The sequence below is a fragment of the Rhodovulum bhavnagarense genome (assembly GCF_004343505.1).
In the GTDB taxonomy this organism is placed as follows: Bacteria; Pseudomonadota; Alphaproteobacteria; order Rhodobacterales; family Rhodobacteraceae; genus Rhodovulum; species Rhodovulum bhavnagarense.
The window spans coordinates 55,773-111,856 of the sequence record NZ_SLXU01000006.1 but is presented as its reverse complement, the minus strand read 5'-3'; the positions used below and the strand labels follow the sequence as shown (position 1 = coordinate 111,856).

At 64.0% G+C, this 56,084-nt stretch carries 53 protein-coding genes, 1 tRNA gene and 1 pseudogene (2 of these 55 cut by a window edge); 32 read left to right on the top strand and 23 right to left on the bottom strand.

Annotation, left to right across the window (positions count from 1 at the left end; genetic code table 11):
• Together EV663_RS08405 and EV663_RS08395 are read left to right on the top strand one after the other, a co-directional pair.
• Nucleotides 1-422: the 3' end of a DEAD/DEAH box helicase gene (locus EV663_RS08405; protein ID WP_243697911.1), read on the top strand. 1,630 nt of this gene lie to the left of the window's left edge; the window shows 422 of its 2,052 coding nt (coding positions 1,631-2,052); the start codon falls outside the window, past its left edge; it ends in the stop codon at nt 420-422.
• Between the two features lie 823 nt (nt 423-1,245).
• Nucleotides 1,246-1,632: pseudogene (locus EV663_RS08395) on the top strand (transposase); the annotation flags it as partial.
• A gap of 156 nt (nt 1,633-1,788) precedes the next feature.
• Here the strand turns inward: EV663_RS08395 and EV663_RS08390 are convergent.
• The 4 genes from EV663_RS08390 to EV663_RS08375 all read right to left on the bottom strand — a co-directional run bounded on the left by EV663_RS08390 (nt 1,789) and on the right by EV663_RS08375 (nt 5,325).
• Nucleotides 1,789-1,864: transfer RNA gene (locus EV663_RS08390), tRNA-Thr, on the bottom strand.
• A gap of 57 nt (nt 1,865-1,921) precedes the next feature.
• Nucleotides 1,922-3,319 carry a heme biosynthesis protein HemY gene (locus EV663_RS08385; RefSeq protein ID WP_132951345.1) on the bottom strand — a complete coding sequence of 466 codons (1,398 nt, stop codon included), beginning with the start codon at nt 3,317-3,319 and terminating at the stop codon, nt 1,922-1,924.
• A 13-nt stretch (nt 3,320-3,332) separates the two neighbouring features.
• Nucleotides 3,333-4,520, bottom strand: a complete 1,188-nt coding sequence (locus EV663_RS08380) for a COG4223 family protein (protein WP_132951344.1) — start codon at nt 4,518-4,520, stop codon at nt 3,333-3,335.
• Nucleotides 4,521-4,602: 82 nt separating this feature from the next.
• The gene (locus EV663_RS08375; RefSeq protein ID WP_132951343.1) at nt 4,603-5,325 is read right to left on the bottom strand and encodes a uroporphyrinogen-III synthase; all 723 of its coding nucleotides are present in this window, start codon (nt 5,323-5,325) and stop codon (nt 4,603-4,605) included.
• A 75-nt stretch (nt 5,326-5,400) separates the two neighbouring features.
• Between EV663_RS08375 and tsaD the strand changes: the two genes are divergently transcribed.
• Genes tsaD through EV663_RS08355 form a run of 4 tightly spaced genes read left to right on the top strand, consistent with a single transcriptional unit; the run spans nt 5,401 to nt 8,142 of the window.
• Nucleotides 5,401-6,489: a tRNA (adenosine(37)-N6)-threonylcarbamoyltransferase complex transferase subunit TsaD gene (tsaD, locus tag EV663_RS08370; RefSeq protein WP_132951342.1), complete on the top strand. Its 1,089-nt coding sequence runs from the start codon at nt 5,401-5,403 to the stop codon at nt 6,487-6,489.
• Complete coding sequence (locus EV663_RS08365) at nt 6,486-7,451, top strand: NAD(P)H-dependent glycerol-3-phosphate dehydrogenase (RefSeq protein ID WP_132951341.1); 966 nt, start codon at nt 6,486-6,488, stop codon at nt 7,449-7,451. Before tsaD ends, EV663_RS08365 begins: the two co-directional genes overlap by 4 nt.
• Nucleotides 7,448-7,729 (top strand): YciI family protein, encoded by a 282-nt coding sequence (locus EV663_RS08360; RefSeq protein ID WP_132951340.1) that lies wholly within the window; start codon nt 7,448-7,450, stop codon nt 7,727-7,729. Before EV663_RS08365 ends, EV663_RS08360 begins: the two co-directional genes overlap by 4 nt.
• On the top strand, nt 7,729-8,142 hold the full coding sequence (locus tag EV663_RS08355; RefSeq protein WP_132951339.1) for an EVE domain-containing protein: 414 nt from the start codon (nt 7,729-7,731) through the stop codon (nt 8,140-8,142). The genes EV663_RS08360 and EV663_RS08355 overlap by 1 nt, the downstream gene beginning before the upstream one ends.
• Before the next feature lie 205 nt (nt 8,143-8,347).
• Here EV663_RS08355 and EV663_RS08350 read toward each other — a convergent pair whose 3' ends face one another.
• Entirely contained in the window at nt 8,348-8,689 is a 342-nt protein-coding gene (locus EV663_RS08350; RefSeq protein ID WP_132951338.1) for a DUF2853 family protein, read from the bottom strand.
• A 166-nt stretch (nt 8,690-8,855) separates the two neighbouring features.
• Here EV663_RS08350 and trpB point away from each other — a divergent pair, with 166 nt between their 5' ends.
• Complete coding sequence (gene trpB / locus EV663_RS08345) at nt 8,856-10,061, top strand: tryptophan synthase subunit beta (RefSeq protein ID WP_132951337.1); 1,206 nt, start codon at nt 8,856-8,858, stop codon at nt 10,059-10,061.
• A 63-nt stretch (nt 10,062-10,124) separates the two neighbouring features.
• Here the strand turns inward: trpB and ahcY are convergent, their stop codons facing one another.
• Nucleotides 10,125-11,519 (bottom strand): adenosylhomocysteinase, encoded by a 1,395-nt coding sequence (gene ahcY / locus EV663_RS08340; protein WP_132951336.1) that lies wholly within the window; start codon nt 11,517-11,519, stop codon nt 10,125-10,127.
• Between the two features lie 108 nt (nt 11,520-11,627).
• Between ahcY and EV663_RS08335 the strand changes: the two genes are divergently transcribed.
• Nucleotides 11,628-12,218 carry an HD domain-containing protein gene (locus tag EV663_RS08335; RefSeq protein WP_132951335.1) on the top strand — a complete coding sequence of 197 codons (591 nt, stop codon included), beginning with the start codon at nt 11,628-11,630 and terminating at the stop codon, nt 12,216-12,218.
• Here the strand turns inward: EV663_RS08335 and EV663_RS08330 are convergent.
• The 3 genes from EV663_RS08330 to EV663_RS08320 form a co-directional block, all read right to left on the bottom strand.
• Complete coding sequence (locus EV663_RS08330) at nt 12,215-12,547, bottom strand: hypothetical protein (protein ID WP_165910160.1); 333 nt, start codon at nt 12,545-12,547, stop codon at nt 12,215-12,217. The genes EV663_RS08335 and EV663_RS08330 overlap by 4 nt on opposite strands.
• A complete protein-coding gene (locus EV663_RS08325; RefSeq protein WP_132951333.1) occupies nt 12,544-13,098 on the bottom strand; it encodes an ActR/PrrA/RegA family redox response regulator transcription factor in 555 nt (184 codons plus the stop codon). The genes EV663_RS08330 and EV663_RS08325 overlap by 4 nt, the downstream gene beginning before the upstream one ends.
• A gap of 69 nt (nt 13,099-13,167) precedes the next feature.
• On the bottom strand, nt 13,168-13,794 hold the full coding sequence (locus tag EV663_RS08320) for an SCO family protein (protein ID WP_132951332.1): 627 nt from the start codon (nt 13,792-13,794) through the stop codon (nt 13,168-13,170).
• 85 nt (nt 13,795-13,879) lie between these two features.
• Between EV663_RS08320 and regB the strand changes: the two genes are divergently transcribed.
• The 10 genes from regB to hslU all read left to right on the top strand — a co-directional run bounded on the left by regB (nt 13,880) and on the right by hslU (nt 27,832).
• Entirely contained in the window at nt 13,880-15,277 is a 1,398-nt protein-coding gene (gene regB, locus EV663_RS08315; RefSeq protein WP_132951331.1) for a sensor histidine kinase RegB, read from the top strand.
• A 117-nt stretch (nt 15,278-15,394) separates the two neighbouring features.
• Complete coding sequence (locus EV663_RS08310) at nt 15,395-16,930, top strand: PAS-domain containing protein (RefSeq protein ID WP_132951330.1); 1,536 nt, start codon at nt 15,395-15,397, stop codon at nt 16,928-16,930.
• Nucleotides 16,931-16,972: 42 nt separating this feature from the next.
• Nucleotides 16,973-17,473, top strand: coding sequence for a tRNA (adenosine(37)-N6)-threonylcarbamoyltransferase complex ATPase subunit type 1 TsaE (gene tsaE, locus EV663_RS08305; RefSeq protein WP_132951329.1), 501 nt, complete (start codon nt 16,973-16,975; stop codon nt 17,471-17,473).
• Nucleotides 17,466-18,479, top strand: coding sequence for an aminoglycoside phosphotransferase family protein (locus EV663_RS08300; protein WP_132951328.1), 1,014 nt, complete (start codon nt 17,466-17,468; stop codon nt 18,477-18,479). The genes tsaE and EV663_RS08300 overlap by 8 nt, the downstream gene beginning before the upstream one ends.
• The gene (locus tag EV663_RS08295) at nt 18,461-19,153 is read left to right on the top strand and encodes a nucleotidyltransferase family protein (protein WP_132951327.1); all 693 of its coding nucleotides are present in this window, start codon (nt 18,461-18,463) and stop codon (nt 19,151-19,153) included. The genes EV663_RS08300 and EV663_RS08295 overlap by 19 nt, the downstream gene beginning before the upstream one ends.
• Nucleotides 19,146-22,085: a double-strand break repair protein AddB gene (gene addB, locus EV663_RS08290; protein WP_132951326.1), complete on the top strand. Its 2,940-nt coding sequence runs from the start codon at nt 19,146-19,148 to the stop codon at nt 22,083-22,085. Before EV663_RS08295 ends, addB begins: the two co-directional genes overlap by 8 nt.
• Nucleotides 22,082-25,468: a double-strand break repair helicase AddA gene (gene addA / locus EV663_RS08285; protein ID WP_132951325.1), complete on the top strand. Its 3,387-nt coding sequence runs from the start codon at nt 22,082-22,084 to the stop codon at nt 25,466-25,468. The genes addB and addA overlap by 4 nt, the downstream gene beginning before the upstream one ends.
• Before the next feature lie 59 nt (nt 25,469-25,527).
• Entirely contained in the window at nt 25,528-25,848 is a 321-nt protein-coding gene (trxA, locus tag EV663_RS08280) for a thioredoxin (protein ID WP_132951324.1), read from the top strand.
• A gap of 116 nt (nt 25,849-25,964) precedes the next feature.
• The gene (gene hslV, locus EV663_RS08275; protein ID WP_132951323.1) at nt 25,965-26,525 is read left to right on the top strand and encodes an ATP-dependent protease subunit HslV; all 561 of its coding nucleotides are present in this window, start codon (nt 25,965-25,967) and stop codon (nt 26,523-26,525) included.
• Entirely contained in the window at nt 26,522-27,832 is a 1,311-nt protein-coding gene (hslU, locus tag EV663_RS08270; protein WP_132951322.1) for an ATP-dependent protease ATPase subunit HslU, read from the top strand. Before hslV ends, hslU begins: the two co-directional genes overlap by 4 nt.
• Before the next feature lie 127 nt (nt 27,833-27,959).
• On the opposite strand, the gene EV663_RS08265 is transcribed toward hslU, so the two are convergent.
• From EV663_RS08265 to EV663_RS08255, 3 genes are read right to left on the bottom strand one after another with little or no spacing between them, the layout of a single operon-like run.
• A complete protein-coding gene (locus EV663_RS08265; protein ID WP_132951321.1) occupies nt 27,960-28,526 on the bottom strand; it encodes a Smr/MutS family protein in 567 nt (188 codons plus the stop codon).
• 3 nt (nt 28,527-28,529) lie between these two features.
• Complete coding sequence (gene mltA, locus EV663_RS08260; protein WP_132951320.1) at nt 28,530-29,567, bottom strand: murein transglycosylase A; 1,038 nt, start codon at nt 29,565-29,567, stop codon at nt 28,530-28,532.
• Nucleotides 29,564-30,232: a Tim44/TimA family putative adaptor protein gene (locus EV663_RS08255; protein WP_132951319.1), complete on the bottom strand. Its 669-nt coding sequence runs from the start codon at nt 30,230-30,232 to the stop codon at nt 29,564-29,566. The genes mltA and EV663_RS08255 overlap by 4 nt, the downstream gene beginning before the upstream one ends.
• 108 nt (nt 30,233-30,340) lie before the next feature.
• Here EV663_RS08255 and EV663_RS08250 point away from each other — a divergent pair, with 108 nt between their 5' ends.
• Nucleotides 30,341-30,826 carry an FxsA family protein gene (locus EV663_RS08250; protein WP_132951318.1) on the top strand — a complete coding sequence of 162 codons (486 nt, stop codon included), beginning with the start codon at nt 30,341-30,343 and terminating at the stop codon, nt 30,824-30,826.
• Nucleotides 30,827-30,884: 58 nt separating this feature from the next.
• Entirely contained in the window at nt 30,885-31,391 is a 507-nt protein-coding gene (gene secB, locus EV663_RS08245) for a protein-export chaperone SecB (protein ID WP_132951317.1), read from the top strand.
• 6 nt (nt 31,392-31,397) lie between these two features.
• On the opposite strand, the gene dnaQ is transcribed toward secB, so the two are convergent.
• Genes dnaQ through EV663_RS08225 form a run of 4 tightly spaced genes read right to left on the bottom strand, consistent with a single transcriptional unit; the run spans nt 31,398 to nt 34,159 of the window.
• The gene (gene dnaQ, locus EV663_RS08240) at nt 31,398-32,141 is read right to left on the bottom strand and encodes a DNA polymerase III subunit epsilon (protein WP_132951316.1); all 744 of its coding nucleotides are present in this window, start codon (nt 32,139-32,141) and stop codon (nt 31,398-31,400) included.
• Nucleotides 32,134-32,733 carry a dephospho-CoA kinase gene (gene coaE / locus EV663_RS08235; RefSeq protein ID WP_132951315.1) on the bottom strand — a complete coding sequence of 200 codons (600 nt, stop codon included), beginning with the start codon at nt 32,731-32,733 and terminating at the stop codon, nt 32,134-32,136. Before coaE ends, dnaQ begins: the two co-directional genes overlap by 8 nt.
• Nucleotides 32,730-33,563, bottom strand: a complete 834-nt coding sequence (locus EV663_RS08230) for a shikimate dehydrogenase (RefSeq protein ID WP_132951314.1) — start codon at nt 33,561-33,563, stop codon at nt 32,730-32,732. The genes coaE and EV663_RS08230 overlap by 4 nt, the downstream gene beginning before the upstream one ends.
• The gene (locus EV663_RS08225; protein ID WP_132951313.1) at nt 33,560-34,159 is read right to left on the bottom strand and encodes a Maf family protein; all 600 of its coding nucleotides are present in this window, start codon (nt 34,157-34,159) and stop codon (nt 33,560-33,562) included. Before EV663_RS08225 ends, EV663_RS08230 begins: the two co-directional genes overlap by 4 nt.
• Before the next feature lie 421 nt (nt 34,160-34,580).
• Between EV663_RS08225 and EV663_RS08220 the strand changes: the two genes are divergently transcribed.
• The 7 genes from EV663_RS08220 to EV663_RS08190 all read left to right on the top strand — a co-directional run bounded on the left by EV663_RS08220 (nt 34,581) and on the right by EV663_RS08190 (nt 41,958).
• On the top strand, nt 34,581-35,042 hold the full coding sequence (locus EV663_RS08220; protein ID WP_132951312.1) for a CopD family protein: 462 nt from the start codon (nt 34,581-34,583) through the stop codon (nt 35,040-35,042).
• Between the two features lie 120 nt (nt 35,043-35,162).
• Nucleotides 35,163-36,434 (top strand): transcription termination factor Rho, encoded by a 1,272-nt coding sequence (gene rho, locus EV663_RS08215; RefSeq protein ID WP_132951311.1) that lies wholly within the window; start codon nt 35,163-35,165, stop codon nt 36,432-36,434.
• A gap of 24 nt (nt 36,435-36,458) precedes the next feature.
• Nucleotides 36,459-37,748 carry a tRNA uridine-5-carboxymethylaminomethyl(34) synthesis GTPase MnmE gene (gene mnmE, locus EV663_RS08210; protein WP_132951310.1) on the top strand — a complete coding sequence of 430 codons (1,290 nt, stop codon included), beginning with the start codon at nt 36,459-36,461 and terminating at the stop codon, nt 37,746-37,748.
• Nucleotides 37,749-37,751: 3 nt separating this feature from the next.
• A complete protein-coding gene (gene mnmG, locus EV663_RS08205) occupies nt 37,752-39,626 on the top strand; it encodes a tRNA uridine-5-carboxymethylaminomethyl(34) synthesis enzyme MnmG (RefSeq protein ID WP_132951309.1) in 1,875 nt (624 codons plus the stop codon).
• Nucleotides 39,623-40,231, top strand: a complete 609-nt coding sequence (gene rsmG / locus EV663_RS08200) for a 16S rRNA (guanine(527)-N(7))-methyltransferase RsmG (protein WP_132951308.1) — start codon at nt 39,623-39,625, stop codon at nt 40,229-40,231. Before mnmG ends, rsmG begins: the two co-directional genes overlap by 4 nt.
• Nucleotides 40,224-41,033, top strand: coding sequence for a ParA family protein (locus EV663_RS08195; protein ID WP_132951307.1), 810 nt, complete (start codon nt 40,224-40,226; stop codon nt 41,031-41,033). Before rsmG ends, EV663_RS08195 begins: the two co-directional genes overlap by 8 nt.
• A 13-nt stretch (nt 41,034-41,046) precedes the next feature.
• A complete protein-coding gene (locus tag EV663_RS08190; RefSeq protein ID WP_132951306.1) occupies nt 41,047-41,958 on the top strand; it encodes a ParB/RepB/Spo0J family partition protein in 912 nt (303 codons plus the stop codon).
• Nucleotides 41,959-41,964: 6 nt separating this feature from the next.
• Here EV663_RS08190 and hemW read toward each other — a convergent pair whose 3' ends face one another.
• The 3 genes from hemW to rph are packed head-to-tail and all read right to left on the bottom strand — an operon-like array spanning nt 41,965 to nt 44,446.
• Entirely contained in the window at nt 41,965-43,128 is a 1,164-nt protein-coding gene (hemW, locus tag EV663_RS08185) for a radical SAM family heme chaperone HemW (RefSeq protein ID WP_132951305.1), read from the bottom strand.
• Complete coding sequence (gene rdgB, locus EV663_RS08180) at nt 43,118-43,726, bottom strand: RdgB/HAM1 family non-canonical purine NTP pyrophosphatase (RefSeq protein WP_132951304.1); 609 nt, start codon at nt 43,724-43,726, stop codon at nt 43,118-43,120. The genes hemW and rdgB overlap by 11 nt, the downstream gene beginning before the upstream one ends.
• A 3-nt stretch (nt 43,727-43,729) precedes the next feature.
• The gene (rph, locus tag EV663_RS08175; RefSeq protein WP_132951303.1) at nt 43,730-44,446 is read right to left on the bottom strand and encodes a ribonuclease PH; all 717 of its coding nucleotides are present in this window, start codon (nt 44,444-44,446) and stop codon (nt 43,730-43,732) included.
• Between the two features lie 136 nt (nt 44,447-44,582).
• Between rph and hrcA the strand changes: the two genes are divergently transcribed.
• Together hrcA and EV663_RS08165 are read left to right on the top strand one after the other, a co-directional pair.
• Nucleotides 44,583-45,635, top strand: coding sequence for a heat-inducible transcriptional repressor HrcA (gene hrcA / locus EV663_RS08170; protein WP_425057133.1), 1,053 nt, complete (start codon nt 44,583-44,585; stop codon nt 45,633-45,635).
• A 2-nt stretch (nt 45,636-45,637) separates the two neighbouring features.
• On the top strand, nt 45,638-46,198 hold the full coding sequence (locus tag EV663_RS08165) for a nucleotide exchange factor GrpE (RefSeq protein ID WP_132951301.1): 561 nt from the start codon (nt 45,638-45,640) through the stop codon (nt 46,196-46,198).
• On the opposite strand, the gene mutS is transcribed toward EV663_RS08165, so the two are convergent.
• Entirely contained in the window at nt 46,195-48,825 is a 2,631-nt protein-coding gene (gene mutS / locus EV663_RS08160; protein ID WP_132951388.1) for a DNA mismatch repair protein MutS, read from the bottom strand. The two genes, EV663_RS08165 and mutS, sit on opposite strands and share 4 nt — an antisense overlap.
• 164 nt (nt 48,826-48,989) lie before the next feature.
• On the opposite strand from mutS, the gene EV663_RS08155 reads away from it, so the two are divergent.
• The gene (locus tag EV663_RS08155) at nt 48,990-51,248 is read left to right on the top strand and encodes an NADP-dependent malic enzyme (RefSeq protein WP_132951300.1); all 2,259 of its coding nucleotides are present in this window, start codon (nt 48,990-48,992) and stop codon (nt 51,246-51,248) included.
• 108 nt (nt 51,249-51,356) lie between these two features.
• Here EV663_RS08155 and EV663_RS08150 read toward each other — a convergent pair whose 3' ends face one another.
• Nucleotides 51,357-52,577, bottom strand: a complete 1,221-nt coding sequence (locus EV663_RS08150) for an argininosuccinate synthase (protein WP_132951299.1) — start codon at nt 52,575-52,577, stop codon at nt 51,357-51,359.
• Between the two features lie 110 nt (nt 52,578-52,687).
• Between EV663_RS08150 and ilvA the strand changes: the two genes are divergently transcribed.
• Nucleotides 52,688-53,935 carry a threonine ammonia-lyase IlvA gene (gene ilvA, locus EV663_RS08145; protein WP_132951298.1) on the top strand — a complete coding sequence of 416 codons (1,248 nt, stop codon included), beginning with the start codon at nt 52,688-52,690 and terminating at the stop codon, nt 53,933-53,935.
• On the opposite strand, the gene EV663_RS08140 is transcribed toward ilvA, so the two are convergent.
• Nucleotides 53,932-54,261, bottom strand: coding sequence for an Hpt domain-containing protein (locus tag EV663_RS08140; RefSeq protein ID WP_132951297.1), 330 nt, complete (start codon nt 54,259-54,261; stop codon nt 53,932-53,934). The two genes, ilvA and EV663_RS08140, sit on opposite strands and share 4 nt — an antisense overlap.
• Nucleotides 54,262-54,423: 162 nt before the next feature.
• Here EV663_RS08140 and EV663_RS08135 point away from each other — a divergent pair, with 162 nt between their 5' ends.
• Nucleotides 54,424-55,680 carry a PP2C family protein-serine/threonine phosphatase gene (locus EV663_RS08135; RefSeq protein WP_341799034.1) on the top strand — a complete coding sequence of 419 codons (1,257 nt, stop codon included), beginning with the start codon at nt 54,424-54,426 and terminating at the stop codon, nt 55,678-55,680.
• Here EV663_RS08135 and EV663_RS08130 read toward each other — a convergent pair.
• Nucleotides 55,677-56,084, bottom strand: partial view of an NUDIX hydrolase gene (locus tag EV663_RS08130; protein WP_132951296.1) — the 3' portion only. The gene runs 36 nt beyond the window's last position; the window shows 408 of its 444 coding nt (coding positions 37-444); the start codon falls outside the window, past its right edge; its stop codon occupies nt 55,677-55,679. The two genes, EV663_RS08135 and EV663_RS08130, sit on opposite strands and share 4 nt — an antisense overlap.

The window sequence follows — 56,084 nt, the reverse complement described above, 5'->3', positions numbered from 1 at the left end:
CCACGCCGAAGTCTCCGCCAAAGGCGCCTCACCAAAAGCGCGAATCCCATACATCGTCCCCCGGCAGGGGGCATGCAGGTGAACCCGAACCCGCCGGGTCGGTCCAGGCGGAGCCGCACAAGGGAAAACCCGATGCGCCGCAAGACGGACCAGGGAAACACAAGGCGAAAAGACCAAAGCGCACGAAGCCAGATCACGCACAGGCCAAAAGCGCAGGCACCAGGGAAAAGAGGCCATACGGCAAGGGCACCGGACAGGACCACAAAAAGCGCAAGAATGCCGCCGATCCATCCAAGCCGCTTGGACCGCGTCGCGAGCGCGAGAAAGGCCGACCAGATAGCGACAAGCCGAAACGCATCAAGACGCGCGCAGCAAAGGGACCGGATGCGCGCCCGATGAGGAAACCATCGCCGAAGCCCTGAACGCGCCCGCCCTTTCCTGCCGTTCGCCCAAAACGCGACATGCGGCGGCGCGGCCTGTCAGAACTGCCATTCACTGCGCGCGCGGGGGCGGGCCCCGGCGAAACCATGCCACGCGGGATCTTTCGGGTAACCAACAGAAACAACCAGACGTCGGAGGCCGGCCCGAATCTGTCGTTAAGCGATTGGTTTATCACCGCAACACAGCAAACAAATACGGACGTTGCCCGGACCCAGAGTTCGCCTTACGTTCTCACTCATGCGAGTCGATCTTCGAGATCTCTTTCCTCTCCGGCCCGCCCGTGTCCATGAGGTCGGCGGGCCTGTTGCGGTGGGATTTGCGGCGATGTCCGTGCGGGATGGGGCGCTCTGGATCCGGGAGGGCTGGCTCGGCGACACGATCATGCCGCAGGGGCTTCTGGGCTATCTCAATCCTGCGCGACTTTTTCTGGCGCGCCCCAAGGATCAGACCGATGCACTGGCCGTGGCCGAGGAGGCCCTGAAAGACGGCGCGCTGCCCGTTGTCATCCTAGAGATCACCCGGGCGCTGAACCTGCGCGAGGGGCGAAGGTTGCAATTGGCGGCGAAGGTGGGCGGTACGACAGGGCTGTGCCTAATCCCCGAGGGCATGGGATCGAACGCCGCCGAGACCCGCTGGCATGTGGCCGCCGATGCCGCCGGCAATCCGATGGGGTGGCGTGACGTACAGAACGTTCTGTTGCATTCGGCGTCTCTGACCGGGTCTGCCTACGGTGGGCCGGCGACGGGCCAAGAGGACGGTGTCTGGTTTTCGACCGGGACCGAGAATTTCAACGGTGGTGGTCACATCGCGAAGATGCTGAAGGCGATCCATGCGCAGGAAAGCCGCAAGGCCGCGGCCGAGAAGATGACGACCGTCATCGCCGAGCTGCGCGCCATGAAGCTGACCAGGGCCGCTGAGTTGCTCGACGAGAGCGGCCACGAGACCCTGACCTACTACGGCTTTCCGGATAGCCATTGGATCAAGCTGAAAACCAACAACCCGCTGGAGCGCATCATGCGGGAAATCCGCCGCCGCACCCGGGTCGTCGGAGCATTTCCGGACGGGAAGTCCTGCCTCAACCTGGCAGCGGCCCGCTTGCGTCACGTCGCCGGGACCCACTGGTCCACCCGCAAGTACATGAACATGACCCCGCTGTTTGCGGATCAAACCCAGGGAGCCGTCGTCGCGTGATCGAAAGTGCGAAAGATCTTTGACACTACCATGGGCTACGCCTCGGCACGAGCCTTTCGAGAGCGGTGTGTGGGGCAGTTTGTGGGGCAAAATCCTGCCCTCAAAAAGCAAAAGCCCCAAGAAACCAAGGTTTCTCGGGACTTTTCTGCTTGACAGTGGTGCCGGTGAAGGGACTCGAACCCCCGACCCCATCATTACGAATGACGTGCTCTACCAGCTGAGCTACACCGGCGCTGTGGCGGGGTCTTTAGCACCCCGGCCGGGGGGTGTGTAGACCCTTTTTTCGGTTTCAGCCGTTTTGGCCCTCCCCGCTCGTGCCAACCAGAAGCGGCAGCATGTTGGCGCCACCGGGCAGGGTCAACGGGGCAGTCGGGGCGGATTTCCAGGTGATGGCGTCAAAGGCGCCGCATTTGCTGCAAAGCGGGCGCCATTCATCATGAATGGTTCCGCAGTTGTCGCAGATCCACTGCTGGCCGCCGGGCGCGCCGAGCGCCGACGCGAGGTAACCGCGCACCACGCTGTCCTCTGCGCCCAGTCCGCGCTCGATCGCGGCCATGAGTGCCAGCACCCGCACCGTTGGCTCGGTCTCGGGCAGATCGCCCAGCGCCCTGCGAGCTTCGTTGAAATCCTCGGCCGCGATGTTCAATTCGGCCAGAAGCATCCGGGTTTCACGATCATCCGCGCGCAGCGCGGTCAACTCGGCAAACCTCTGAAGCCTCTCTTGCGGGGTCTCGTCGCGCACGATCGCGGCAAAGCCCGCGGCAAGATCGGGATGCGGCTGAGCCTCCCATGCGCGCTTGAGCAGGCGAGAGGCGAGGTTAGGCTTGCCCTGTTCGACATAGGCCCGCGCCGCCATGACGGCGGCAGGCACAAGATCGGGCGACAGGCGGTTGGCCTCAAGCGCAAGCTCATGCGACTTGGCGGCGTTTCCGTCCACCGCGCAATCGCGCGCCTCGCACAGAGCCAGCACGGCATCGCGCCGCTTGTGCACGTCGCGCGGCAGGTTGCCATGGCGCAATTTTGCATTCAGCGTTGCGCGTGCGCCTTTCCAGTCCTCGGCCTGGGCCTGCAATCGCAACAACGTGTCCTGGGTCTCGCCGTGGCGGGGTTTCAGGGCAAAGGCCTTTTCGGCCAGTTTCATCGCGGTTTCGGTATCGCCCTCCGCGAGCTTCTGTTTCATCAGCCCGCAGACACCGACAAACCGGGTCTGATCGATCGTCACCATCTTTTTGTAGGTTTCGGTGGCGCGTTTCTTGTCGCCCAGCATCTCGGCTGCCTGGGCCGCCAGGATGTTGGTCAGTTCCGGCCGGCGCAGATAACGCTCCGCCTTGGTCGCGTTCGACATCGCCAGCCGGGCCTCGCCCGATGCCAGCGCAATCATCCCGTCGGCCAGCGCCTGGAATCCACGCCGTTCGCGCGAGCGCGAGAAGTAGCGCGAGATCGCGGTTTCATCGCCATTCAGAAAACGCAGAACCGCCACCAGCAGACCGGCGATCTTGAGAACGATCCAGACGGCGGCGAACAGGATCAAGGCCACGATAACCGCCTGAAGCGGTCCGAGAACGAATTCCACTTCACCCACCGCGACACGCAGTCCGGGGCCGGTTTCCATCAGAACGGTGGCGCCATAGCTCAGCGCAGCAACGAGGAGAACGAAGACGAGAATCTTGACAAGGGACCAAAGCATGTTGCGGGCGTCCTCAGTTGCTGTTCAGAGATTGCGCGATCGACTGGGCGGCGGCCACGGCCTGTTGGCGGGCGACGGCCCTGGCAATCCATCCGGCCATTTCACCACGCGCAGCATCGGGCAGCATATCGAGTTCGGCAAGCGCGGCATCCAGCGCCCCCTGCCGCAGCGCGGCCTCGGCACGCGACAGCACCGCGTCGGCATCATCGCCCTCGCGCGGGGTCAGGGACCGAACCCCAAGCTGGCTGCGCAGGAACGCCCCGACGCGATCGCCCACGTCACCATCGGCACGCTGCTTGAGTGCGGCATCCAGCGCGGCGCGGGCGGCAGTTGGGAAATCCTCTTGCAGGGCGGCCAGCGTCGCCACCCCTTGCCCCGCGATATCGGCCAGCGCAGCAGGCACCTCGATCTCGCCAAGCTGCGGAAGGGCACCCGCGAACGGGGCGCCGCTGGCCAGCGCGGCATCGATGCGCATGATCGCGGCGCGGGCCTCGATCAGGGCGGCGCGTTCCATCGCGGCATCAACCTCGGCCTCGGCCTCGTCGGCCACGGCGGCAACCGACTGGGCCAAGCGCGCGTTTTCATCGCGCTGGGTGGCCAGTTCGGCGCGCATCTGTTCCAGTTCCTGCTGATAGGCGGCCAGCGCGGCGGCGGCCTCGTCGCCACCGCCGGTAATCCGGGCATTTTCCAGCCCGGTTTCGAGGGCGGCGACCTGTTTGGCCAAGGCGCCAAGCCGGTCGTCATAGGCGCTCATGTCCGGGGCCTGGCCCGGCGCAGGCTCGGTCGGCAGGTTGGCAACCCGGCCTTCCAGTGCGGCCAGTCGGTCGGACAGGGCAGACAGGGCCGCGTCATCGGCGCCCGTCGCGGTGCCAGGGAAAGGCCAGCCCTCGGGCTTTATGTATTGCGCCGCGCCATAGCCGATACCCGCGGCCAGCACGCCGCCGATCAGCGGAATAAACAGCCCGCCCTTGCGCTTTGGCTGGGGCGCGGGCGTCGGGGCGGGTCCGGTCTCCGCCACCGGCTCTGGCTGGGGGTCGGGGATGTCCTCGACGATCTCGGCCTCTTCGACCTGCGCCTCGATCACCTCATCGTCTGCGGATTCTGCGATCCGGGCCTGCTGGGCGTCGGCCTCTTGCGCAGCGCCGGTTTCGGGCCGATCGTCGGCGGTGTCGATCTTCTTGTCGTCGTCGGTATCTGCCACGGGACGCTGCCTTTCGATTCGCTACGCAAATTGTCACACCTTCGCGTGATCGCTTGCACCTTACTGAGTCGTCTTGATGGCCTCAAGGCGCGCGCGATGCGGCAATCAGCGTCTCGAACGCGTCCAACATCCCTGCCCCGTCGGGATAGGCGGCCTCGACCAGGGACTCGGGCGCGGGCCCAGTCCAGGCCTCGGTGACAGCGGGACTCATGCTGATGATCGCGAGGCGGGCCGGGCTGGCGCGCAGTTCGGCAGACACGATCCGGGCAGAGCGGGGCGAAAACAGCGGCAGGTAAGTCAGCCTTGCATCGGCCACGGCATCCTTGACCGGCTGAGGGATCTCGCAGGCGCGCTGATCGTAAACTACGCAATCGGTGGCCGCGAATCCACGCGCGGAAAGCGCACCGCAAATATCGCCGCGCACATGTTCGCCGCGCAGGTGCAACAGGCTGCCCGAGGGCGGATCGGCGGCGATCACCTCGATCAGCTCCTCGGCCGTGCCACGGGCAGACCGCGCCTGGAACCCAGCCTCGCGCGCCGCATCGGCCGTGCGGTCGCCCACGCAATACGCATGCGGCGTCCTGTCCGTGGTCACGGCTGCCAGCCCTGCCACCCCGTTTTCAGAGGTAAAGACGACACCGCCCACCCCATCGAGGCTGACGGGCCGATCATACAGAACGATTTCCAGGACAGGCGCGATGGCGATGGCAAAGTCACTGCCGAAGCGTTCGGTGAATTGCCGGGCAAAACGGTCGGCCTGCATTCGGGGACGGGTCAGCAGCAGCAGGGGCAAGCTGTCGGACATGGGGAACCTCGCGGGATTGTGCCGGCGCTGGTGCTGGTGTTACCTGCCAGCCAGACTGGACGCAACGGCAGAGCCATGAGCGACACCCTGACCATACTCGGATTGGAAAGCAGCTGTGACGATACAGGGGCCGCGGTCGTGCGCGCCGGGCCGGGCGGCGCACCCGAAATCCTGTCCTCCGTCGTGCGGGGACAAACCACGCTGCATTCCGCTTTTGGGGGGGTGGTGCCGGAAATCGCCGCCCGCGCCCATGCCGAACGACTGGATCTTTGCGTCGAAGAGGCGCTGCGCCGTGCCGGGCTGGGCCTGTCTGACATGGACGCCATCGCGGTAACCGCCGGGCCGGGTTTGATCGGCGGAGTTCTGTCGGGGGTGATGTGCGCCAAGGGCCTGGCGGCGGCGACCGGCAAACCGCTGGTCGGGGTAAACCACCTTGCGGGCCATGCGCTGACACCTCGCCTGACCGACGGGCTGGATTTTCCCTACCTGATCCTGCTGGCCTCGGGCGGGCATTGCCAGTTTCTTGCCGTGCGCGGGGTGGATGATTTCACGCGGCTGGGCGGCACCATCGACGACGCACCCGGAGAGGCGTTCGACAAGACCGCGAAACTGCTGGCGCTGCCCCAGCCCGGCGGCCCCGCGGTAGAGGCCGAGGCGGAAAAAGGCGACGGGAAACGGTTCGCCTTCCCCCGCCCCCTGATGGACCGGCCTGGCTGCGACATGTCGTTTTCGGGGTTGAAAACCGCCCTGCTGCGCGCTCGCGACAGCCTCATCGCGGAACAGGGCGGCATCACCGTGCAAGACCGTGCGGACCTGTGCGCCTCCTTCCAGGCCGCGGTGCGCGACGTGCTGGCGGGAAAGGCCCGGCGCGCCATTTCCGCCGCGCCCGAGGGGCTGAGTGCGCTGGCAGTGGCGGGCGGGGTTGCCGCCAACCGCAGCATCCGCGCCGCCCTTCAAGAGGTGGCGGACGAGGCCGCATTACCGTTCGTCGCGCCACCTTTGAGTCTTTGCACCGACAATGCCGCGATGATCGCCTGGGCGGGTCTGGAACGGTTTCGCGCAGGCCAGCAGGACGACATGACCCTTGCCGCCCGCCCCCGCTGGCCGCTTGACCAGACCAGCCCGGCCTTGGTCGGGGCCGGCAGGAAAGGAGCAAAGGCATGACCAGGATCGGCATCGCAGGTGCGGGCGCTTTTGGCACGGCGCTGGCCGTGACGCTGGCCAGCGCGGGCAGGCCCGTCACCCTTTGGGCTCGCGACCCGGTCTTTGCCGACCGGATGATGCAGAGCCGTGAAACGCCCCGCCTGCCGGGCATTGTCCTGCCCGACCCGGTCACCGTCACAGCCGAACTCGACCCGCTGGCCGGGTGCGAAACGGTTCTTTTGTCGGTGCCGATGCAGGCATTGGCCGGGTTCCTGAAGGGCGCCGCCATGGTACTGGACGCTCGGGCGCTGATCGCCTGTTGCAAGGGCGTGGACATGGCAACCGGGCGCGGGCCGAGTGCGATCATCGCCGAAACCTGCCCGCGCGCCACCGCCGCGATCCTGACCGGTCCCAGCTTTGCCGCCGATATCGCGCGCGGCCTGCCCACCGCGCTGACGCTGGCCTGTCGCGACCCGCGGCGGGGCGCCGAATTGCAAGAAAGGCTATCGACCCCGACCTTGCGGCTGTATCGCAGCACCGACATCACCGGGGCGGAACTGGGCGGGGCACTGAAAAATATCATGGCGATTGCCGCGGGCATCGTGATCGGTGCCGGGCTCGGCGACAGCGCGCGCGCCGCGCTGATGACGCGCGGCTTTGCCGAGATGCAACGTTTTGCCTGCGCCCATGGCGCAGAGCCCGAAACGCTGGCCGGCTTGTCCGGGTTCGGTGACCTCGTGCTGACCTGCACCAGCGCGCAATCGCGCAATTTCCGCTATGGCGCGGCCCTGGGAAAAGGGGCCTGGTTCGACCCCGATGTGACGGTCGAGGGTGCGGCCACCGCCCGCGCCGTCGCCGCCATCGCCCAGGCCCGCGGCATCGAAATGCCCGTGACCCAAAGCGTCGCACAGGTGATTGACGGCCAGCGCAGCATTGCCGAGGCTGTGAAAACCCTGCTTTCCCGCCCCCTCAAGGAGGAATGACAATGCCCCTGTTCGCCCTGATTTGCCGCGACAAGCCCGGTCACCTGGACACCCGCACCGCCAACCGCGAGGCGCACCTCGCCTATGTGGCCGAAACCGGGGTGGTCACGCTTGCCGGACCATTCCTCGATGATGACGGCGCGATGTGCGGATCGCTGGTGGTTCTGGACGTGGCCGATCGCGCCACGGCCGAGGCATGGGCGGAAAACGATCCCTATGCGCGTGCCGGACTGTTCGAAAACGTCACCATCCAGACCTGGAAACGGGTGGTCGGCTGATGCGCCATTGGCTGTTCAAGTCCGAACCGGGCACCTGGGGCTGGAATGACCAGGTCGCACGGGGCGATACGGGCGAGGAGTGGGACGGGGTGCGCAATTACCAGGCGCGCAACAACATGCGGGCGATGAAGATCGGCGATCGGGGATTCTTCTATCACTCTCTCAAGGAAAAGGCGATCGTCGGCATCGTCGAGGTGATCGCCGAGGCGCATCCCGACAGCAAGGCCAACGATCCGCGCTGGGAATGCGTTGATATCAAGGCGGTAAAATCGCTGCCTCGGCCGGTGACGCTGGACATGTGCAAGTCGGATTCGCGGCTTTCGGACATGGTCCTGGTCAACAATTCACGCCTGTCCGTTCAACCCGTCACGCGGGAAGAATGGGATATCATTTGCACGATGGGCGGGCTTTGACCCGCGGCGCCCGGCCGGATCGGAAAAAGATGGGGGGCCCTGACGATCCGAGCCCCCCATCCTCCCACGCGCACCCTGCGCACCGCACGTGAAACCAGGTCCATGGGGGTCGGCCATATCGGCGGCATGCTCTAGACTAGCGGGGCCTTGACGCCGGGGCAAAACCCAAGTGCGGCGCATTCGGTTCAAATGCCGTGCACCTATATCAGCCGTAGATGTGCTCTTTGCCGAAATGCTTGGTCAGCATGTAATAGACCACGGCACGGTACTTGTTCCTCTCGGACCGACCGTAGATCTCGATCACCGCGTCGATCGCCTCCATCAATTCGGGGCCGTCGGCGAGGCCCAGCTTCCTGATCAGGAAGTTCTGTTTGACCGTTTCCAATTCCGCAGGCTGGGTTGCGGCGACGGTTTCGGCATCGGGGTCATAGATCGCCGGGCCACATCCGATGGTGACCTTGCGCAAAAGGTCCATATCGGGCTCTATCCCGCATTTTTCACGCAGATCATGCGCGTATTTCTCGATCAGGTCGTCCTGCTTGCCCATTCTCTCTCCCTCACTCGAACCAGAGCCATTCGCAATGACAAGACTTTAGGGGCAATACGTTTAACCACAAAGGGAAAACCACCCGGCCTGTGTCGCTTTCGCGTCTTGAGCCGCGGCACGGAAAACCCTCAAATCCCGCATGACCGATCAGCAGGAAAGGGACACCATGACGGCCTATCTCAAGTCCATGCCCGACAAGGACGGCTATTTCGGGGACTACGGGGGCGCGATGCTGCCGCCGCCGCTGGAGCCCCACTTCAAGGCGATCCGCGAGGCCTATGAAACGATTTCCAAATCGGCCGAATTCATCCGAGAGCTGCGCTATATCCGCAAGCATTTCCAGGGCCGCCCGACGCCGGTGTCGCATTTCAAGAACCTGTCCGCCATGTGCGGCGGCGCGCAGATCTATGCCAAGCGCGAGGATCTGAACCACACCGGCGCGCACAAGCTGAACCACTGCATGGCCGAGGCGCTGCTGGCCAAATACATGGGCAAGACCAAGCTGATGGCCGAAACCGGCGCGGGCCAGCACGGCGTGGCGCTGGCCACGGCGGCGGCCTATTTCGGCATGGAGTGCGAAATCCACATGGGCGAGATCGACATCGCCAAGGAGGCGCCGAACGTCACCCGGATGAAACTTCTGGGGGCGCAGGTCGTGCCGGTCTCCTTCGGCGGGCGGTCGCTGAAAGAGGCGGTGGATAGCTGTTTCGGCAGCTATCTGGAACAGGCCGACACGGCGCTGTTTGCCATCGGGTCCGTGGTGGGGCCGCACCCCTTCCCGATGATGGTGCGCAACTTTCAGCATGTCGTGGGCGTCGAGGCGCGCGAGCAGTTCCTGGAAATGACCGGGGAACTGCCCGACATGGTCGCCGCCTGCGTCGGCGGCGGATCGAACGCGCTGGGGCTGTTTTCGGGATTCATCGACGATGACGTGGCGCTGTACGGCGTGGAACCGCACGGCACGTCGTCCAACCTGGGCGATCACGCGGCGACGATCACCTATGGCCATGACGGCGATATCCACGGCTTCCGCACGCTGGTGCTGACCGATGAGAACGGCGAACCGGCGCCGGTGCATACCGTGGCCTCGGGGCTGGATTACCCCGGCGTCGGCCCGGAACACGCCCATCTGCACAAGACCGGGCGCGTCACCTACACCGCCGCCGACGACAAGGAGGCGTTGAAGGCATTCTACGCCCTGTCGCGGCACGAGGGGATCATTCCCGCGCTGGAATCCGCCCATGCCGTCGCCTTTGCCATGCGCGAGGCGGCGAACCATCCGGGCAAGTCGATCCTGATCAACCTGTCCGGCCGGGGCGACAAGGATATCGACTATGTGGTCGACACCTTCGGGATGGGCGAGGGGTTGTAACCCCGGAACGCAAACCGCCGCCCGGATAGGCCGGGCGGCGGCGGCGGTTAACAGAGCCGCGTTTCAGTAACGGTAATGTTCCGGCTTGAACGGCCCCTCGGGCGTCACGCCGATATAGGCGGCCTGTTCCGGGGTCAGTTGGGTCAGTTTCACGCCGATCTTGTCCAGGTGCAGGCGGGCAACTTTTTCATCCAGGTGCTTGGGCAGGATGTAGACCTTGTTTTCGTACTGCTCGCCCTTGGTGAACAGCTCGATCTGGGCCAGCACCTGGTTGGTAAATGAGGCCGACATCACGAAGGACGGGTGGCCGGTGGCGTTGCCGAGGTTCAGCAGGCGCCCCTCGGACAGCAGGATGATCCGCGCGCCCGAGGGCATCTCGATCATGTCCACCTGGTCCTTGATGTTGGTCCACTTGTGGTTCTTGAGCGCGGCGACCTGAATTTCATTGTCGAAATGGCCGATATTGCCGACGATCGCCATGTCCTTCATCTCGCGCATATGCTCGATGCGGATCACGTCCTTGTTGCCGGTGGTGGTGATGAAGATGTCGGCGCTGCCGATCACGTCCTCCAGCAGAACGACCTCGAACCCGTCCATCGCGGCCTGCAACGCGCAGATCGGATCGGCCTCGGTCACCTTCACGCGGGCGCCGGCACCGCGCAGCGACGCGGCCGATCCCTTGCCCACATCGCCATAGCCGCAGACCACGGCGACCTTGCCGGCCATCATGGTGTCGGTGGCGCGACGGATGCCGTCGACGAGGCTTTCCTTGCAGCCGTACTTGTTGTCGAATTTCGACTTGGTGACGCTGTCGTTCACGTTGATCGCCGGGAAGGGCAGCAGGCCCTTGTTCATCAGCTCGTACAGGCGATGCACGCCGGTGGTGGTTTCCTCGCTGACACCCTTGATCATGTCGCGCTGCTTGGTGAACCAGCCCGGGGACTCGGCCATGCGCTTGCGGATCTGGGCGAACAGCGCCTCTTCCTCTTCCGAGGTGGGCACGGCGATCAGATCGTCCTCGCCGTTTTCGACGCGCGCGCCCAGCAGGATGTAAAGAGTCGCGTCGCCGCCATCGTCGAGGATCATGTTCGCGCCGCCCTCGGGGAACTGGAAGATCCGGTCGGCATAGTCCCAGTATTCCTCCAGCGTTTCGCCCTTGATGGCGAAGACCGGCACGCCGGCCTCGGCGATCGCGGCGGCCGCGTGGTCCTGGGTGGAGAAGATGTTGCACGAGGCCCAGCGCACATCGGCGCCCAGCGCGGTCAGGGTCTCGATCAGCACGGCGGTCTGGATGGTCATGTGCAGGCTGCCGGCGATACGCGCGCCTTTCAGGGGCTGAGCGTCGCCATATTCGGCCCGCAGCGCCATCAGGCCCGGCATCTCGGTTTCGGCGATATCCAGTTCCTTGCGGCCGAAGCCTGCAAGCGAAATGTCCTTTACGATATAGTCCTGCGCCATGGCGCCGCTCTCCTGCGTGTTTGTGCGGTTGGTGGTGGACTTAGCACCAAGGCGGCGGCTCGACAATGCGCGCGTCCCGTGGCAAGCGGCGGGCGAGGGGGGCTTGGAATGAAACAACCGCGCGCATGGCAACGGATGCTTTCGGGACGACGGCTGGACCTGCTCGACCCGACCCCGGTGGATATCGAGATCGAGGATATCGCCCACGGGCTGGCCTTTGTCGCGCGCTGGAACGGGCAGACGCGGGGAGATTACGCCTATTCGGTGGCAGAGCATTCCCTGCTTGTCGAGGAAATATATGCCCGGATCGACCCACTTGCACCGGTGAAATGGCGGCTGGCCGCGTTGTTGCACGATGCGCCGGAATACGTGATTGGCGACATGATTTCCCCGGTCAAGGCGGCGGTGGGCCCGGAATACGAACGGCTCGACGACCGGCTGTCGGCGGCGATCCATATCCGGTTCGGCCTGCCCGCCAAGGTGCCCGCCACCGTAAAACAGAAGATCAAGCGCGCCGACAAGCTGTCGGCCTGGTTGGAGGCCACGCAGATCGCGGGGTTCGACGTGGCCGAGGCCAACCGCTTTTTCGGCAAACCGAAACCCGAGCTGATCGAGGGGCTGGCCCTCCACTTGCGGCCGCCGGTCGAGGTGCGCGCCGCCTACACCGCGCGCCATGCCGCTCTGCTGGCGCAGCTTTAGCCGCCGCAGACCTGCCCGGCCCGCTCGGCGCCCTGCCGCCAGCCGACAAACCGTTCTTGCGTGAAGGTCAGTTCCAGATCGCCCCAGCGCAGGCGCTGCGTGATCGCGTCAGGGCAGGTCGCAAGCGGAAGGGGGTCAAAGGGGCCCAGCTCGCGGGTCAAGGGCGCGACGACGCCCGCCGGGGCCCGCCCGAAATCGACACGCCGCCCGGTTTCGGGCACCGCGAGGCCACCGGCATCGGGACGAAAGGCAACGCCGGTCCGGTCAGGCGGTACCGGGGCGCAGGCCGCCAGACCGACAAGGGCCAGCAAGGCGGCCCCCCGCCTCACCGCGGACTGCGTTTGGCCAGAATCCGCTGCAGGGTGCGGCGGTGCATGTTCAGCCGGCGCGCGGTTTCTGACACGTTGCGGTCGCACTGTTCATAGACGCGCTGGATATGTTCCCAGCGCACGCGATCGGCCGACATCGGGTTTTCCGGCGGCGGCGGCAAAGCCTCGCCATCGGCCAAGAGCGCGGCCATCACGTCATTCGCATCGGCGGGTTTCGACAGGTAATCCGTGGCGCCTACCTTTACCGCCGCAACCGCCGTGGCAATCGCGCCATAGCCGGTCAAAACAACGATCTTGGCATCGGGCCGCTTTTCGCGCAGCACCTCGACAACGTCCAGGCCGTTGCCATCCTCAAGCCGCAGATCGACTACCGCATAGGCCGGGGGGCGGGCGGTCACGATGGCCTTTCCGGCAGCGACGGTTTCGGCCATTTCGGGCTGAAAGCCGCGCTTTTCCATCGCGCGGGCAAGCCGGCGCAGGAATGGCTCGTCATCGTCCACGATCAACAGAGACGGGTCTTCCCCGATCTCTTTCAGTTCGCGGTCGGCCATGGGCACCCTCCAGCTTTGTTCTGTTGTTCCCGGTTTTCTAGGACGTTACGCGCAGCGGGTCAATTTACCTCATAGCGAATCGACAAAACATGCAATTCGCTCGGCCATCTCTTCGGGCGTCATGTCGCGCTTGAAATACTCGACGAAACCCAGGCCGGGCACCACGAGATAGCTGAGCGTCGAATGATCGATGAGGTAATATTCCTCGTCGGGGTCCTGAACCTTGAAAAAGGTGCGATAGGCACGGCTGGCCGCGGCCACCTGCTCTGGCGTGCCGGTCAACCCGATCATGCGCGGATGCATGTATTCGGTGAACCGGGCCAGAAGTTCGGGTGTGTCGCGTGCCGGATCGATAGAGATAAAGACCGGCGTCACGTCATAACCGCGTTCGTCCAGCAGGTAGATCGCCTGTGCGTTGCGGGTATTGTCCAGCGGGCAGACGTCGGGGCAAAAGGTATAGCCGAAATAGATCAGCGTCGGCCCGATAATGATATCGGCATCGGTGACCGCCTCGCCGGTCTCGCTGACCAGAGAGAAGGGACCGCCAATCTGCCCCCCGCCAATCGCGGACTGGTCGGTACGGCACCGGGCAAAACGATCTTCCCTGCCGGGGGAAAGAACACCCGAAAGATAAAGCCCCGCCAGGGCCGCCACGGCGACCCCCAGGCCAAGGGCGGTCATCAGGCCGCGCGTCATGGAACCTCTCGCAGGTTGGTCCTCTTGCATTGATCGGTCGAACGGCGCGCATTAACAAGGGTAAACCTTGCCAACAGGTGTGACCATGCCCGAAACCGCCGGCCTTCCCACGCCGACAGAGCGCAGCCACTGGATCAGGCTGCAAACGCTGACGCTGTTACGCTGGGCCGCCGTGGCAGGGCAACTGGTCGCCATCGCGGTAGCCGAGTTCTATTTCCACATCAGGCTAGAGCTGGGCCTGTGTCTGCTGGTCGTGGCAACCGCGGTTCTGGCCAATGTGATTGCCGCGGCGATCTATCCCGAAAACCGTCGTCTTTCCGAAACAGAAACAATGCTGACACTGTTGTTCGACGTGGTCCAGCTTGCGGCACTGTTGTTCCTGACGGGTGGTTTGAACAATCCCTTTGCACTTTTGATCCTGACGCCGGTCACGATATCGGCCACCGCACTTGGGCCAAGATCGACCCTGTTTCTCGCGCATGTGGCCTATGTCCTTGTCACCATCGTAGCGTTTTATCACCTTCCACTCGTGCGCGCGGATGGCACGATCCTGGCCTTGCCCGACATTTTCCTGTTCGGGTTCTGGGTCGCGATGGTGATCGGAATCTCGTTTCTGAGCCTCTATGCCGGCCGCGTGACGTCAGAGATGAACAAGATGTCCGAGGCCCTGTTGGCCACGCAAATGGCACTGGCACGTGAACAGAAGCTGACCGACCTGGGTGGCGTTGTGGCCGCCTACGCGCATGAGCTGGGCACGCCGCTGGCCACGATCAAGCTGGTCAGTTCCGAATTGCTGGACGATCTGTCGGACCGGCCGGACCAGCGCGACGATGTCGAACTCATTCGCGACCAGGCCGACCGGTGCCGCGATATCCTGCGGTCGATGGGCCGGGCGGGCAAGGATGACCTGCATATGCGCACCGCGCCACTAGAGGCGGTAGTAAACGAGGCCGCCGAGCCCCATCGCAACCGCGGCAAGGAAGTGGTCTTTACCGCCGAGCCGATCCATGGCGGCAGCAGCCGGATGCCCGTCATCCACCGTCGCCCCGAGATCATCCACGGGCTGCGCAACCTGATCCAGAACGCGGTGGATTTTGCCGAAACGCGGGTCTGGGTGGTGGCACAATGGTCGGGCCATGACATCACGATCCGCATCATGGATGACGGGCCGGGCTATCCGCCGCACCTTTTGGGCCGGATCGGCGATCCTTTCGTGCGCAAACGGCGCGGCCCGGAAGTACCGCAGAAAGAGCGGCCCGAATACGAAGGGATGGGCCTTGGCCTTTTCATCGCAAAGACGTTGCTGGAACGGTCGGGCGCACGGCTGAGCTTTGCCAACGGGTCTGATCCCGTGGTGACAGGCATTGCCCGGAATGAACGGCGCGGCGCCGTTGTCGAGGTCGAATGGCCAGTCGCCAGGATCGGCGTCAGCCCCGAATCCCAGCTTGCCGCATTGGGCGAGAACGTCCCGATCGACGCCTGAACACGACCGGAAGCAATCACTCGCGTTAAAGGCGATTTAATTATCTCTTGATTAACCCAAGGTTAACTTTTTCTCGTCCTGATCGAGCCGGGGTAGAGGACCTTGGATAGGATCGGGATGGATCTGGATTGGGCATTTGCGCTGGTTCTGGCAGCGACCTCTTTAGGCTCTGTGGTTGCGGCGCTGTTGTTGTTGCCATACCTGCCACGCGCGCGGCACATGCTGTCAACCGCGCGCCCGGCAATGGAAATGGTGTTTCTTTTCGATGATGAAACGCTACTTGATGCCACGCCGGAAGCGTTGCGTTTCATCGCCGACGGGCCCGTCGGCCTGTCAGACTGGCAGCGGCTATGCGCGCTTCTGGCGCCTCGCTTTCCCGGCTTTGCACAGCGCATGGCACGCTTGGCCCAGGATGGCAGCGCCTTCATGACAGAGGCGGGCGGCCACGCCCAACTTGGCGCCACATGGCTGAACGGGGTGGCCCGGATCACGCTTCAGATACCGCGCACGGCGACCCGTGCCCACGCGGCAAGCGATCTCGATCTTTCCGCCCTGACCGAGGAACTGGCCTCGCATCGCACGGTGGCCGACGCGCTACCGATCCCGGTCTGGCAGGGCGACACGGAACACGGTATCACTTGGGCAAACCGCGCCTATATCGGCCTGATCCACGATGAAACAGAGGCCGAAACGCCCCTGTCCTGGCCCCTGCCCGCGCTGTTTCCACAGGCTGTCGGGCCGATCCGGGCGGCGCTGCGTGACGGTATGGGCGACATGCACTGGTATGACTGCATCTCGACCGGGTCCGGCGCCGCGGCGGTTCACTGCGCACTGCCGGCCGATGCGGCGGTGCGGGCTGAAACCACGCTTGGCAATTTCATGCAGACGCTGACCAAGACCTTTGCCGAATTGCCGATTGGCCTGGCCGTGTTCAACCGCGCGCGCGAACTTGTGCTGTTCAACCCGGCAATGTCAGAGCTGTTCAACCTGGACCCCGAATTCCTGATCGCCCGGCCCAGCCTGCGCAACCTGCTGGACCATCTGCGCGAAAACCGCATGATGCCGGAACCCAAGGATTACCGTACCTGGCGCGAGGCCATCGAGCGGCTGGAACGCGACGCGGCGGACGGGGTCTATTCCGACACCTGGACATTGCCCTCGGGGCAGGTTTACCGCATCACCGGCCGGCCGCATCCCGATGGTGCGGTCGCCTTTCTGATCGAGGATATCAGCGCCGAGATGTCCCTGACCCGCCGGTTCAGAAGCGAGCTTGAGACCGGACAGGCCGTGATCGACAGTCTGGACGAGGCGATTGCGGTATTCTCGACCGGGGGCCTGTTGACGCTGTCCAACGCAGCCTATTCCGACCTCTGGGGCGACGATCAGATGCTGTTGCTGGGGCCGGGCGATATCGCAGGGGCCACCGCCTTGTGGCAGGCGCAATGCCTGCCGATCGAAAACGGCGCCCAGGCCCCCGACCTCGGCCGTCAGATCCGCCGCCGCCAAAGCTGGTCGGGCGAAATGGTGCATCGTGACGGGCTGCGCCTGCGGTGCCGGGTCGCGCCAATCGCGGGGGGCGCGGTCCTGGTCGGGTTCCGTCCCGTCACCGCCGAGGCCCGCGCATCCCTGCCGGTTTCGCGCGCCACCGGCTGATCGGCCCTTGCAGGGGGCGCGGGCAACGATAAAACTCGGGCCATGCCAAAGCCCGTCACCCTGACCCTGGCCGACGAGGTCGAGACCCGCGCCCTGGCCGATGCCCTGGCGGGCATCCTTGGCGTGGGCGACACGCTGCTTATCGAGGGGCCGATCGGCGCGGGCAAGACCGCGCTGGCGCGCGCGCTTATTCATGCCGCACAGACCCGCGCCGCCACCGCCCCAGAGGACGTGCCCTCGCCCACCTTTACGCTGGTCCAGACCTATGCCGCCGGGCCGCTGGAAATCTGGCATGCCGATCTTTACCGCCTGACCAGGCCCGACGAGGTGCTGGAACTGGGTCTGGACGAGGCGTTTTCAACCGCGCTGTGCCTGATCGAGTGGCCCGACCGGCTGGGCGATCTGGCGCCCGAGGGGGCGCTGACCCTGCGGCTGGCGCAGGGCCCGACCGAGGATAGTCGCATCGCGACGTTCAGCTTTGATGATCCTGACTGGTCAACGCGGCTTGCCCCTGCCCTGGCGCGCGGCGTCACCCATGGCTGAGCGCAGTATCGCCGCCTTTCTGGATCGCGCAGGTTGGGGCGCGGCCAATCGCGCGCCACTTGCGGGCGACGCATCCAATCGCCGCTATGACCGGCTGACCGGCGGGCCGGGGGACGGCGGCGCGGTGCTGATGGATGCGCCCCCAGACCGCGGCGAGGACGTGCGCCCCTTTATCGCCATTGCGCGCCACCTGCACGGCCTCGGCCTGTCAGCGCCCGAAATCCTGGCCGAAGATCCCGAGGCCGGATTCCTTTTGCTTGAGGATCTGGGCGATGCGCTGTTCGCCCGTGTCACCCAGGACGATCCCGAGGCCGAGCCCGCGCTATACGCATCTGCCGTCGACCTGTTGGCCCGGCTTCATCGCGCCGCGCCACCCGCCAATCTTGCCGCCTACGGCGCGCCATTGATGGCGGAGCTCGCCTGCCTGCCGTTCGAGTGGTATTTGCCGGCGATAGGCCATCCTGCACCCGACGAGGAAAAGGTCGCGTTTCGTGCCGAAATAGAGACTCTTTTGACCCGGCACGCGACACCCTCGGTCCTGGTTCTGCGGGATTTCCATGCCGAGAACCTGATCTGGTTGCCGGACCGTCGCGGCGCGGCGCGCGTGGGGCTTCTGGATTTCCAGGACGCCATGGTTGGTCATCCGGCCTATGATCTCGTGTCCCTTCTCGAGGATGCGCGCCGCGATGTCTCGCCGGTTTTGCAGGCCCAGATGTTGGACCGTTACATCACGGCCAGCGACACCGACCCCGAGAGCTTTGTCCGCGCCTACGCGCTGCTTGGGGCCCAGCGCAACCTTCGAATTCTCGGGGTTTTCGCGCGGCTTTGCCTGCGCGACGGCAAGCCAGGTTATTTATCGTTGATGCCACGCGTCTGGGGCCACCTGATGCGCGATCTTGCCCATCCCGACCTCGTGGAGTTGCGCGCGCGCGTTCTGCACAACCTGCCCGAGCCGACATGGACACTTTGCCAGGGGATTGCCCACCGATGCACCCCACATCCCTGATGCTGTTTGCCGCCGGGTTCGGGACGAGAATGGGCGATCTGACCCGAACCCGCCCGAAACCCCTGGTTCCCGTGGCCGGACGGCCTCTGATCGACCACGCTCTGGACCTTTGCCAAGAGGCCGGGATCGCGCAAGTCGTGGTCAATACCCATTACCTCGCCGACCAGGTCCACGCCCATCTCGCCAACAGGCGCGGCATCGTCATTTCGCACGAAAGCCCGGATATCCTGGACACCGGCGGGGGCCTGCGCCACGCCCTGCCGTGGCTCGGCCCAGGACCAGTTTTCAGCCTGAACAGTGACGCAATCTGGACCGGGGCCAATCCCCTGGCGCAATTGCTTGCAGCATGGCGGCCCGAACAGATGGACGGCTTGCTGTTGCTGGTGCCAAAGACGCGGGCGCACGGCCATGCCAACAAGGGCGATTTCACGCTCGACGCGGCCGGGCGGCTGCGCCGTGGTCCCGGCGCCGTCTATTCGGGCGCCCAGATCATTCGTACCGATCGTCTCGATACCATATCAGAACGGGCCTTTTCGTTGAACCGGCTGTGGGACTTGATGCTGACAGAGGGACGGCTCTTTGGCGCGTATCACCAGGGTTGTTGGTGCGATGTCGGGCATCCCGGCGGGATCGCCCAGGCCGAGGAGCTTTTGGCGGGGGCAGGCGATGAGTGAGGCGCCGCGCCTGTTCGGGCTGCCGCCCGGTGTGGACTTTCCCCGCGCGCTGTTGATCGGGCTGGAACAGAGCCTTGTCGACCAGCCGCCCGAGGACTGGGCCAAGGTCGAGATCTGGATCAACACCCAGCGGATGCGCCGCCGGCTTCAGGATCTTTTGGCGGGCGGTCCACCGCGGCTGTGGCCCCGTATCCGCCTGGTGACAGAGTTGGCAAACCACCCGATTCTGGCGGACCTGCCCCCGCCGGCACCGCCCCTGCGCCGTCGGCTTGACCTCGCCCGTCTTGTCGCCGCGCTGTTGGACAAGGCGCCCGATCTTGCCCCGCGCAGCTCTCTTTACACACTCGCCGACAGCCTGGCCGAGTTGATGGACGAGATGCAGTCCGAGGGCGTCGAGCCGGGCAGGCTTCATGATCTCGACATGGGCAACCTCTCTGCTCATTGGGCGCGAGCGCGGGAATTCGTGACGCTTGTCGAGACCTATCTTGGCACCGACCTTTCGCGCAATCCGGGCGCGGGGGCACGCCAGCGTCTCGCGGCAGAACGACTTGCGGCGCGGTGGCAAGAGGCACCACCCGATCATCCGGTGATCGTCGCGGGATCTACCGGGTCGCGCGGGGCAACTGCGCTGTTGATGGCCGCGGTGGCGCGATTGCCACGGGGCGCGGTGGTCCTGCCCGGTTATGACTTCGACATGCCGGGGGCGGTCTGGGACCGGCTTGAGGATGTGCTGACCGCCGAGGATCACCCGCAATTCCGGTTTCGGCGGCTGTTCGACATGCTGGAGACCGGGCCCGACGCCGTTCAGCCTTGGCCCGGTGCGCCACAGCCCCCCAGCAAGGCTCGAAACAGGCTGGTTTCGCTGGCCCTGCGCCCGGCCCCTGTCACCGACCAGTGGATGCAGGAAGGCCCCGCCCTGCCCACGCTGGTGGCGGCGACCGCCGATCTGACCCTGATCGAGGCGCCATCGCCTCGGGCCGAGGCCACCGCGATCGCGCTGATCCTGCGCGAGGCGGCCGAAACGCAGACGCGTGCCGCACTGATTACGCCTGACCGAATGTTGACCCGGCAGGTGACCGCGGCGCTTGATCGTTGGGGCATCCGGCCCGATGACAGCGCGGGCCTGCCCCTGCCGCTATCCCCGCCGGGGCGTTTCCTGCGTCAGGTTGCGGCACTGTTCGGGCAAAAACTGACCATTGGCGCATTATTGGCATTGCTGAAACACCCGCTGACCGCCTCTGGCAGCGCGGGGCGCGGGCAGCATCTTCTTTGGACGCGCGAATTGGAACTGGCGCTGCGCCGGAACGGGCCGGCCTTTCCGGACGGCGCCGCGCTGACCGGCTGGGCCGCAACCGGGCCCGGCGACGGGCGGGCGGACTGGGCCGGGTGGCTGGCCGCATGTCTTTCGGGGCTCGGAGACTCGTGCGCCGCGCCCCTGTCGACCCATGCTGCACGACACATTGCCCTGGCCGAACGCCTTGCCGCGGGGCCGGACGTGGCCGGCAGCGGCGCGCTGTGGTCCGAATCCGCCGGCCAACAGGCCCGCAATGCCTGTGACGCGCTGTTGGCCGAGGCCAGTGCCGGCGGTACGATGACGCCGGCGGAATACAGTGACCTTTTCCACGGAATCGCGCAGGAATACGATGTCCGGGACCCGGTCGGGGCGCACCCGGACGTGATGATCTGGGGCACGCTCGAAGCCCGCGTCCAAGGGGCCGACATTGTCATCATGGCCGGCCTGAACGAGGGCACATGGCCAAAGGCGCCCGCCCCCGACCCGTGGCTGAACCGCCAGATGCGGGCCGATGTGGGACTGTTGCTGCCCGAACGCCAGATCGGACTGGCCGCCCACGACTTTCAACAGGCCATCGCCGCGCCGCGCGTGGTGCTGACGCGCGCGGTCCGCGATTCCGAGGCCCAGACCGTTCCGGCGCGTTGGCTGAACCGGTTGACGAACCTGATGGCCGGCCTGCCCGGACAGGGCGGGCCAGACGCGCTCGGGGCAATGCGGGCGCGCGGGCGGGATTGGCTGGCGCGGGCGCGGATGCTGGACCGCCCCGACATGGCCTTGCCGCGCGCGCCACGCCCCGCGCCACGACCGCCGCTATCCGACCGGCCGCGGCAACTCTCCGTCACGGCGGTGGAACGCCTGATACGCGATCCCTACGCGGTTTATGCCCGCTATATCCTGCGCCTCAACCCGCTGGACCCCCTGGTGCAAGAGGCAGATGCGCCGCTACGCGGAACGATCCTGCACAAGGTTCTGGAAATCTTCCTCGACCGCCCGATCGAGCCTGACCCGGCCCAGGCGCGCGACCGGTTGATGGCATTGACCGACACCGTCCTGGCCGGGCACGCCCCCTGGCCCGCCGCGCGGGTTTTGTGGCGGGCCAGGATGGCACGGGTGGCCGATCATTTCGTGCAGGACGAGATCGCGCGCCAGGCGCAGGCCCGCTGCGTGGCCCGCGAACGCGACGGGCGGGTCGCGCTGCCCGACGGCTTCACCCTGACCGCGCAGGCCGACCGGATCGACCTGCGACCGGATGGTGGCCTGATCGTCTATGACTACAAGACTGGCATGCCACCGACGTTGAAATCCATGGAACTGTTCGACAAGCAGCTCCTGCTGGAAGCCTGCATCGCCGAGCGCGGCGGTTTCCAGGGCATCGCCCCGGCCCCGGTGGATCACGTCGCCTATATCGGGCTGGGCAATCCGCCGAAAACCGTGACCAACCCGCTGGCAGACGACCTGACCACCCAGACCTGGGAGGCGCTGACAACCCTGATCGCACGCTATGGCGAGCCCGATCAGGGCTATACCGCACGCGCCCGCTTGCAACGGCGCGAGGACGTGACCGATTACGACCTGCTGTCGCGCCATGGCGAATGGGATGAAACCGACCCCGCCCAACCGATGGAGGTCGGACAATGAGACGCGATCCGGCGAGCACGCGTCAGGTACAGGCCGCCGACCCCGCCGAGTCGACCTGGCTGGGGGCGAATGCGGGCTCAGGCAAGACGCGGGTATTGACCGACCGCGTTGCGCGGCTTTTGCTGAACGGTGTGGCGCCGCAACGCATCCTGTGCCTGACCTATACCAAGGCCGCCGCCAGCGAGATGCAGAACCGCCTGTTCCAGCGGCTGGGCGGTTGGGCAATGCTGGAAGACGACGCATTGGGAAAAGAATTGCGCCTTCTGGGGATGGACGGCCCTATCGCGCCCGCCACCCTGCGCGGGGCCCGGCGCCTTTTCGCACGCGCCATCGAGACGCCGGGCGGGCTTAAAATCCAGACTATCCATTCTTTCTGTGCGGGCCTTTTACGGCGTTTTCCGCTGGAATCCGGCGTATCGCCCCAGTTCATCGAAATGGACGGCCGCGCCGCGAAACGCCTGCGCGCAGAAATCATCGAAGACATCGCGGACGGGCCGGATCGCCCGGCCCTTGATGGGCTCGCCCGGCTATATACCGGCGACGACCTGGCCGGGCTGACCGCCGAGATCGCCAGCCACCGCGACACGATCCCCCTGCCCGTGGATGCGGATGCGATCTGGACCGCCTTTGGCCTGCCGCGGGGAACGGATACGGGGGCGATCCTGAGGGGGGTGTTTCAGGGGGACGAGGCAGCGCTGATGGACCGGGTGATCGCGGCGCTGCGCGCCGGGACCAAGACCGATCAGAAGGACGCCGCGAAACTGGCCGCGCTGGATTTCGACGCGCCCGACCTTGGTGTGCTGGAGGCGCTGGAGGGGCCATTCCTTTACGGGGCGTCCGCCACGAAGTCAGAGCCTTTCTCGGCCAAGATCGGGGCCTTTCCTACCAAAAACACGCGCACGGCGCTGGGCCCGGACCTGACCGCGCTGGAGGATCTGATGTGCCGGGTGGAAACGGCCCGCCCGCAGCGCCTGGCGCTGGCCGCAGCCGAACGAACGCTGGCATTGCACCGTTTTGCGGGCGTGTTCCTGCCGCGCTACGCTGCGCGAAAACAGGCTCTCGGCTGGCTTGATTTCGACGACCTGATCCTCAAGGCGCGCGCCCTGCTGACCGATCCCGGCGTTGCGCAATGGGTTCTGTTTCGGCTGGACGGCGGGCTTGATCATATCCTGGTGGACGAGGCCCAGGATACCAGCCCGCCGCAATGGGCAGTGATCGAGTTGCTGGCACAGGAATTCACCGCCGGGCAAGGCGCCCGCGCCGATGTCGAGCGGACGATTTTCGTTGTCGGTGACAAGAAACAGTCGATCTATTCATTCCAAGGGGCCGATCCTGACGGGTTCGACCGAATGAGGCAGGTTTTTTCCGAACGGCTGAACGGTATCGGCCGATCGCTGAAAGCGTTGAGCCTTGAATATTCCTTTCGCTCTGCACCCGCGATCCTGGACGTGGTGGATCAGACCTTTCCTCCCGGCACGCGCGACGGCCTTGATCAGGACATGCGGCACCTGGCCTTTCAGGCAGAATTGGCAGGGCGGGTGGACCTTTGGCCTGCGATCGAGGAAACCCCGCCCCCCGAGCCTGGCCATTGGGCCGACCCCGTGGACAGCCGCGCCGATACCCATCACAGCGTTCAACTTGCCCGACGGCTGGCCAAGGAAATCCGGGCGATGATCGACAGGGGCGAGACCCTGTTGAAAAAATCGCATGACGGGCGGCTGACGCGTCAACCCGTGTCAGAGGGCGATTTCCTGATCCTGGTTCAGCGCCGCTCGGCCCTGTTTCACGAGATCATCCGCGCCTGCAAGGCCGAGAGTCTAGAAGTCGCGGGCGCGGACCGGCTCAAGATCGGTGGCGAACTGGCGGTGCGCGACCTGACGGCATTGATGTCGTTCCTTGCGCTGCCAGAGGATGACCTGTCGCTGGCTTGTGCCCTGCGCTCGCCCCTTTTTAGCTGGGACGAGGCGATGCTTTACCGGCTGGCGGCCAAGCGCGGGGCGCGCTACTTGTCAGAGGCCCTGCGAGAGGCCGATTGGGCCGATACAGGCACGAAGACCATCCTTGACGACCTGCGATCTGTCGCCGATTTCCTGCGTCCCTACGAGATGCTGGAGCGTATCTTGACCCGCCATGACGGGCGCCGTCGCCTGGTGGCGCGGCTGGGCGAAGAGGCCGAGGACGGTATCGACGCGCTGCTGTCCCAGGCGCTGGCCTATGAGCGGGTCGAAATACCCTCGCTGACCGGATTCCTGGCCTGGATCGCCAGTGACGAGGTCGAGATAAAGCGCCAGCTCGATTCAGGCGGCAATCGGTTGCGGGTGATGACCGTACACGGGGCCAAGGGCCTGGAGGCGCCTATCGTGATCCTGCCCGATACCGCCCAGCGCAAGATTGACATCCGCGACCATCTTTACCCGCTGAACGGGCCGGGAATGGTATGGAAAACCCCCGCCGATGCCCGCCCGCCCATGCTCGAGGCCGCACACCAGGCCCGTGTTGCCCGCGAAACCGAGGAACGCTCACGCCTGTTATACGTTGCCATGACGCGCGCAGAACAATGGCTGATCGTGGCGGCGGCCGGGCCGCTTTCGAAAGAGGGGGACGACTGGTATAGCCGGATACGCGCCGGAATGGAGCGGCGCGGCGCGCATGCGCATGACTTTGGGTTTGGCACCGGCCTGCGGGTGGAACAGGGAGATTGGGCCACCGCCGCACCGATACGGCCCGGCGGCGATGCGCCCCCCCTGCCCGTCCTGCCGGATTGGGCATCTTGCAAGGCCCCCGCGCCCCATCGCCATGATGAGCCGATTTCACCCTCGGACCTTGGCGGGGCAAAGGTTCTGCCCGGCGAAACCGAGGATACCGATCCCGAATCCGCCAGGGCAAGGGGCACATGGTTGCACCTGTTGCTGGAATACCTGCCCCAGACACCTGCCGCGCACCGCCCCGTCCTGGCGCGCTGGTTGCTTTCTGCCTGCGATCCGCCCGCCCCCGAGGACAGGATTACGCCCCTTTTGGCCGAGGCAGAGACGCTTTTGTCAGAGCCGGCGCTTGCCCCGGTCTTTGCCCCCGGCACCCTTGCAGAGGTCGCCCTGAACGCACAGGTTCTTGGCCGAACGCTGCGCGGCACCGTCGACCGGCTCATCGTCGGGCCTGACAGGGTGCTGGCGGTCGACTTCAAGACCAACGCGTTGATCCCCGACCGGCCGGAGGACACGCCCGAGGGCCTGTTGCGCCAGATGGGGGCCTACGCAGCTGCACTTGCGCAGGTCTACCCAGGCCGCGAGGTCGAAACCGCGATCCTTTGGACACGGGCGGGGCGATTGATGACGGTTCCGTCCGCGTTGTCGGCGGCGGCGCTGAGTCGGGCAAGCCTGCCTTGACGGAGTAGGGCACGCTCCTTACGTTCCGGCACTGAAAAGAGGTTCCAAGGAGAGACCAGATGGCAACCCTAGCCGTGAGCGACGACACCTTCGACGCCGAGGTGCGCGATTCCGAAATTCCCGTGGTCGTCGATTTCTGGGCCGAGTGGTGCGGCCCCTGCAAGCAAATCGGTCCCTCGCTCGAGGAGCTGTCCGAGGAATTTGCCGGGCGCGTCAAGATCGTCAAGGTGAACGTGGACGACAACCCCTCCAGCCCGGCACAGATGGGCGTGCGCGGCATCCCTGCGCTGTTCATGTTCAAGGACGGCCAGGTCGTATCCAGCAAGATCGGGGCCGCGCCCAAGGCCGCGCTGAAAGGCTGGATCGAGGAATCAATCTGACCCTCGTGGCAGGGGGCTGAGACAAAGGGGCGCCCATGGCGCCCCTTTTTGTTGCACGCCTTGTGAGGCAGCATTCCTTTCATATATCGGCCCCGAGGCGCAGACGGAGACATCCCATGGCAGAGAACGATTTTCCCGGCTGGCACGGCACCACGATCATCGGCGTCAAACGCGGATCAGAGGTGGTGATCGCCGGCGACGGACAGGTGAGCCTGGGAAATACCGTCATCAAGGGCACGGCGCGCAAGGTACGGCGCCTGTCGCCCGGCGGCTACGACGTGGTGGCAGGCTTTGCCGGGTCCACCGCAGACGCCTTTACCCTGCTGGAGCGGCTTGAGGCACGGCTTGAGGCCATGCCGGGCCAGTTACAGCGCGCCGCCGTCGAGTTGGCCAAGGACTGGCGCACCGACAAGTACCTGCAAAAACTTGAGGCGATGCTGATCGTTTCAGATGGCGCGGAAATCTATGTCATCACCGGCGCGGGTGACGTGCTGGCCCCCGAACATGACGTGGCCGCGATCGGGTCGGGCGGAAACTATGCGCTGGCCGCCGCGCGCGGCCTGATGGAAAAGACCGATCTCTCGGCCGAGGACATCGCGCGCAAGGCCATGGCGATCGCCTCTGACATCTGCGTGTTCACCAATGGCAACCTCACTGTGGAGACGATTTCGAAATGACCGACCTGACACCCCGCGAAATCGTATCCGAACTCGACCGCTTCATCATCGGGCAGGCGGATGCCAAGCGCGCTGTCGCCGTGGCGCTACGCAATCGCTGGCGGCGCAAGCAATTGCCCGACGACCTGCGCGAAGAGGTCTATCCCAAGAACATCCTGATGATCGGCCCCACCGGCGTCGGCAAGACCGAGATTTCGCGCCGACTGGCGAAACTGGCCCGCGCGCCGTTCATCAAGGTCGAGGCCACCAAGTTCACCGAGGTCGGCTATGTTGGCCGGGACGTGGAACAGATCATCCGCGACCTGGTCGAGGCCGCGATCAACCAGACCCGCGACTGGATGCGCGAAGAGGTCAAGGCCGCCGCGCGCCAGGCCGCCGAGGACCGCGTGATCGCGGCCATTGCCGGAACGGATGCCCGCGAACAGACGCGCGAGATGTTCAGAACGAAGCTGAAGAAGGGCGAGTTGGACGATACGGTGATCGAACTGGAATTGCAGGACAGTTCGAACCCGCTGCCGATGATGGACATCCCAGGTATGCCACCGGGTCAACAAGGCGGCATGATGAGCCTGGGCGACCTGTTCGGCAAAGCCTTCGGCGCGCGGATGGTCAAACGGAGAATGACCGTCGCCGACAGCTACGAAGTGTTGATTTCCGAAGAGGCGGACAAGCTGTTGGATGATGAGGCCGTGACCCGAACCGCGCTTGAGGCGGTGCAGGAAAACGGGATTGTTTTCCTCGACGAAATCGACAAGGTCTGTGCCCGCGCGGATGCGCGCGGTGCCGATGTCAGCCGCGAAGGCGTGCAGCGTGACCTGCTGCCGCTGATCGAGGGAACGACAGTTTCCACCAAGTATGGCCCGGTCAAGACTGACCACATCCTGTTCATCGCAAGCGGCGCATTCCACATTGCCAAGCCCTCTGATCTGTTGCCCGAACTTCAGGGTCGCTTGCCGATCCGGGTCGAGTTACGGGCGCTGACCGAGGCCGATTTCGTTCGTATCCTGACAGAAACCGACAATGCCCTGACCCGGCAATATTCGGCCCTGATGGGCACCGAAAAAGTGGCCGTCACCTTTACCGAGGACGGGATCGCGGCCCTTGCCCGGATCGCCGCACAGGTCAACGAAAGCATAGAGAATATCGGGGCGAGGCGGCTCTATACGGTGATGGAACGGGTTTTCGAGGAACTGAGCTTTACCGCCCCGGACCGACCGGGCGAGGCGGTCGAGGTAAATGCCGGTTTCGTTGAAAAGAACCTCGGTGAATTGACCCGCTCGACCGACATGACGCGCTATATTCTCTAGGTCACAGTTCCCGCGTAACCTCGACAAGCTTGTCATGTTTCGGCCCGCGCCACCTTGCGCCCCTGTCGGCGAAACCCCGCGCCGGCCGGGGCCGCGATCATCCTGTCATCCATCGCGGCGATACGGACTATTTCAGTTTTCGAAGATAGACATAAAGCGCGCCCTCGCCCCCGTGACGGCGATGCGCGGCGCTGGTCTGCAAGACGGCGGCGGCCAGTGGCGGCTGGCCCAGCCAATGCGGAACCTGCCGACGCAGAACACCGCGCCGTTCCGGGATCGGCCCATCATCGGCGGCGCTGCTGCCCTTGCCGGTAATGACCAGAACCAGCCGCCTGCCATGGGCCTGGCTGTCCAGGATGAACCGGGTCAGCGCCGGATGGGCCTGGGCCAGCGTCATGCCGTGCAGATCGATCCGCGCCTCGGGGCGCAGCTTGCCGGCCCTGAGCCGGTTATAGGCCTTGTGGTCCATCCGCACGGTCGGTGCGGGCGCTGCCTTGTCGGCATCGGGTCCAGCCGCACGCGCGCCGATGGTAAAGGCAACCCGCGGCATTTCAGGGGGTGACGGCCTTGGCAGACCCTTTTCGACATCTGTCACTGCGACGGGACGGCGCGGATGCAACGGCTGGACCTGTCGCGCGACATGATCCCACAGCGCCCTGTCCTCGGGGCTAAGATGTTTGCGCCGCCTGGTCATGCCCTAGCCCGCCCCGGCCAGCGCAAGCGCCCGGTCGATCGGCATGAGAACCATAAGCCGCCCGCCATCGCGAACCGTCCCTGCCGCACGGCCAGCGCCAGCGCCGGTGCCGTAGAAAATATCGGCGCGCTGCGGACCCTTGATGGCAGAGCCGGTATCCTGCGCCACCATGAGCCGGTGCAGCGGCGCGCGACCGCCCTTTTCAATCCAGACCGGCGCACCCAGTGGCGTGAATCCGGGGTCGATCGCAACCGTCCGCATCGCTGTGATGGACCGATTCATCGCACCCAGTGGTCCGCGATCCTCGGGCACGTCGTCGACGATGCGGAAAAACACGAAAGAGGGGTTGTGATGCAGCAATTCCCGCCCCTCTTGCGGGTTGCGTCTCACCCATGACCGGATCACATCGGCCGAAACCTGGTGCGGGCGGTAAATCCCGCGGCGCACCAGTTCCTGTCCGACAGAGCGGTATTCATGGCCGTTCTTGCCACCATATCCAACGCGGATCGAATGCCCGTCACGCAGGCGGATGCGACCCGACCCCTGCACTTGCAAGAAGAACACGTCGACCGGATCTTCAAGCCAGGCTATTTCAAGGCCGCGCCCTTCGAGAAGACGCTGTTCCTCTATGTCACGACGCGAGTGCCAGCGTACGCCTGCGCCAATTTCGGGCGGTTTACGATAGATCGGATAACGAAACCGGGCATCCGGGGTGCGCGCACCTTGCAATTCCGGTTCGTAATAGCCGGTAAACAACGCAGGCTCTTGCCCGCCGATCAGGACGGGACGAAAAAACAGCTCGAAAAACTGACGCGCCGTCTGCGCCGTCTGCTGGCTTGCCAATGCACAGATTGTGGCCCAGTCGGGATCGTCGAGATCGGGGCAGGTTTCCTGGAAAACCGACAGGGCCGCCCCATGATCATCGGCGGCCCAGCCTTTCAATTCCTCGAAAGACAGGATTTCGACCGGCACATCGGCGCGTGCGCCCGGCCCGCTCATGCCCAGCACAAGGCAAAGCGCGGCGCCCAGCGCACGGATCATTCGCCGGTGGCGACCAGTTGCCAGTTCGGGTCGTCTGCACCCATCCTGCGGGCAAAGGTCCAGACGTCGCGCTGACGCTTGATATCTGTGGGGCTGCCCTCGACGATATCGCCGGCCTGGTTGCGCACGGCAGAGGTGAGTTCGCCCACGAATTTGACGGTCAGCTCGGCCTCGCCGGTGCGGCGATCAAAGGTCGCATCCTTGAGGCTCAACTCACGCAGGCCAACAAAGTTCGCCTCGACCGAAAGCCCCTGCTGTTCGCGCAAGGCGATCACCTCGGCAAAGCTGGCCTGGACATCGGGCCCGAGGAAACCTGCCACATCGTCAAGCGTCCCGTTCTCGAAAGCCATGATGATCATCTCGTAGGCACCGCGCGCCCCATGCAGGAATTCGCCGACAGAAAAACCGGGCTCTGCCAGTTTCATCGCCGCCAGCGCCTTTGCGGCCTCGCTGCCATCGGGGACGTGATCGGTGATATCGCTATCCACACCACCATCTATCACCTCGAAATCGCGCCGCCCCGCCGTGCGCCGCCCCGAGGGGTCGGGCATGGCGACGGGTGGTTTTTCGAAACCCTCGCGCGTGCCAAGCACCGATTTCAGGCGCAGGACCAGGAAAACCGCGATCCCCGCAAGGACCAATAGCTGTATAATGGCTGAATTCATGGAAACCTCGCGCCGGCCGAAGGGTTTGTAACAGCTCGTCACCGGACATATGTAAGGCAGGGCCGGGATCAAGTCCACCTACCCGCACCAGTCGAGAGGGGTTTCGTCATGTGGCTTTTCCTTGTGTTGCTATCGGTTCCGCTGATCGAGATCGCTCTGTTCATCCAGGTGGGCGACCTGATCGGGCTTTGGCCGACGCTGGCCATCGTGATCGCGACGGCCGCCCTGGGCACGGCCATGCTGCGGCGACAGGGGGCCATTGCGATGAACGACCTGCGCCGATCATTTCACGAGCTGCGCGACCCGGCAGAACCCTTGGCCCATGGCGCGATGATCCTGTTTTCCGGTGCGCTGTTGCTGACGCCAGGTTTCTTTACCGACACGGTGGGCTTTGCCCTTTTATTCGCCCCGGTGCGCAGCGCCGCCTATCGCTGGCTGTCGCGGCGCATTGTCATGCAGACCGTCACCTTCGGCACGTCGCCGGGGCCCCGCCCCCATGATCGGAACAACCCCGACATCATCGAGGGCGAGTATGAGCCACTGAACCCCGCAGGTAACCAGCCGGACGGCCAGTCGGGCTGGACGCGGCATTGAGGCCGCCAGCCCAAGCTGCTAAACAGCCACCCGACATAAACCCCGGCAGGAGCATGCCATGAGCGAGACCCAAGGCAACGGCGCCGCAGACCAGCAGCCGCAAGTGAAATTGCGCGTGCTGACCCAGTATATCCGTGACCTGTCCTTCGAGAACATCCTTGTTCAAAAAGGCATTCAGGGCGATGTGACCCCCGAAATCGCGGTCGAGGTCGGCATGGATGCGCGCAAGCGCCAGACCGAAAACCAGTACGAGGTGATCAACAAGTACAAGATCACGTCAAAGAACAAGGCTGATGGCACAGAGATTTTTCTGATGGAGCTGGAATATGCTGGCATCCTCCAGGTGGAAAACCTGCCCGAGGACCAGTTGCACCCTTTCCTTCTGATCGAGGGGCCGCGGCTGTTGTTCCCCTTCGTGCGCCGGATCGTGTCCGACATGACGCGCGATGGCGGATTTCCGCCTGTCAACCTCGAACCGGTGGATTTCGTCGCGCTCTACCGCCAGGAATTGATGCGCCGCGCCCAGCAGCAACAGCAACAGCAAGAAACCGCCGGGACCGCCTGAGCGGTTCTAGCTGAACTCTTTCCAGAGCGCACCGTCGCCCAACCCCTCGACAAAGGCGGCATGGGCGGCGGTTTCTTCTTGTGTCAGGCGCGACGGCAAGGCGGTCGGACGAGGTCGCGGGCGCCACTCAGACCCGGCCCCGGAGCGACCTGATGGCCCGGTAGTGCCCCTCGAACCCGAGGCCAGGACGAGGTCGGGCTGACGCCCGCCGATCAGCTCCAGGTAGACCTCTGCAAGGATTTCCGAATCCAGAAGCGCGCCGTGCTTGTCACGGGACGAGTTATCGACCGAGAAACGACGGCAAAGCGCGTCCAGCGTGGCAGGCGAGCCAGGAAATTTCTTTCGCGCCATGGCCAGCGTGTCGATCGACTGTTCCAAGGGCAAGGCCGGCAAGCCCAGCCAGCCCAGCTCGGCGTTCAGGAATTTCATATCGAAGGTGGCGTTGTGAATCACCAGTTTCGCATCGCCCACGAAATCGAGAAAATTCCGCGCCACGAGCGAAAAGACCGGCTTGTCGCGCAGCGTGATTTCGCCGGGCCTGGGGGCACGCGGCTGCGTCAGCAGATCGGGGCCGATTCCGTGAACGCCGAACGCCTCGTCCGGCATTCCGCGTTCAGGGTTGATATACTGGTGAAACGTCTTGCCGGTGGGCAGGTGATTCCATAACTCGACCGCGCCAATTTCAACAATACGATGCCCCTCGGAGGGTTCGAAACCCGTGGTTTCGGTATCCAGAACGATTTCACGCATGCGTAGCCCCCAGCTTTTGCACCAAGGCTTGCACCTCGGCGCGGGTCTGTTCAAGCGACTGCGTTTCGATAACGTAATCGGCGCGGGCGCGCTTTTCCGTATCCGGCATCTGGCGGGCATGTATCGTTTCGAACTGGGCCGCGGTCATGCCGGGACGGGCCAGGACACGGGCGCGCTGAACCTCTGGCGGAGCACTGACGACAAGAACCGCGTCCATCCCGCCCGTTGCGCCGGTTTCGAACAACAGCGGAATATCCAGCACGACAAGCGGTGCGTCGGAATGGCGCGCAACAAACGCCGCCCGGTCTTGTGCTACAAGCGGATGAACCGCAGCCTCGATACGGGACAGGGCGCAGGGATCACTGGCAATCCAGCGTTTCAGAACATCGCGATCCACCGCGTCATCCCGTATGGCCTCGGGACAGAGCGCCGCGATGGCCGCGACCGCCGCACCGCCCGGACCATAAAGCCGATGCACCGCCGCATCCGCATCCCAGACCGGGACGCCGGCCTCTTGAAAGAACATAGCCGTCGTCGATTTTCCCATGCCGATCGACCCGGTCAGGCCCAACAGGAAAGACCTCGCCGTCATTCCTCCAGAACCACGGCGCGTGCGGCGGCATCGGCCTCGGGACGAACGCCGAACCATCGTTCGAAACCCGGAACCGCCTGGTGCAACAGCATGCCCAGACCGTCGACCGTCACACATCCACGGGCACGGGCCTCTTTCAAAAGGGATGTCTGTAGAGGGGCATAGACGATATCGGTCACCACTGCCTCGCGCGACAAACCGTCCAGCGGGACACGGAATTCCGGTTTGCCCACCATGCCCAGAGAGGTCGTGTTGACCACCGTGGCCGCGCCGTCCAGCATGTTGCCGGCCTGCACCCAATCATAGACGACGATCTTGGGGCCGAACTCTGCGCGCAGGGCCTCGGCGCGCGCGCGGGTGCGGTTTGACAGACGGATCTCGCGCACACCCTGTTCAGCCAGCGCAGTCACGATCGCCCGTGCGGCACCACCCGCCCCCAGAACCGCCGCGGGCCCCGCAACCGGGTCCCAGCCGGGCGCCCCCTGGCGCAGGTTTTCGATAAATCCGATACCATCGGTATTATCGGCATGGACCTTGCCATCGGGCCGAAAGATCAACGTGTTCGCCGCACCGATCAATGCCGCGCGGTCAGACACGAGATCTGCCAGCGCAAGAACCGCCTCTTTATGGGGGATTGTCACGTTGACCCCGACAAATCCCAGCCTTGGCAGGGTTTCCAACGCTGATTTCAGATCGTCACGGGCCACGTCCATCGGGATATAATAGCCCCTTATCCCGTGTCGACGCAGCCAGTGACCATGCAGCGCTGGTGATTTCGAATGCGCGACGGGTGAGCCAATAACACCGGCCAGCGGTATCTTGTCTGTCATGCCTGCAAAGCCCCGCGGGTGATCATGAAGGTCAAAAGCGGCAAGAGCGGAATTCCCAGAACATCAAAATAATCCCCTTCGATGGAAGTGAAAAGGCGCACACCTTCCTCTTCCAGTTTGTAGGCACCGACGGCATCTCGAACACTGGCCCAGTTCCGATCAAGGTAGGCTTCTACAAATGCATCGGAAAACGGCCGCATGGTCAGCGTTACCGTGCCAATATGCCGCCAGAGCGGTTGCAAGTCATCATAGATCACCACCGCCGACAAAAGCTGATGCTGCCCGCCACGCAAGCGGCACAGCTGTGCCCTGGCCTCGTCCAACGATCCCGGTTTTCCCAGGATCGTGCCACGGTGGACCAGGATCTGATCGCAACCGATCACCAACGCAGATGGGTCTTTCTCGGCTACTTTCCGTGCCTTGAACGTGGCCAGTGCCTCGGCGATGTCCTCGGGCCCGGCATGTTCGGCCTCCAGCCCCTGGCGGATCGCCTCTTCGTCGACGCGCGCGGGCACCGCGTCAAAGACGAGGCCGGACCGGGCCAGCAACTGGCGACGGATGACGGAACCGGATGCGAGGATGATGCGCTGGGCCATGGGGGAAAACCTGTGAATAAAACCAAGAAAAGCCGAGGACAGAACGGGACAAAACCGGGCTACGGCGCCCCGAGTTGACGGACACATGGGAAAAGTCAAGCCAACCGACAGGTCGATACACGGTGGATCGTCGCAGGCAGATCATGTGAAGAAACCACAAAACCGCAAAATATTCAACATCATCCACAGGGTAACACCCAAGGAATAAGATATAATATATTGCAATTAAACGGTTTTTTCGAGTTCTCACATGATGGTTACAATTATCAACATAATTATCCACAATACGATAGGCTGTGCATGACTCTCGGGATGAATGGGTAATCCCCGTTATTCACAGGCCCAACCAACATCATCATCTTTTCTTTTCATTTCATTTTTCCATAGAAGGGCAGGTGATTGCCCAACAGCGAGGCCCCAGATGTTTGATCCGATCCTTGATTTCCTGGCCGCAGCCTATCCTTGGACCAAATCGCTGCACATCATCGCGGTGTTGACCTGGATGGCGGGCCTGTTCTACCTGCCGCGCATCTTTGTCTACCATGTTGAGCGTTCCAGCGTGGGTGACCAGGCCGACGAGATTTTCCAGGTGATGGAGATGAAACTTTATCGCTACATCATGAATCCGTCGGTGATCGCGGTCTGGATTTTCGGGTTGATGCTGGTGTTCACGCCGGGCATCGTCGACTGGTTGACGATATGGCCTTACACCAAGGGTGCAGCGATCATCGCTATGACCTGGTTCCACATGTGGCTGGGTGCGCGCCGCAAAGAGTTCATCGCCGGCACGAACACGCGCAGTGGCAAGGCGTTCCGCATGATGAACGAATTGCCGACGCTGTTGATGCTGGTCATCGTGTTCTCTGTGATCTTCAAGTTCTGAGAGATTGACAGAACGTAGCGCCGGCTCTATGCAGCGGGGTCAACGCGGGCCGTCCGGTCCGCGTCTTTCCCCTATTTTACAGGTCGCGCCATTCAGGGCGCCCGTTTTGCAAAGCATCCCATGACCGACGAAAGCCTCAATCTCGCCGATCTCAAGGCGAAAAGCCCCAAGGACCTCCTGGCAATGGCCGAGGAACTTGAGATCGAGAACGCCTCAACCATGCGCAAGGGCGACATGATGTTCGCCATCCTGAAGGAGCGCGCCGAAGAGGGCTGGGAGGTTGCCGGTGACGGGGTTCTCGAGGTGTTGCAGGATGGCTTTGGCTTCTTGCGTTCGCCCGAGGCCAATTATCTACCGGGTCCGGACGATATCTATGTCTCGCCCGACATGATCCGGCAGCATAGCTTGAGGACCGGCGACACGGTTGAGGGCGTGATGCAGGCCCCCCGCGAGAATGAGCGCTACTTCGCGATCACCAAGGTCACGGCGATCAATTTCCAGGAGCCTGAAAAAGCCAGGCACAAGATCAACTTCGACAACCTTACGCCGCTTTATCCCGATCAGCGGTTGAAAATGGAAATCGAGGACCCGACGATCAGGGACCGTTCGGCGCGGATCATCGATCTGGTTTCGCCCATCGGGAAGGGCCAGCGCGCGCTGATCGTCGCGCCGCCGCGCACCGGTAAGACGGTGCTGTTGCAAAATATCGCCCACTCGATCGAGACCAACCACCCCGAATGCTACTTGATCGTCCTGCTGATCGACGAACGGCCCGAAGAGGTGACCGACATGCAGCGGTCGGTGAAGGGCGAGGTGATCTCCTCGACCTTCGACGAACCGGCGACGCGGCACGTTGCGGTGGCCGAAATGGTGATCGAAAAGGCAAAACGCCTGGTTGAACACAAGCGCGACGTGGTGATCCTGCTGGACTCGATCACGCGCTTGGGCCGGGCCTATAACACGGTGGTTCCGTCCTCGGGCAAGGTTCTGACCGGCGGTGTGGATGCCAACGCGCTGCAGCGGCCGAAACGGTTCTTTGGCGCGGCCCGGAACATCGAGGAGGGCGGATCGCTGACCATCATCGCAACCGCGCTGATCGACACCGGCTCGCGCATGGACGAGGTCATCTTCGAGGAATTCAAGGGCACCGGGAACAGCGAAATCGTGCTGGACCGCAAGGTCGCGGACAAGCGCGTCTTCCCGGCGATGGACATCCTCAAGTCCGGCACGCGGAAAGAGGATCTGCTGGTCGACAAGGGCGATTTGCAAAAGACCTTCGTCTTGCGCCGCATCTTGAACCCGATGGGCACGACCGATGCGATCGAGTTCCTGATTTCCAAGCTCAAGCAGACCAAGACAAATTCGGATTTCTTCGATTCGATGAATACCTGAGGCGGACACGCCCGAGGATGAGTGGTGGACACGATCTTTGCCCTGGCCACGGCGCGCGGGAAGGCCGGCGTCGCCGTCATTCGCATCTCCGGGCCGCGCGCGGCTGAGGCGGGGCAAGCGCTGGCGGGGTCCTTGCCCGCGTCGCGGGTGGCGGGGCTGCGCCGCTTGCACGATGGCGAGGGGGGTCTTCTGGATGAGGCCCTGGTGCTGGCCTTTGATGAGGGCGCCAGTTTCACCGGCGAAAAAGTGGTTGAGTTTCAATGCCATGGTAGCCCGGCCACTGTGGCGGCGGTGCTGGCCGCACTGGGCCGTCTGCCCGGGATGCGTATGGCCGAGCCGGGCGAATTCACGCGCCGCGCGTTGGAAAACGGGGTTATGGATCTTGCCCAGGTCGAGGGGCTTGGCGACCTGTTGGAGGCCGAGACCGAGGCGCAGCGGCGCCAGGCATTGCGCGTATTGTCTGGTGCATTGGGGGATCGGGCTGAAAGCTGGCGGTCGAACCTGATTCGTGCCGCAGCCCTGTTGGAGGCGACGATAGACTTCGCTGATGAAGAGGTTCCCGTTGATGTGACAGGCGAGGTTGGCGCGCTGTTGGATGCAATGCTTTGCGAACTGACAGCAGAGATAGATGGCGTGGCCGTAGCCGAACGCATCCGCGAGGGGTTCGAGGTGGCCATCGTCGGGCCGCCCAATGCAGGAAAATCCACGCTGCTGAACCATTTGGCGGGGCGCGAGGCCGCGATCACCTCGGAACATGCGGGCACAACCCGCGACGTGATCGAGGTTCGGATGGATCTGCACGGGTTGCCGGTGACGATCCTGGATACGGCGGGCCTGCGCGACAGTGCCGACGCGGTGGAAACCATCGGCATCGCTCGCGCGATCGACCGGGCGAAGGCGGCGGATCTGCGGATCTTCCTGCTGGACGATAGCGGCGAAACCCAGGGGTTGGCCCCCTTGGCCGAGGATATCGTGGTCCGGGGCAAGGCGGATCTGGCCGGGGGCGACGGGCTGGCTGTGTCCGGCAAGACGGGGCAGGGGGTTGCGGAACTGGTGGCGCGCATTACCTCGGTTCTGGAGCAGCGGGCAGCGCGGGCGGTCACGGCGACGCGGGCCAGACACAGGCAGGCGATGATCGTGGCGCAGGGCGCTATCGGCGAGGCTCAGAATCAGCTATCTCTAGGGATGGAGGTTGCGGAACTGGCGGCCGAGGATCTGCGCCGCGCGATCCGCGCGCTGGATTCGCTGGTTGGCCGTGTCGATGTCGAGCATGTGCTGGACGAGATCTTCGCGCGCTTCTGTCTGGGCAAATGAGGAATGTTTCACGTGGAACATCGCGCCTTTGATGTCGTTGTTGTTGGCGGCGGTCACGCCGGGGCCGAGGCGGCCCATGCCGTCGCCCGGCTGGGCGCGCGCGTGGCGCTGGTCACGTTGCGGCGCCGGGATATCGGGGTGATGTCCTGCAATCCGGCCATCGGTGGTCTGGGCAAGGGCCATCTGGTGCGCGAGGTTGACGCGCTGGACGGCGTGATGGGTCAGGCGGCAGATCGGGCAGGCATCCAGTTTCGGCTTTTGAATCGTCGTAAGGGGCCTGCCGTTCAGGGGCCGCGTGCGCAGGCCGATCGCAAGCTTTATGCCCGTGCGGTCCAGGCGATGTTGGCCGAGATGCCGAACCTGGCGATCATCGAGGGCGAGGCTGCGGACCTGCGGCAGGACGGGCATCGACTGAACGGCGTCGTAATGGCCGACGGGACCGAGATTGCCGCGAGTGCGGTTATTTTGACCACCGGCACCTTTCTGAACGGTGTCATTCATATAGGCGATCGCCAGATCGCGGGGGGGCGGATGGGGGACCGCCCCTCGATAAGGCTGGCTGCGCGCATGCGTGATTTCAACCTGCCTCTCGGGCGTCTGAAAACAGGCACGCCGCCGCGTCTGGATGGGCGGACGATTGATTGGGACAGGTTGGACAATCAGCCGGGCGACGACGATCCGGTGATGTTCTCGTTTTTGTCCAAGGGCGTTTTCGTGCGCCAGATCGCCTGCGGGATCACCCATACCAACCCTCGGACCCATGACATCATTCGCGCCAATCTCGGTCGTTCGGCAATGTATGGCGGACATATAGAGGGCGTCGGCCCACGATATTGTCCCTCGATCGAGGACAAGATCGTTCGGTTTGCCGACAAGGAGTCGCACCAGATATTCCTTGAACCCGAAGGGCTGGATGATCCGACGGTCTATCCGAACGGGATTTCCAGCTCACTGCCCGAGGACGTTCAGGCGGATTACGTTCATTCCATCCTCGGGTTGGAACAGGCTTCGATCCTGCAACCGGGCTATGCCATAGAATACGATTACGTCGATCCGCGAGCCTTGTCCGCGACACTGGAATTGCGCGACGTCCCGGGGCTTTGGCTTGCCGGGCAGATCAATGGCACAACCGGCTATGAAGAGGCCGCCGCCCAGGGCCTGGTCGCCGGTTTGAACGCCGCACGATTCGCAGCGGGGCAGGGGCCGGTACAATTTCATCGGACCGATAGCTATATTGGTGTGATGATCGATGACCTGGTCACGCGCGGGGTTAGCGAGCCTTATCGCATGTTTACCTCGCGCGCAGAGTTTCGTCTGTCGCTCAGGGCCGATAATGCCGACCAGCGCCTGACGCCGATGGGGATTCGGCTTGGCTGTGTGGGCGAGGCGCGTTGTGCGATATTCGAGGACAAGATGTCGCGAATCAAGTCCGCCCGCACGCGGTTAGAGGGGATGTCGCTGACACCGCGACAGATTGCTGCGGCAGGTATCAAGGTAAACGCGGATGGCCAAAGACGCAGCGGTATCGACCTTCTGGCCTTCCCTGATGTCGGATTCGATGATCTTGTTGCGCTTGATCCCACGCTTGCCGATGTGGATGCAGAGGCGCGCGCGCAGATTTCTCGTGACGCGCTTTATGCCAATTACATCAAGCGTCAGGAACTGGATGTCGCCGCGATGCGTCGGGACGAGGCGCAGGTGTTGCCGAAAGACTTCCCCTATGCCGCTATCGAGGGCTTGTCGAACGAACTCAAGGCCAAACTCGTCTCGGCGCGGCCGGAAACCTTGGCGCAGGCCGGTCGGATCGACGGGATGACGCCTGCGGCCTTGACGCTGATTCTCGCGCGCTTGCGCCAGATCGAGCGGCGGACGGCATGAGTCGTCTGCAAGATGTTCCACGTGAAACATCGGACAGGCTGGCCGCCTACGCTGCTTTGTTGCGCAAGTGGAACCCGGCGATCAACCTCGTGTCGCGCAAGACGCTGGATGAGCTTGAAAGCCGCCATATTGCCGATTCGGCCCAACTCTTCGATTTGCGGCCCGACGATGCGTGCCACTGGGTTGATCTGGGAAGTGGCGGCGGCTTCCCGGGCCTCGTCATCGCGATCCTGGCGGTCGATGATGCGCCCGGGATGCGTATCACGCTGATTGAAAGCGATCAGCGCAAGGCAACTTTTCTGCGCACGGTTGCGCGTGAACTCGGATTGCTCAACGTCACCGTGATAAATGACCGGATCGAGGCTGTTCCGCCGCAGGGTGCCGACGTTTTGTCGGCCCGTGCCCTGGCCGCCCTGTCCGATCTCTTGGCCTTTGGCGAACGACATCTCGCGCCGCATGGGATCGCCCTTTTCCCCAAGGGTGCGCGCCATGCCGAAGAATTGCAGGCCGCGCTTGCAACCTGGACGTTCAACGTTCAGAAAATCGCCAGCAAGACCGATCCCCAAGCCGTCATTCTGAAACTCGGAGGCATCGCGCGTGTCTGACCCCACCCGCCCCAAGGGCCCGAAAATAATCGCCGTTGCCAACCAGAAGGGCGGCGTCGGAAAGACCACGACAGCCATCAACCTGGGTGCCGCGCTCGTGAAAGAGGGGCGCAAGGTGCTGATCGTGGATATCGATCCGCAGGGGAATGCGTCGACGGGGCTGGGCGTCGACAAGGAACAGCGCAAGAAAACGACCTATGACCTGCTATTGGAGGATGCTCCGTTGGCCGAGGTGATCTTGCCGACCGGGGTGGCCGGTTTGATGATCGCGCCGGCAACGACCGATCTCAGTTCAGCCGATATCGAAATGGTGGCAACGGAAAAACGCAGCTTCCTTTTGCACGATGCGCTGCGCCAGCCTGCGATCGACGTGTACGGGTTCGACTTCATCCTTATCGACTGTCCACCGGCGCTGAGCCTTTTGACCGTCAACGCGATGGTCGCCGCCCATTCTGTGCTGGTTCCGCTGCAAAGCGAGTTTTTCGCGCTAGAGGGCCTTTCGCAACTCTTGCTGACGATACGCGAACTGCGGCAAACGGCCAATCCCGGCCTGCGGATAGAGGGCGTTGTTCTGACCATGGCGGACATGCGCAACAACCTGTCGCAACAAGTGGAAACCGATGCCCGTGCCTATTTGGGCGAACTGGTTTTCCAGACGGTGATCCCCCGGAATGTCCGCCTGTCAGAGGCGCCGTCCTACGCGATGCCGGTTCTGGATTATGACCCGAATTCGAAAGGTGCGCTTGCCTATCGTGACCTGGCGCGCGAGATGCTGAACTCCAAGGTTCCGGCAACGGCATGAAAAGGGACAGGCAATGACAAGCAAGAAACCGGAAAAACGGGGCTTGGGGCGGGGTCTTTCGGCGTTGATGGCCGATGTCAATTTGGCGTCCGCCCCTGAAACAGGCAGTGATGCGCCGCGCTCGAGGCCCGATCAGATGATGGCGCTCGACCTGCTGGAACCAAACCCTGATCAGCCACGCCGCCAGTTTTCCGAGGATGCGTTAAGGGAATTGTCAGAGTCGATTCGCGTCAAGGGCGTGATCCAGCCGCTGATCGTGCGGCCGAGCAAGACATCGCAGGGCCGGTTTGAAATCGTGGCTGGCGAGCGGCGTTGGCGTGCCGCGCAAATGGCGCAACAGCACGAGGTTCCGGTATTGGTGCGGAGCCTCGACGATACCGAAGTCCTGGAAATCGCGATCATCGAGAATATCCAGCGCGCAGACCTGAACCCCGTTGAAGAGGCGGCAGGTTATCGCCAGTTGATGGAACGGTTTGGCCATACCCAGGAAAAGCTGGCCGAGGCCCTGGGCAAAAGCCGCAGCCATATCGCGAACCTGTTACGCCTGTTGCAACTGCCCGACGAGGTCCTGGGCTATTTGCGGGAAGGGTTGCTCAGCATGGGACATGCCCGCGCGCTGGTCACCACCGATGACCCGGTTGCATTGGCGCGCAGGGTGATCCAGGGGCGGTTATCGGTGCGCGAGACCGAGAAATTGGCAAAGCCGAAACCCCGTGATGCGGCCCCCACGGCCCCGCGGTCAAAGGCGCTGGAAAAGGATGCCGATACCCGTGCCTTGGAACAGGACCTAGCGGCCGCGCTGGGTATGGATGTGTCGATCGATCATTGTGCGGATGGGACGGGTCGGGTAACGATATCCTACAAGGATCTTGATGCGCTCGACCGGCTGTGTGCCGTGCTTGGCGCTGGCGGTGACTACGGCTGATCCGGCTCAGTCAGGAATCAGCTCTCGCAGGACGGCATTCAACAAGCTATGGCCGCGCGGGGTACAGCGCAGGGCATCCGCCTCGGTGACAAGCAGGCCATCATCAACCAAGTAATTGATTTTAAAAGTGTTTAAGGGTTTTCCCGCGATCCGGTGATAACGATCCGGGGAAATGCCCTCGACCAGGCGCAGCCCCATCATCAGGTATTCCAGCGCCTGGTCGGCGGCATCCAGCCGCGTGCGTGGAATCTCCCCGTGACCGTCGCGTGCGATCTGGTTCAGCCACGCTTGGGGCGCGCGGGGCGTGGCGGTGCCCCAGCGATGACCATCCAGTGTCAGACGGCCATGCGCGCCGGGCCCGATTCCCGCGTAATCGCCAGCGCGCCAGTAAACCAGGTTATGCCGCGACTCGGCGCCCGGTTTGGCATGGTTAGAGACCTCGTAGGCCGGTAATCCACCGGCCGCGCAGATGTCTTGGGTCGCGGCATAGAGATCGGCACCCAGATCTTCATCGGGCAGCCCTCGCAAACCACCACGCGCCAGGCGGTCGCCAAAGGCGGTGCCGGGTTCGATCGTCAGTTGGTAAAGTGATAGGTGATCGACCGCCATCGCCATCGCCTCGTGCAGTTCGGCCCGCCAGGCGGCAAGGGGTTGATCCTGGCGCGCGTAGATCAGATCAAAGCTGACTCTTGAAAACTGTCGCCGCGCGATATCGTAGGCGGCACGGGCCTCGGCGGCCGTGTGCATCCGCCCCAAGCGCCGCAAATCGGCATCGTTGAGCGCCTGCACCCCGAGCGAGACGCGGTTGACCCCGGCGGCGGCATAGCCTGCGAACCGTCCGGCCTCGACCGAGGTCGGATTGGCCTCTAGTGTCACCTCAAGGTCATTGGCGCAGGGCCAAGTTGCGCGGATTGCGATCATGATCGCATCGACCAGGTCGGGCGACATCAGGCTGGGCGTGCCGCCCCCGAAAAAGACCGAAGTCAGCACGCGTGGGCCGGTTTCGGCCCCGATCCGACGGATCTCGGACAGATAGGCCGCCCGCCAGGCTTGCATGTCGATATCTGCCGCGACATGGCTGTTGAAATCGCAATAGGGGCATTTGGCCAGGCAAAACGGCCAGTGCAGGTAAAGGCCAAAGCCACCCGCGCGCCAATCCTCAGCGGTCAAAGATCTCCACCAGTTTTTCAAACGCGCGTGCGCGGTGGCTGATCTTGTTCTTTTCCCAGCGATCCATTTCGGCAAAGGTCACGTCATAGCCGTCAGGTTGAAAGATCGGATCATATCCATGACCCCGGTCGCCGCGCATCGGCCAGACGATGCGGCCGGGCATTCGGCCCTCGAACACCTCGTCATGGCCGTCGGGCCAGGCCATCACGAAGGTGCAGCAAAAGGTGGCCTTGCGCGGCTCGGCGGCGTTCGCAGCCTCAAGTTCATGCCAGACCCGCTCCATGGCCATGACAAAGTCGCGGCCATTGCCGGTTTCGGCCCAATCGGCGGTATAGACGCCGGGTGCGCCGCCCAGGGCCTCGACCGCCAGCCCACTGTCATCGGCCAGCGCAGGCAGGCCCGTGGCGCGGGCGGCGGCATGGGCCTTGATGCGGGCATTTCCGACAAAGGTGGTTTCGGTCTCGGCCGGTTCGGGCAGTTGCATCTCGGCGGCACCGACGACGCTGACCCCGTAGGGTTCAAGAAGATGCGCGATCTCTTCCAGCTTGCCGATATTGTGGCTCGCTACCAACAGCCTGTCACCGGCAAAGGGTCGCATCGTCTATGCCTCCACCGCTGCCTTTTGGGCGGCGACAAGATCGGTCACGCCCTTCTCGGCAAGCTCCATCAACTTGTCCATCTGGACGCGGGTAAAGGTGCCGCCCTCGGCCGACATCTGCACCTCGATCAAACGGCCACTTCCGGTCATCACGAAATTCCCGTCGACACCTGCCTCGCTATCCTCGGGGTAATCGAGATCAAGAACGGGTTGTCCGGCATAGATGCCACAAGAAACCGCCGCCACCGGATCGATCAGCGGGTCCGAAAGGACCTCGCCGGTCTTCAACAGCTTGTTCACGGCCAGGCGCAGGGCAACCCATCCCCCGGTAATCGCCGCGCAACGCGTGCCGCCATCGGCCTGGATCACGTCGCAATCCACGGTGATCTGGCGTTCCCCCAACGCGACGCGATCGACACCGGCACGCAAGGATCGCCCGATCAGGCGCTGGATTTCGACGGTGCGCCCGCCCTGTTTTCCCGCCGTGGCCTCGCGCCGCATACGGGTTGTCGTGGCCCGCGGCAGCATCCCGTATTCGGCGGTTACCCAGCCAAGGCCCGAGTTTTTCAGAAATGGAGGTACGCGCGGTTCCAGGGACGCGGTACAAAGGACATGGGTATCGCCGATGCGGATCAGGCACGACCCTTCGGCATGTTTGGTTACCCCGGTCTCGATTGAAACCGGGCGCATTTCACTTACATCACGTCCAGAGGGGCGCATGGAACATCCTTTCTGCGGCTTGGCGCTTTGCTCACATGACCGACGCGCCGATGCAACCCCGATTGACCTGCGCGAATCCTCGTTTTTAATGGCCCCGCTTGTGTAGAGAACCACAGACGTGAACCAGAGTCCGAACATGCTTGGAGAGATGAGCGACCGCTCGCGCGAGGTCTTTCGCCGCGTGGTCGAGGGCTATCTCGCGACCGGCGATCCGGTGGGATCGCGGACCCTGACACGGTCGATGACCGAAAAGGTCAGTGCCGCCACGATCCGGAACGTGATGCAGGATCTCGAATTCCTGGGGCTTCTGGACAGCCCGCACGTGTCGGCGGGGCGGGTGCCGACACAATTGGGTCTGCGGATGTTCGTCGATGGGCTGCTAGAGATCCAGGAACTGGAGCCGGGAGATCGTGAAAAGATCGACGCGACCGTGGGCAGCAATGCCCGTGACGTGGGGTCGATGCTGGACAAGATCGGCGCGGCCTTGTCGGGCGTGACGCGGGGGGCCAGCCTCGTCCTGGCGCCCAAGCACGAGGCGCCGATCAGGCATATCGATTTCGTCAACCTGGCGCCGGACAGGGCGCTGGCGGTTCTGGTCTTTGCCGATGGGCACCTTGAAAACCGCGTGTTCCGGCCTGCGCCGGGGCAGACCCCGTCCTCCATGCGGGAGGCCGCGAATTTCCTGAATGCGCTGGCCGAAGGCAAGACGCTGAGCGAATTGCGCGAGGCGATGGCCGTGGAGGTCACCCGACACCGCCAGGAACTGGACGAGCGCGCAAGGTCCATGGTCGAGTCGGGCCTTGCTGTTTGGGAGAACGAGGGTGAAACTCAGGCCAGGCTGATCGTTCGCGGGCGGTCCAATCTTCTGGAGGACAGCGCCGAAAGCGCCGAACTGGAACGCATCCGCAGCCTCTTTGACGATCTCGAACGCAAGCGCGATATCGTCGAGTTTCTCGAACGCACCGAAGAGGGCGACGGGGTGCGCATTTTCATAGGCTCCGAGAACAAGCTTTTTTCACTTTCTGGTTCCTCTCTGGTGGTCTCTCCCTATATGAACGCGGATCGAAAGATCATCGGCGCCGTGGGCGTGATCGGGCCGACCCGGCTGAATTACGGGCGGATCGTGCCGATCGTGGATTACACGGCTCAGGTGGTCGGCAAACTGATTTCCGACCGGGGCAAGGGATGACCATGGCAGAACCTGAAAAGAACGAGATCGAGACCGAGCAAACCGTCAGCACCGAGGCCGAACAACCCGCCGAGGCAGGCACAGATCTCCCCGAAGGCGATCTTGATGCGTTGCGCGCCGAGCGTGACGAGTTGCGCGACCGTTTCCTGCGCGCGCTGGCCGATGCGGAAAACGCCCGCAAGCGCAGCGAGCGCGACCGCCGCGAAGCCGAACAATACGGTGGCTCGAAACTCGCGCGCGACCTGTTGCCGGTTTATGACAACCTGTCTCGGGCGCTGGATGTTGTGACGGATGAGCAGCGCGAGGCGAACAAGGCCCTCCTCGAAGGGATCGAACTGACCTTGCGAGAGCTGTCCAATGTCTTTTCCAAGCACGGGATCGAACGGATCGCGCCAGCGGTGGGCGATGCCTTTGACCCGTTGCTGCACCAGGCGATGTTCGAAGCCCCCGTTCCCGAGACCCGCGCCGGCGATATCATCCAGGTAATGGCGGTGGGTTTCATGCTGCATGATCGGCTGCTGCGCCCGGCGCAGGTCGGCGTGTCATCTACGCCGGCCTCCTAATCGGGCCGGGTGAGGGCCTTCAGATCATAGATCAGCTCCAGCGCCTGTTTCGGTGACAGCTCGTCGGGATGTATCCCGGCGAGCATGTCCTCAAGCATCGACGCGGACCGCGGCGCAGTTGCAGAAACCGGCTCTTTCACCGCCGAAAACAGCGGTAGGTCGTCGATCAGAGTTTTCTGCGGGCGCCCGCCCTCGCGCTCGCCCTTTTCCAGCGCCTCCAGCACGATGCGGGCGCGTTCCACGACCGATGCGGGCAGCCCGGCAAGCCGCGCGACCTGCACCCCGTAGGACCGGTCAGCCGCGCCCTTTCGGACCTCGTGCATGAAGATCACCTCGCCCCGCCATTCCTTGACCGCGACGGTGGCGTTTTCCACGCCGGTCAGCTTGTGCGCCAACGCGGTCATTTCGTGGTAATGGGTGGCGAACAGCCCCCGGCACCGGTTCACATCGTGCAGATATTCCAGCGTCGCCCAGGCGATGGACAGGCCGTCATAGGTGGCCGTGCCGCGGCCGATCTCGTCGAGGATGACCAGCGCGCGGTCATCGGCCTGGTTCAGGATCGCGGCGGTTTCCACCATTTCCACCATGAAGGTGGACCGCCCCCGCGCCAGGTCGTCAGAGGCACCAACACGGCTGAACAATTGCGAGACCAGACCGATATGGGCGCGGGTTGCCGGTACGTAACTGCCCGCCTGTGCCAGCAGTGCGATCAACGCGTTCTGGCGCAGGAATGTCGACTTGCCCGCCATGTTCGGCCCGGTCAACAGCCAGATCGCGGCGTGATCGGCCCCGTTTGACAGGTCGCAATCATTGGCGATGAAGGGTCCCGTGCCCTGCTTGCGCAGGCTCGCCTCTACCACCGGATGCCGACCGCCCTCGATGTGAAAGCTTCGGCTTTCATCGACCATGGGTTCGCACCAGCTCTCGCCGCGCGCCAGGTCGGCCAACGCGGCGGCAAGGTCGATCTCTGCCAGGGCGGCGGCGGCTTGCCCGATGGGGCCTGCACGCTCCAGAATGGCGGTTTTCAGGCTGTCATAGAGCCGCTTTTCAATCTCGATCGCCCGGTTTCCCGCATTCAGGATGCGGGTTTCCAGCTCGGATAGCTCCACCGTCGTAAAGCGCAGCGCATTGGCGGTGGTCTGGCGATGGATGAAAATGTCAGAGAGCGGCGGTGAGAGCATCCTGTCGGCATGGGTCGCGGTCACCTCGATGAAATAGCCCAGGACGTTGTTGTGCTTGATTTTCAAAGAGGAAATTCCGGCCTGCTCCACGAAACCGGCCTGCATGCCCGCGATCACGCTGCGCCCCTCGTCGCGCAGGGTGCGCGCCTCGTCCAGGTCGGGGTCAAAGCCCGTTGCGATGAACCCGCCATCGCGCACCATCAGTGGTGGTTCGGCCACAAGCGCCTGGTCCAGCAGATTTAGGGTCTGTTCATGCCCGATCAGCGCGTCGCGCGCCCCGGCAATCAACTCGGGCAGGCCGTCGCCGTTCAGTGCTTGGGCCAGAGTGTCGGCCTGCGCCAACCCGCCCCTGATCGCAGCGAGGTCGCGTGGCCCGCCCCTGTCCAATGCCAGGCGCGACAGCGCGCGATCCATGTCGGGGCATTTTCGCAAGGCGATCCGCAGGCCGTCGCACAGGGCCGCATCCTCGACCAGGGCCCGGATGGCTGCCAGGCGACCGTGGATCGTGGGCAAATCGCGCGACGGGCTGGAAATCCGCCGTTCCAAAAGGCGCGCGCCGGGGGCCGTCACGGTGCGGTCGATGGTGGCCAGCAGGCTGCCTTCGCGTCCGCCCGTCAGGCTGGCAGTCAGTTCAAGATTGCGCCGCGTGGCCGCATCGATCTGAAGCGTTCCGCCACTAGCCTCTCGCACAGGCGGGCGAAGCAGGGGCAGTTTGCCCTTTTGCGTGATGTCGAGGTAATCGACGATGGCCCCCAGCGCGGACAGTTCGGCGCGGGTAAAGGCTGCAAAACCTTCCATCGTGTCGACGCCGAACAACGCGGTCAGCCGGGCCTCGGCCGAGGCGCTGTCAAAGCTGGCGCGCGATAAGGGCGTCAAGGCCGCGCCCGATTCCGTGACTGTTTCGGCCCAATCTGCCTCTTGTGCCTCTGACAGAAGAACCTCGCGCGGGGTCAGCCGGGCCAGTTCGGGGCCCAGTCGCACGCCGGGGCAGGGCACCACCCGGAACGCGCCCGTCGAGATATCGACCCAGGCCAGCGCGCCCACGTCCCGTACCTCGGCAAAGGCCGCCAGGAAGTTGTGGCGCCGCGCTTCCAGCAGGGCCTCTTCGGTCAGGGTGCCCGGTGTCACCAGCCTTACGACATCGCGTTTCACGACCGATTTCGATCCGCGTTTCCTGGCCTCGGCGGGATCTTCGAGCTGTTCGCAGACGGCAACTCGGAATCCCTTGCGGATCAGGGTCAACAGGTAGCTCTCGGCGGAATGCACCGGCACGCCGCACATCGGGATGTCCTCGCCCTGGTGCTTGCCGCGCCTGGTCAGGGCGATATCCAGCGCTTCGGCCGCCGCAACCGCGTCGTCAAAGAACATCTCGTAGAAATCGCCCATCCTGTAGAACAACAGCGCGCCCGGATGGGCGGCCTTGATCTCCAGGTATTGTGCCATCATCGGTGTGACGGACCCGTTCGCCGCGCTCACGCATGCCCCCCTGTTTGCTGGTCCCCGGACCTTACAAACCGTGCCTGACGGCGAAAAGCGGCAAATCCCAATTCTGTTGAGACTGGGCGTTCCGCCCGCTATGACGCGACCAAGCATCAGGAGATACCCGCGACATGGCCGACAATTCCAAGATCACACCCGAAGAGGCGCTGAGCTATCACATTGACCCGGTGCCGGGGAAATACGAGATCGTGGCGACCAAGCCGATGACCACCCAGCGAGACCTCAGTCTTGCCTATTCGCCCGGTGTTGCCGTTCCGGTGCAGGCCATCGCGGACACGCCCGAGGCCGCCTATGACTATACCACCAAGGGGAACATGGTCGCGGTCATTTCGAACGGCACGGCGATCCTGGGGATGGGCAACCTGGGCGCGCTGGCGTCAAAGCCGGTGATGGAGGGCAAGTCGGTCCTGTTCAAGCGGTTCGCCGATGTAAACGCGGTCGACATCGAACTGGATACCGAAGACCCCGAGGAAATCATCAAGGCGGTGCGCCTGATGGGGCCGACCTTTGGTGGTGTGAACCTTGAGGATATCAAGGCACCGGAATGTTTCATCATCGAGCAGCGGCTCAAGGAAGAGATGGACATTCCCGTTTTCCACGACGACCAGCACGGCACCGCCGTGATCTGTGCGGCGGGGCTGATCAACGCGCTGCATATCTCGGGCAAGAAGATCGAGGATTGCAAGATCGTGCTGAACGGCGCGGGCGCCGCGGGCATTGCCTGCCTGGAACTGATCAAGGCCATGGGCGCGCAGCATGACAACTGCATCGCCTGCGATTCCAAGGGGGTCATCTACCAGGGCCGTACCGAAGGGATGAACCAGTGGAAATCGGCCCACGCCGCGAAAACCGAGGCCCGCACCCTCGAAGAGGCGATGATGGGTGCCGACGTGTTCCTGGGCGTGTCGGTCAAGGGCGCGGTTACGCCCGAAATGGTCAAATCCATGGCTGACAACCCGGTGATTTTCGCCATGGCCAATCCCGATCCCGAAATCACCCCCGAAGAGGCCCATGCCGTGCGCCGTGACGCGATCGTTGCCACGGGCCGGTCGGACTATCCCAACCAGGTGAACAACGTCCTGGGCTTTCCGTACCTGTTCCGCGGGGCTCTGGATATCCACGCCCGCGCCATCAATGACGAGATGAAGATCGCTTGCGCCGAGGCGCTGGCCGAACTGGCGCGCGAGGATGTGCCGGACGAGGTCGCCATGGCCTATGGCAAAAAGCTGTCCTTTGGCCGGGATTACATCATCCCGACGCCATTTGATCCGCGGCTGATCTACACGATCCCGCCGGCCGTGGCGCGCGCCGGGATGGATACGGGCGTTGCCCGCCGGCCGATCGTCGACATGGAGGGGTATCAGCACAATCTCAAGGCGCGGATGGACCCGACCGCCTCGGTGCTGTCGGGCATCGCGGCGCGGGCAAAGGCGGCGCAGGCGCGCATGATCTTTGCCGAAGGCGATGACGAGCGCGTTCTGCGTGCCGCGGTCAGCTATCAGCGCGCGGGCTATGGCAAGGCGATGGTGGTCGGTCGCGAACAGGAAGTCCGGGAAAAGCTGGAACAGGCGGGCCTGGGCGATGCCGTGCGCGAGCTTGAGGTCGTCAATGCCGCCAACACCCGCCATCTGGAGGCCTACCGGTCCTTCCTTTACCAGCGGCTTCAGCGTAAAGGCTTCGATGCGCATGACATCAACCGGCTGGCACAGCGCGACCGGCATGTTTTTTCGGCGCTGATGCTGGCGCATGGGCATGGCGATGCGCTGGTGACGGGTGCGACGCGCAAATCGGCCCATGTTCTGGAATTGATCAACCACGTCTTTGACGCCCGCGCGCAGGATGGCGCGGTGGGTGTGACGGCCTTGCTGCACAAGGGCAGGATCGTGTTCATCGCCGATACCCTGGTGCATGAGTGGCCCGAGGAAGAAGACCTGGCCAATATCGCGGAATGCGCCGCGGCGGTGGCCCGCAGCCTGGGGATCGAGCCGCGCGTCGCGTTCCTGTCGTTTTCGACCTTTGGCTACCCGGTCAGCGAGCGTGCGACCAAGATGCACCTCGCGCCCCATGTGCTGGACCGGCGCGGCGTCGATTTCGAATACGAGGGCGAGATGACGGTCGATGTCGCGCTGAACCCGGCGGCCATGGCCAAGTATCCGTTCTGCCGCCTGACCGGCCCTGCCAACGTGCTGGTGGTGCCGGCGCGGCACTCGGCCTCGATCTCGGTCAAGCTGATGCAGGAAATGGCCGGTGCCACGGTGATCGGGCCGATCCTTGCCGGCGTGGACAAGCCGATCCAGATTTGTTCGACCGTTTCGACCGTCAACGACATTCTCAACATGGCGCTTCTGGCGGCCTGCGAGGTCGGCTGACGCTGCGCCCGGTGCAGAAGCCGCAAAAAAACCCCGGTGCAGAAATTTCTGCACCGGGGCGAACCTGGTCGGGCGGGCGTCAACCCGCCGGCCGAGTGCCGTTTGGTATCAGCCGCCCAGCCGCCTGTTGCGCATCGCGATCAGCCGCAGGCGCAGCGCGTTCAGCTTGATGAAACCGGCCGCATCCTTCTGGTCATAGGCGCCCGCGTCATCCTCGAAGGTGACATGTTCCTCGGAATAGAGCGAGCGGTCGGACCAGCGGCCAACCGTGCGGGCAAGACCCTTGTAAAGCTTTACCCGGACGGTGCCGCTGACATGCTCTTGCGACTTGTCGATCAGGGCTTGCAGCATCTCGCGCTCGGGGCTGAACCAGAAGCCGTTATAGATCAGCTCCGCATATTGCGGCATGATCTGGTCCTTCAGATGCGCCGCGCCGCGGTCCAGGGTGATTTGTTCGATCCCGCGATGTGCCTCCAGCAGGATCGTGCCGCCGGGCGTTTCGTAGATCCCGCGCGATTTCATGCCAACGAATCGGCCCTCGACCAGGTCCAGGCGGCCGATGCCGTGCTTGCCGCCCAGCTCGTTCAGGCGCGTCAGGATCGTGGCGGGCGACATCGCCTCGCCATTGATCGCGACCGCGTCGCCCTTCTCGAACGTCACCTCGACGAATTCGGGGTCGTTCGGCGCGTCCTCGGGGTGGACGGTGCGCTGGTAGACGTAATCGGGCGCATCGACCGCCGGATCCTCCAGCACCTTGCCCTCGGACGAGGTGTGCAGCAGGTTCGCATCCACGCTGAACGGGGCCTCGCCACGCTTGTCCTTGGCGATCGGGATCTGGTTCTTCTCGGCGAAGTCGATCAGCCTGGTCCGGCTGGTCAGGTCCCATTCGCGCCAGGGCGCGATCACCTTGATGTCGGGATTCAGCGCATAGGCCGACAATTCGAACCGGACCTGGTCGTTGCCCTTGCCGGTGGCGCCATGAGCGATGGCATCGGCGCCGGTTTCCTCGGCGATCTCGATCAGCCGCTTGGAAATCAGCGGACGGGCAATCGAGGTGCCCAGCAGATACAGCCCCTCGTAGACCGCGTTGGCGCGGAACATCGGAAAAACGAAGTCGCGCACGAATTCCTCGCGCAGATCCTCGATATAGATGGCGCTGGCGCCCATCATCTCGGCCTTGGCGCGGGCGGGCTCCAGTTCCTCGCCCTGACCGAGATCGGCGGTAAAGGTCACGACCTCGCAGCCATATTCGGTTTGCAACCATTTCAGGATGATCGAGGTGTCGAGGCCACCGGAATAGGCCAGGACGACTTTCTTGGGCGCGGACATGGGCCACCTTTCGTCTTTCGGGTAACGCGCGGCGGATAGCCGGTTTTGATCGCCGGGGCAAGGGACGGCCCGCTTGCGCCCGGACGCCAAACGCGCCAAAGCTTGTGACCATGAGTGATTTTGCCGAAAAAGCCCGCGCCGCCGAAACCGCGATGCGCAGCCTGTTCCCGCCCACGCCGCTTCAGCGTAACCTGCACCTGTCGGACCGCTTCGGTGCCGATATCTGGCTAAAGCGCGAAGACCTGACGCCGGTGCGGTCCTACAAGTTGCGCGGCGCCTTCAACGCGATGCGCAAGGTGATCGCGGACAGGCCCGGCCAGGAGGTGTTCGTCGCGGCCAGCGCAGGTAATCATGCGCAGGGCGTCGCCTATGCCTGTCGCCATTTCGGGGTGCGCGGCGTCATCTTCATGCCGGTGACGACACCACAGCAAAAGATCGGCAAGACCCGCACCTTTGGCGGCGAAAATATCGAGATCCGCCTGACGGGCGATTATTTCGACGATACGCTGGCCTCGGCCCAGGCCTATTGCGCCGAGGTGGGCGCGCATTTCCTGTCGCCTTTCGACGACGAGGACGTCATCGAGGGCCAGGCCTCTGTCGCGGTGGAAATCCTGTCGGTTCTCGACCGCAGCCCGGACATGGTGATCTTGCCGGTGGGCGGTGGCGGGCTGGCGGCGGGGGTTGTGTCCTACCTGCGCGACGTGGCGCCCGAGACCGCGTTCAGGTTCGTGGAGCCGGCTGGGGGCGCATCATTGAGTGCCGCGGTTCGTGCCGGTGCGCCCGTTACCTTGCCGGGGGTCGATACCTTTGTCGATGGCGCGGCGGTGGCGCGGATCGGCGAAAAGACCTTTGACCGGCTTGCAGGGATAGCCGCCGACGAGGTCGTGCTGGCCCCCGAGGACCGGATCTGCGCCACCATGCTGGAAATGCTGAATGTCGAGGGGATCGTTCTGGAACCTGCCGGCGCCTTGGCGGTGGACGTTCTGCCCGCGCTTGCCGAGCAGATCCAAGGCAAGTCGGTGGTGTGCGTCACCTCGGGCGGAAATTTCGATTTCGAACGCTTGCCAGAGGTCAAGGAGCGCGCGCAGCGCTATTCCGGGGTGAAAAAGTATTTCGTCCTGCGCCTGCCACAGCGGCCCGGCGCCCTGCGTGATTTCCTGGATCTCCTGGGTCCCGATGACGATGTCGCGCGGTTCGAATACCTCAAGAAATCGGCTCGCAACTTTGGCAGCGTCCTGATCGGTATCGAAACCACGCGGGCAGAGAATTTCCCCGCGCTTTTCGCCCGTATGGAGGCCAGTGGCCTAGTCTATCGCGACATCACCGAGGATGCGACCCTGGCCGAATTCCTGATCTAGGCGATGTCCGCGCCCGCGGGCTGGCCTGCCAGCAATATCCGCTGCGCATCGCGGTAACAGGCGAAAAGGGGTGACAGGTCGATCTCTGCGCCGGTCATGGCGCCGTGTTCCATACTCTGGCACAGGCTACAGAACTCTTTCAGTCCTAGGTTCAACGCCGCGCCGCGCACGAAATGCAGGTCATCGCGCAGCCGGGCCGGATCGGGGTCCGCCGATAGCCGCGCCATGGCGTCGGCCATTTCCTCGAGAAACAGGTCCAGAACCTCGCCAAAGGCATCCTCGCCCACCTCTGCGCGCAATTCGGCAACGCGTGCCCAGTCGATCATGGCACTCTCCTTACTCGGAACGGTAAACCTCGGCGCAGCATGGGGCCGGGGGGTTAAGGCTTGGTTTTCGAGGCTGCGCGGATCGCTGAAATCGGGGCCCGTTCACCTTGTGTTAAGCCGCGCAGCGCTATCGCTGTGGGAACCGAACCGACAGGGACTGCCGTGATCCTGGACAGATGCCCGCATTCCACGACCGATGCTGCGCCGAGGATCCGCGCGGTTCTGCTGGTCGATGACAGCCGCTTGCAGCGACGTATCCTGCGGGCGTCTCTGGAACGCTGGGGATATCGGGTGTTGGAATGCGGCACAGGGGAAGAGGCCCTGGATATCTGCCGCGCCCAGCTGGTCGACGTAATCATCAGCGACTGGATCATGCCGGGGATGAGCGGGCTGGAATTCTGTCGTGCCTTTCGAGCGCTCGAAAGGGAAAGCTATGGCTATTTCATCCTTTTGACGTCGAAATCCGAAACCGGCGAGATGGTGAACGGCCTGGATAACGGCGCCGACGAATTCCTGACCAAGCCGGTGAATGCCAGCGAGCTGCGCGCGCGGATCGCCTCGGGCGAGCGCATCCTGCGGATGGAACGCGAATTGCGCGACAAGAACCGCCTGGTGATGCGCACACTCGCCGAATTGCAATCGATCCACGATGCGATCGACCGCGACCTGATCGAGGCACGGAAACTGCAACAATCCCTGATACGCGAACGCTCTCGCCGATTCGGGCGGTCGCAGGTCTCTTTGTTGTTGCAACCGGCCGGGCGGGTCGGTGGCGACCTTGTCGGTTATTTTCCCGCCGGTCCGCGCCAGCTTGGCCTGTTTGCCGTCGATGTGTCGGGTCACGGGATCAGCGCGGCGATGGTGACGGCGCGGTTGGCGGGGCTGTTATCCCCGGCCTCGGTCGAGCAGAATCTCGCGCTGGACCGCGATGCCCGTGGCCGGGTCAAGGTGCGCCCGCCCGACCATGTTGCGGCGGATCTGAACCGCTTGATCCTGGACGAGATAGAGACCGAACATTATTTCACCCTGCTTTTGGCGATCCTGGACCTCGATAGCGGATTGGTACGTTTTACCCAGGCTGGCCATCCGCACCCCCTGTTACAGCGTGCGGGTGGCGGGGTCGTGCCAATCGGGGCGGGTGGTCTGCCCGTGGGTCTCGTCGCCGGCGCCGCCTATGAGGTGGCGGAATGCCGGCTTGCCCCCGGTGACCGTCTATTGATCGCATCTGACGGGCTGACCGAATGCGCCGATCCGTCCGGGGTGCAACTGGGCGAGGCGGGGTTGCACGAAATCCTGCGCCGCAATGCCGACCTGCGCGGGGCGGCATTGCTGGACGGCCTGATCGCGGGCTTGGCAGGATATACTGGCGGGGCGGGATTCGCCGACGACATCTCTGCCGTTCTGCTGGAATTCGGCTAGGCAAGCCCTAGCCAGCGTGCCACGAAATGCCGGTCGCCCGCATTGCCAAGGTGGTCGAGTGCGGCCTCGGCGGGCATCCATAATGCAAGGTGTCCCGGCTCTGTCGGTTCTCCATGGGCGCGCACTGGCCTGGCCAGGTAGACATGGCACAGCTTTTCGGCCCAGAGGTCGTATTCGGGCATGTAGGTGAACCGTCTGAACGCCCCCAACCGGCGGGGCGCGGCGATGCGCCAGCCGGTTTCCTCGAAGACTTCTCGATGGAGTGCCTGGAGAGGTGATTCGCCGCGGTCGATGCCCCCGCCGGGCAACTGGAATTCCGGTACCGGCTCGGCCTGGTGGGTCACCAGCAGATCGCGCCCCTGTACAAGCAATGCATAGGCCCCGGGCCGCGGTCGATAGCCCTG

What these genes read in the sequence shown, in the direction of transcription:
- EV663_RS08385 (WP_132951345.1), bottom strand. Translation starts at nt 3,319, where the DNA reads ATGCTTTGGTCCCTTGTCAAGATTCTCGTCTTCGTTCTCCTCGTTGCT.
- EV663_RS08375 (WP_132951343.1), bottom strand. Translation starts at nt 5,325, where the DNA reads ATGTCCGACAGCTTGCCCCTGCTGCTGCTGACCCGTCCCCGAATGCAG.
- tsaD (WP_132951342.1), top strand. Translation starts at nt 5,401, where the DNA reads ATGAGCGACACCCTGACCATACTCGGATTGGAAAGCAGCTGTGACGAT.
- EV663_RS08365 (WP_132951341.1), top strand. Translation starts at nt 6,486, where the DNA reads ATGACCAGGATCGGCATCGCAGGTGCGGGCGCTTTTGGCACGGCGCTG.
- EV663_RS08360 (WP_132951340.1), top strand. Translation starts at nt 7,448, where the DNA reads ATGACAATGCCCCTGTTCGCCCTGATTTGCCGCGACAAGCCCGGTCAC.
- EV663_RS08355 (WP_132951339.1), top strand. Translation starts at nt 7,729, where the DNA reads ATGCGCCATTGGCTGTTCAAGTCCGAACCGGGCACCTGGGGCTGGAAT.
- EV663_RS08350 (WP_132951338.1), bottom strand. Translation starts at nt 8,689, where the DNA reads ATGGGCAAGCAGGACGACCTGATCGAGAAATACGCGCATGATCTGCGT.
- trpB (WP_132951337.1), top strand. Translation starts at nt 8,856, where the DNA reads ATGACGGCCTATCTCAAGTCCATGCCCGACAAGGACGGCTATTTCGGG.
- ahcY (WP_132951336.1), bottom strand. Translation starts at nt 11,519, where the DNA reads ATGGCGCAGGACTATATCGTAAAGGACATTTCGCTTGCAGGCTTCGGC.
- EV663_RS08335 (WP_132951335.1), top strand. Translation starts at nt 11,628, where the DNA reads ATGAAACAACCGCGCGCATGGCAACGGATGCTTTCGGGACGACGGCTG.
- EV663_RS08325 (WP_132951333.1), bottom strand. Translation starts at nt 13,098, where the DNA reads ATGGCCGACCGCGAACTGAAAGAGATCGGGGAAGACCCGTCTCTGTTG.
- EV663_RS08320 (WP_132951332.1), bottom strand. Translation starts at nt 13,794, where the DNA reads ATGACGCGCGGCCTGATGACCGCCCTTGGCCTGGGGGTCGCCGTGGCG.
- regB (WP_132951331.1), top strand. Translation starts at nt 13,880, where the DNA reads ATGCCCGAAACCGCCGGCCTTCCCACGCCGACAGAGCGCAGCCACTGG.
- EV663_RS08310 (WP_132951330.1), top strand. Translation starts at nt 15,395, where the DNA reads ATGGATCTGGATTGGGCATTTGCGCTGGTTCTGGCAGCGACCTCTTTA.
- tsaE (WP_132951329.1), top strand. Translation starts at nt 16,973, where the DNA reads ATGCCAAAGCCCGTCACCCTGACCCTGGCCGACGAGGTCGAGACCCGC.
- EV663_RS08300 (WP_132951328.1), top strand. Translation starts at nt 17,466, where the DNA reads ATGGCTGAGCGCAGTATCGCCGCCTTTCTGGATCGCGCAGGTTGGGGC.
- EV663_RS08295 (WP_132951327.1), top strand. Translation starts at nt 18,461, where the DNA reads ATGCACCCCACATCCCTGATGCTGTTTGCCGCCGGGTTCGGGACGAGA.
- addB (WP_132951326.1), top strand. Translation starts at nt 19,146, where the DNA reads ATGAGTGAGGCGCCGCGCCTGTTCGGGCTGCCGCCCGGTGTGGACTTT.
- addA (WP_132951325.1), top strand. Translation starts at nt 22,082, where the DNA reads ATGAGACGCGATCCGGCGAGCACGCGTCAGGTACAGGCCGCCGACCCC.
- trxA (WP_132951324.1), top strand. Translation starts at nt 25,528, where the DNA reads ATGGCAACCCTAGCCGTGAGCGACGACACCTTCGACGCCGAGGTGCGC.
- hslV (WP_132951323.1), top strand. Translation starts at nt 25,965, where the DNA reads ATGGCAGAGAACGATTTTCCCGGCTGGCACGGCACCACGATCATCGGC.
- hslU (WP_132951322.1), top strand. Translation starts at nt 26,522, where the DNA reads ATGACCGACCTGACACCCCGCGAAATCGTATCCGAACTCGACCGCTTC.
- EV663_RS08265 (WP_132951321.1), bottom strand. Translation starts at nt 28,526, where the DNA reads ATGACCAGGCGGCGCAAACATCTTAGCCCCGAGGACAGGGCGCTGTGG.
- mltA (WP_132951320.1), bottom strand. Translation starts at nt 29,567, where the DNA reads ATGATCCGTGCGCTGGGCGCCGCGCTTTGCCTTGTGCTGGGCATGAGC.
- EV663_RS08255 (WP_132951319.1), bottom strand. Translation starts at nt 30,232, where the DNA reads ATGAATTCAGCCATTATACAGCTATTGGTCCTTGCGGGGATCGCGGTT.
- EV663_RS08250 (WP_132951318.1), top strand. Translation starts at nt 30,341, where the DNA reads ATGTGGCTTTTCCTTGTGTTGCTATCGGTTCCGCTGATCGAGATCGCT.
- secB (WP_132951317.1), top strand. Translation starts at nt 30,885, where the DNA reads ATGAGCGAGACCCAAGGCAACGGCGCCGCAGACCAGCAGCCGCAAGTG.
- dnaQ (WP_132951316.1), bottom strand. Translation starts at nt 32,141, where the DNA reads ATGCGTGAAATCGTTCTGGATACCGAAACCACGGGTTTCGAACCCTCC.
- coaE (WP_132951315.1), bottom strand. Translation starts at nt 32,733, where the DNA reads ATGACGGCGAGGTCTTTCCTGTTGGGCCTGACCGGGTCGATCGGCATG.
- EV663_RS08230 (WP_132951314.1), bottom strand. Translation starts at nt 33,563, where the DNA reads ATGACAGACAAGATACCGCTGGCCGGTGTTATTGGCTCACCCGTCGCG.
- EV663_RS08225 (WP_132951313.1), bottom strand. Translation starts at nt 34,159, where the DNA reads ATGGCCCAGCGCATCATCCTCGCATCCGGTTCCGTCATCCGTCGCCAG.
- EV663_RS08220 (WP_132951312.1), top strand. Translation starts at nt 34,581, where the DNA reads ATGTTTGATCCGATCCTTGATTTCCTGGCCGCAGCCTATCCTTGGACC.
- rho (WP_132951311.1), top strand. Translation starts at nt 35,163, where the DNA reads ATGACCGACGAAAGCCTCAATCTCGCCGATCTCAAGGCGAAAAGCCCC.
- mnmG (WP_132951309.1), top strand. Translation starts at nt 37,752, where the DNA reads ATGTTTCACGTGGAACATCGCGCCTTTGATGTCGTTGTTGTTGGCGGC.
- rsmG (WP_132951308.1), top strand. Translation starts at nt 39,623, where the DNA reads ATGAGTCGTCTGCAAGATGTTCCACGTGAAACATCGGACAGGCTGGCC.
- EV663_RS08190 (WP_132951306.1), top strand. Translation starts at nt 41,047, where the DNA reads ATGACAAGCAAGAAACCGGAAAAACGGGGCTTGGGGCGGGGTCTTTCG.
- rdgB (WP_132951304.1), bottom strand. Translation starts at nt 43,726, where the DNA reads ATGCGACCCTTTGCCGGTGACAGGCTGTTGGTAGCGAGCCACAATATC.
- rph (WP_132951303.1), bottom strand. Translation starts at nt 44,446, where the DNA reads ATGCGCCCCTCTGGACGTGATGTAAGTGAAATGCGCCCGGTTTCAATC.
- hrcA (WP_425057133.1), top strand. Translation starts at nt 44,583, where the DNA reads ATGCTTGGAGAGATGAGCGACCGCTCGCGCGAGGTCTTTCGCCGCGTG.
- EV663_RS08165 (WP_132951301.1), top strand. Translation starts at nt 45,638, where the DNA reads ATGGCAGAACCTGAAAAGAACGAGATCGAGACCGAGCAAACCGTCAGC.
- mutS (WP_132951388.1), bottom strand. Translation starts at nt 48,825, where the DNA reads ATGATGGCACAATACCTGGAGATCAAGGCCGCCCATCCGGGCGCGCTG.
- EV663_RS08155 (WP_132951300.1), top strand. Translation starts at nt 48,990, where the DNA reads ATGGCCGACAATTCCAAGATCACACCCGAAGAGGCGCTGAGCTATCAC.
- EV663_RS08150 (WP_132951299.1), bottom strand. Translation starts at nt 52,577, where the DNA reads ATGTCCGCGCCCAAGAAAGTCGTCCTGGCCTATTCCGGTGGCCTCGAC.
- ilvA (WP_132951298.1), top strand. Translation starts at nt 52,688, where the DNA reads ATGAGTGATTTTGCCGAAAAAGCCCGCGCCGCCGAAACCGCGATGCGC.
- EV663_RS08140 (WP_132951297.1), bottom strand. Translation starts at nt 54,261, where the DNA reads ATGATCGACTGGGCACGCGTTGCCGAATTGCGCGCAGAGGTGGGCGAG.